This is a genomic window from Pseudomonas canadensis (assembly GCF_030980095.1).
Classification (GTDB): Bacteria; Pseudomonadota; Gammaproteobacteria; order Pseudomonadales; family Pseudomonadaceae; genus Aquipseudomonas; species Aquipseudomonas canadensis.
The window spans coordinates 691321-735000 of sequence record NZ_CP133298.1; the positions used below are offsets into that span (position 1 = coordinate 691321).

At 61.1% G+C, this 43680-nt stretch carries 42 protein-coding genes (1 of these 42 only partly in view); 15 read left to right on the forward strand and 27 right to left on the reverse strand.

Features of this window, described 5'->3' with window-relative positions; genetic code table 11:
* A protein-coding gene (locus RB216_RS03025; RefSeq protein ID WP_028615587.1) for a DUF4136 domain-containing protein crosses the window boundary here: on the forward strand, window positions 1-501 show its 3' portion. Its footprint begins 57 nt before the window's first position; 501 of the gene's 558 nt are visible here — the last part of the coding sequence; its start codon lies beyond the left edge, outside the window; the stop codon is at window positions 499-501.
* Between the two features lie 104 nt (window positions 502-605).
* Window positions 606-2552 carry a pilus assembly protein TadG-related protein gene (locus tag RB216_RS03030; protein ID WP_068931566.1) on the forward strand — a complete coding sequence of 649 codons (1947 nt, stop codon included), beginning with the start codon at window positions 606-608 and terminating at the stop codon, window positions 2550-2552.
* Here the strand turns inward: RB216_RS03030 and RB216_RS03035 are convergent.
* Together RB216_RS03035 and RB216_RS03040 are read right to left on the reverse strand one after the other, a co-directional pair.
* Entirely contained in the window at window positions 2549-5266 is a 2718-nt protein-coding gene (locus tag RB216_RS03035) for a PAS domain-containing sensor histidine kinase (protein WP_028615589.1), read from the reverse strand. The two genes, RB216_RS03030 and RB216_RS03035, sit on opposite strands and share 4 nt — an antisense overlap.
* Entirely contained in the window at window positions 5263-5712 is a 450-nt protein-coding gene (locus RB216_RS03040) for a TadE/TadG family type IV pilus assembly protein (protein ID WP_028615590.1), read from the reverse strand. The genes RB216_RS03035 and RB216_RS03040 overlap by 4 nt, the downstream gene beginning before the upstream one ends.
* Before the next feature lie 72 nt (window positions 5713-5784).
* On the opposite strand from RB216_RS03040, the gene RB216_RS03045 reads away from it, so the two are divergent.
* Window positions 5785-6234, forward strand: coding sequence for a prepilin peptidase (locus RB216_RS03045; protein WP_028615591.1), 450 nt, complete (start codon window positions 5785-5787; stop codon window positions 6232-6234).
* 126 nt (window positions 6235-6360) lie between these two features.
* Window positions 6361-7149, forward strand: coding sequence for a response regulator transcription factor (locus tag RB216_RS03050; protein ID WP_068931569.1), 789 nt, complete (start codon window positions 6361-6363; stop codon window positions 7147-7149).
* A gap of 12 nt (window positions 7150-7161) precedes the next feature.
* Here RB216_RS03050 and RB216_RS03055 read toward each other — a convergent pair whose 3' ends face one another.
* From RB216_RS03055 to cpaB, 8 genes are read right to left on the reverse strand one after another with little or no spacing between them, the layout of a single operon-like run.
* Entirely contained in the window at window positions 7162-7431 is a 270-nt protein-coding gene (locus tag RB216_RS03055; protein ID WP_028615593.1) for a DUF3613 domain-containing protein, read from the reverse strand.
* Between the two features lie 10 nt (window positions 7432-7441).
* Window positions 7442-8152, reverse strand: a complete 711-nt coding sequence (locus RB216_RS03060; RefSeq protein WP_308908301.1) for a tetratricopeptide repeat protein — start codon at window positions 8150-8152, stop codon at window positions 7442-7444.
* Window positions 8153-8162: 10 nt separating this feature from the next.
* Complete coding sequence (locus RB216_RS03065) at window positions 8163-9050, reverse strand: type II secretion system F family protein (RefSeq protein ID WP_308908302.1); 888 nt, start codon at window positions 9048-9050, stop codon at window positions 8163-8165.
* A 1-nt stretch (window position 9051) separates the two neighbouring features.
* Window positions 9052-9933, reverse strand: a complete 882-nt coding sequence (locus tag RB216_RS03070; RefSeq protein ID WP_308908303.1) for a type II secretion system F family protein — start codon at window positions 9931-9933, stop codon at window positions 9052-9054.
* Between the two features lie 10 nt (window positions 9934-9943).
* Window positions 9944-11215 (reverse strand): TadA family conjugal transfer-associated ATPase, encoded by a 1272-nt coding sequence (locus tag RB216_RS03075; protein WP_028615597.1) that lies wholly within the window; start codon window positions 11213-11215, stop codon window positions 9944-9946.
* Window positions 11212-12405 carry a CpaE/TadZ family protein gene (locus RB216_RS03080; protein WP_028615598.1) on the reverse strand — a complete coding sequence of 398 codons (1194 nt, stop codon included), beginning with the start codon at window positions 12403-12405 and terminating at the stop codon, window positions 11212-11214. Before RB216_RS03080 ends, RB216_RS03075 begins: the two co-directional genes overlap by 4 nt.
* Window positions 12402-13619 carry a type II and III secretion system protein family protein gene (locus RB216_RS03085; protein WP_028615599.1) on the reverse strand — a complete coding sequence of 406 codons (1218 nt, stop codon included), beginning with the start codon at window positions 13617-13619 and terminating at the stop codon, window positions 12402-12404. The genes RB216_RS03080 and RB216_RS03085 overlap by 4 nt, the downstream gene beginning before the upstream one ends.
* A 19-nt stretch (window positions 13620-13638) precedes the next feature.
* Window positions 13639-14583 (reverse strand): Flp pilus assembly protein CpaB, encoded by a 945-nt coding sequence (cpaB, locus tag RB216_RS03090; RefSeq protein ID WP_028615600.1) that lies wholly within the window; start codon window positions 14581-14583, stop codon window positions 13639-13641.
* Between the two features lie 332 nt (window positions 14584-14915).
* Here cpaB and RB216_RS03095 point away from each other — a divergent pair, with 332 nt between their 5' ends.
* Window positions 14916-15113 carry a Flp family type IVb pilin gene (locus tag RB216_RS03095; RefSeq protein ID WP_016977026.1) on the forward strand — a complete coding sequence of 66 codons (198 nt, stop codon included), beginning with the start codon at window positions 14916-14918 and terminating at the stop codon, window positions 15111-15113.
* Between the two features lie 47 nt (window positions 15114-15160).
* On the forward strand, window positions 15161-15559 hold the full coding sequence (locus RB216_RS03100) for a response regulator (protein WP_016977027.1): 399 nt from the start codon (window positions 15161-15163) through the stop codon (window positions 15557-15559).
* Window positions 15560-15587: 28 nt separating this feature from the next.
* Here the strand turns inward: RB216_RS03100 and RB216_RS03105 are convergent, their stop codons facing one another.
* From RB216_RS03105 to RB216_RS03120, 4 genes are all read right to left on the reverse strand, one after another.
* Window positions 15588-17270, reverse strand: coding sequence for a ShlB/FhaC/HecB family hemolysin secretion/activation protein (locus tag RB216_RS03105; RefSeq protein ID WP_068931572.1), 1683 nt, complete (start codon window positions 17268-17270; stop codon window positions 15588-15590).
* A 173-nt stretch (window positions 17271-17443) separates the two neighbouring features.
* Window positions 17444-19138: a collagen-like triple helix repeat-containing protein gene (locus tag RB216_RS03110; RefSeq protein ID WP_308908304.1), complete on the reverse strand. Its 1695-nt coding sequence runs from the start codon at window positions 19136-19138 to the stop codon at window positions 17444-17446.
* A 301-nt stretch (window positions 19139-19439) separates the two neighbouring features.
* A complete protein-coding gene (locus tag RB216_RS03115) occupies window positions 19440-20288 on the reverse strand; it encodes a MaoC family dehydratase (protein ID WP_068933809.1) in 849 nt (282 codons plus the stop codon).
* Window positions 20289-20290: 2 nt separating this feature from the next.
* On the reverse strand, window positions 20291-21634 hold the full coding sequence (locus tag RB216_RS03120) for a 3-oxoacyl-ACP reductase (RefSeq protein WP_308908305.1): 1344 nt from the start codon (window positions 21632-21634) through the stop codon (window positions 20291-20293).
* 114 nt (window positions 21635-21748) lie between these two features.
* Here RB216_RS03120 and RB216_RS03125 point away from each other — a divergent pair, with 114 nt between their 5' ends.
* Both RB216_RS03125 and RB216_RS03130 read left to right on the forward strand, forming a co-directional pair.
* Window positions 21749-23026, forward strand: coding sequence for an acetyl-CoA C-acetyltransferase (locus tag RB216_RS03125; protein ID WP_308908306.1), 1278 nt, complete (start codon window positions 21749-21751; stop codon window positions 23024-23026).
* 124 nt (window positions 23027-23150) lie between these two features.
* Window positions 23151-24050, forward strand: coding sequence for a PA4780 family RIO1-like protein kinase (locus RB216_RS03130; RefSeq protein ID WP_028615606.1), 900 nt, complete (start codon window positions 23151-23153; stop codon window positions 24048-24050).
* A gap of 146 nt (window positions 24051-24196) precedes the next feature.
* Here the strand turns inward: RB216_RS03130 and cueR are convergent, their stop codons facing one another.
* The 3 genes from cueR to RB216_RS03145 all read right to left on the reverse strand — a co-directional run bounded on the left by cueR (window position 24197) and on the right by RB216_RS03145 (window position 27243).
* The gene (gene cueR, locus RB216_RS03135) at window positions 24197-24598 is read right to left on the reverse strand and encodes a Cu(I)-responsive transcriptional regulator (RefSeq protein WP_028615607.1); all 402 of its coding nucleotides are present in this window, start codon (window positions 24596-24598) and stop codon (window positions 24197-24199) included.
* Entirely contained in the window at window positions 24595-26796 is a 2202-nt protein-coding gene (locus RB216_RS03140) for a heavy metal translocating P-type ATPase (protein WP_308908307.1), read from the reverse strand. The genes cueR and RB216_RS03140 overlap by 4 nt, the downstream gene beginning before the upstream one ends.
* Before the next feature lie 66 nt (window positions 26797-26862).
* The gene (locus RB216_RS03145; RefSeq protein ID WP_028615609.1) at window positions 26863-27243 is read right to left on the reverse strand and encodes a hypothetical protein; all 381 of its coding nucleotides are present in this window, start codon (window positions 27241-27243) and stop codon (window positions 26863-26865) included.
* Window positions 27244-27390: 147 nt separating this feature from the next.
* Here RB216_RS03145 and RB216_RS03150 point away from each other — a divergent pair, with 147 nt between their 5' ends.
* Together RB216_RS03150 and RB216_RS03155 are read left to right on the forward strand one after the other, a co-directional pair.
* Window positions 27391-27588 carry a heavy-metal-associated domain-containing protein gene (locus tag RB216_RS03150; RefSeq protein ID WP_016977037.1) on the forward strand — a complete coding sequence of 66 codons (198 nt, stop codon included), beginning with the start codon at window positions 27391-27393 and terminating at the stop codon, window positions 27586-27588.
* A gap of 85 nt (window positions 27589-27673) precedes the next feature.
* On the forward strand, window positions 27674-28867 hold the full coding sequence (locus tag RB216_RS03155; protein WP_308908308.1) for a multidrug effflux MFS transporter: 1194 nt from the start codon (window positions 27674-27676) through the stop codon (window positions 28865-28867).
* A gap of 8 nt (window positions 28868-28875) precedes the next feature.
* On the opposite strand, the gene RB216_RS03160 is transcribed toward RB216_RS03155, so the two are convergent.
* From RB216_RS03160 to RB216_RS03170, 3 genes are all read right to left on the reverse strand, one after another.
* The gene (locus RB216_RS03160) at window positions 28876-29058 is read right to left on the reverse strand and encodes a hypothetical protein (protein ID WP_016977039.1); all 183 of its coding nucleotides are present in this window, start codon (window positions 29056-29058) and stop codon (window positions 28876-28878) included.
* Between the two features lie 146 nt (window positions 29059-29204).
* A complete protein-coding gene (locus RB216_RS03165) occupies window positions 29205-30218 on the reverse strand; it encodes a zinc-binding alcohol dehydrogenase family protein (protein ID WP_028615611.1) in 1014 nt (337 codons plus the stop codon).
* 22 nt (window positions 30219-30240) lie between these two features.
* Complete coding sequence (locus RB216_RS03170; protein ID WP_028615612.1) at window positions 30241-30534, reverse strand: putative quinol monooxygenase; 294 nt, start codon at window positions 30532-30534, stop codon at window positions 30241-30243.
* A gap of 117 nt (window positions 30535-30651) precedes the next feature.
* On the opposite strand from RB216_RS03170, the gene vimR reads away from it, so the two are divergent.
* Both vimR and RB216_RS03180 read left to right on the forward strand, forming a co-directional pair.
* Window positions 30652-31578, forward strand: coding sequence for a transcription regulator VimR (gene vimR, locus RB216_RS03175; RefSeq protein ID WP_028615613.1), 927 nt, complete (start codon window positions 30652-30654; stop codon window positions 31576-31578).
* A 137-nt stretch (window positions 31579-31715) separates the two neighbouring features.
* A complete protein-coding gene (locus RB216_RS03180; protein WP_028615614.1) occupies window positions 31716-32405 on the forward strand; it encodes an ArsR/SmtB family transcription factor in 690 nt (229 codons plus the stop codon).
* 24 nt (window positions 32406-32429) lie between these two features.
* Here RB216_RS03180 and RB216_RS03185 read toward each other — a convergent pair whose 3' ends face one another.
* Window positions 32430-33383: an adenosine deaminase gene (locus RB216_RS03185; RefSeq protein ID WP_027607950.1), complete on the reverse strand. Its 954-nt coding sequence runs from the start codon at window positions 33381-33383 to the stop codon at window positions 32430-32432.
* 194 nt (window positions 33384-33577) lie between these two features.
* Between RB216_RS03185 and RB216_RS03190 the strand changes: the two genes are divergently transcribed.
* Window positions 33578-34669, forward strand: a complete 1092-nt coding sequence (locus RB216_RS03190) for a calcium:cation antiporter (RefSeq protein WP_016977045.1) — start codon at window positions 33578-33580, stop codon at window positions 34667-34669.
* Here the strand turns inward: RB216_RS03190 and RB216_RS03195 are convergent, their stop codons facing one another.
* The 6 genes from RB216_RS03195 to RB216_RS03220 form a co-directional block, all read right to left on the reverse strand.
* Complete coding sequence (locus RB216_RS03195; protein ID WP_122685909.1) at window positions 34670-36025, reverse strand: 8-oxoguanine deaminase; 1356 nt, start codon at window positions 36023-36025, stop codon at window positions 34670-34672.
* Window positions 36026-36170: 145 nt separating this feature from the next.
* On the reverse strand, window positions 36171-36857 hold the full coding sequence (locus RB216_RS03200) for an SDR family oxidoreductase (RefSeq protein ID WP_028615617.1): 687 nt from the start codon (window positions 36855-36857) through the stop codon (window positions 36171-36173).
* A 35-nt stretch (window positions 36858-36892) separates the two neighbouring features.
* Window positions 36893-37474, reverse strand: coding sequence for an IMPACT family protein (locus RB216_RS03205; RefSeq protein WP_028615618.1), 582 nt, complete (start codon window positions 37472-37474; stop codon window positions 36893-36895).
* Window positions 37475-37486: 12 nt separating this feature from the next.
* Window positions 37487-38146 carry a TetR/AcrR family transcriptional regulator gene (locus RB216_RS03210; protein WP_028615619.1) on the reverse strand — a complete coding sequence of 220 codons (660 nt, stop codon included), beginning with the start codon at window positions 38144-38146 and terminating at the stop codon, window positions 37487-37489.
* A gap of 87 nt (window positions 38147-38233) precedes the next feature.
* The gene (locus tag RB216_RS03215; RefSeq protein ID WP_308908868.1) at window positions 38234-39628 is read right to left on the reverse strand and encodes a uracil-xanthine permease family protein; all 1395 of its coding nucleotides are present in this window, start codon (window positions 39626-39628) and stop codon (window positions 38234-38236) included.
* An 80-nt stretch (window positions 39629-39708) separates the two neighbouring features.
* A complete protein-coding gene (locus tag RB216_RS03220) occupies window positions 39709-40629 on the reverse strand; it encodes a LysR family transcriptional regulator (protein ID WP_308908309.1) in 921 nt (306 codons plus the stop codon).
* 125 nt (window positions 40630-40754) lie between these two features.
* Between RB216_RS03220 and aptA the strand changes: the two genes are divergently transcribed.
* Window positions 40755-42104 carry an omega-aminotransferase AptA gene (gene aptA, locus RB216_RS03225; protein WP_068933799.1) on the forward strand — a complete coding sequence of 450 codons (1350 nt, stop codon included), beginning with the start codon at window positions 40755-40757 and terminating at the stop codon, window positions 42102-42104.
* Between the two features lie 39 nt (window positions 42105-42143).
* Window positions 42144-43640, forward strand: a complete 1497-nt coding sequence (locus tag RB216_RS03230) for a CoA-acylating methylmalonate-semialdehyde dehydrogenase (protein ID WP_068933797.1) — start codon at window positions 42144-42146, stop codon at window positions 43638-43640.
* Window positions 43641-43680: the final 40 nt, after the last annotated feature.

Sequence of the window (43680 nt, forward strand, 5' to 3'; positions counted from 1 at the left end):
AGCCAGGTCAACCACGATTTCGACGCCAGCCGGGATTTTGGTGCCTACCGCAGTTGGGCCTGGAAAGACCCGGCGTTGCAATATCGTCCGGATGATCCGCGCATCAAGAGCGACCTGACCGAACAGCGCATCCGCCAGGCCGTGGGTGAACAACTCGACCAGCGCGGCCTGCGCCCAGCGGCGCCGGGCAGCAAGGCTGACCTGAACGTGCAGGCCTACCTGATCGTGGAGGACCGCCAGCAGCAAGTCACCACCAACTACGGCGGCGCCTGGGGCGGCCCATGGAACGGCTATTGGGGCGCGCCGATGTACAACGAGACGCGCAACATCACCTACAAAGTCGCCACCATCCAGATCGACCTGCTCGACGGCAAGGACGGCAAATTGGTGTGGCGCGGCAGCGACGAACAGATGATGGCCACTTCGCCCAACCCCCAGGACCGTGACAAAGCCATCCGCACCACCGTCACCCGCGTCCTCTCCAGCTACCCTCCACACTAGAAATACCTTCCGCCAGTCGTCAATGTGGCGACTGGCCAGCGCACACCTGAAGCCTTGTCTACACTCCAATTCAATTACGGAGAGTAAGCGCTAAGGAGTGCCTGATGTCTCCCCGACTTGGTTCCCGGCAGCGTGGTGCGATTGGCTTGATGGCGGCAGGCACCTTGGCGGTGGCCATGGTGTTCATGCTGTTGGCGCTGGACAGCGGTCGCCTGTACCTGGAAAAGCGCAGGTTGCAGTCCATCGCCGACACAGCGGCGTTGGAAGCCGCCGGTCGTGGCGGCCAGTGCACGCCCACTTCCACGGCCAATGACTACGCCAAGGAAAACGCCGCGCGCAACGGCTTTACCGTGGTCGCCGGGGACAACAGCCGGGGCCTGGCCGTGACCTGCGGCACCTTGCCCACCAATGCCAGCAATATCCGTGTGTTCGTCGCCGACGCGACCAAGAACGACGCCGTGCGCGTGGTCGCAACGCGCAGTGTGATGACCAGTCTCGCCAACGGCATCTGGAACATGTTCAGCGGTGCACCGGTTGCCGCCCAGACGATATTGAGTGCCACCGCCGTGGCTGCGGCTGCGCCCCCGGTAGCGCAACTGACCATTCGCAGCGGCCTGGCCTCCGTGAATTCGGCCAATTCCCCGTTGCTGAACATGGTTGTCGGCAATCTATTGGGCGGCAGCCTGTCCCTGACGGCCGCAGGCTGGAATGGCTTGCTGACGACGAACGTGAACCTGCTCAGTTATCTGGATCAGTTGGCGATTCAGTTGAACGTGAAGGCGGGTGACTACGACGCACTGCTGAGTACCGCCGTTTCCGCCAGCCAGTTGCTCGACGCCGCCGTGAAGGTCCTGCAAAAAAACGGCGCGGTCGCCACGGCGGTCATCAACGATCTGATTACCGTGAAAGCCATCGCGCCGAATACCCAGCTCTTGACGGTTGGAGACTTGCTGAAAGTCGCCACCGGAACGCCGGCGGCGGCCTTGAATACCAGTGTGCAGTTGTTTCAGTTGCTGGAGACCGTGGCGCAGCTCTCCAGCAGCAAAAGTGCGGTCAGTGCGGCAGCCCAGGTGAATATTCCGCTGGTAGGCACTGTCTCGATCCAGACCAAAGTCATTGAACCCCCGCAATTGTCGGCGATTGGCAATCCACTAAAGGCCAAGGCGGGGCTGTTGAATAATCCGCCGACGGATCAGATTTTTGTTCGAACCGCCCAGGTACGCACCTTGGTCACGATTGATGCGCCGATCATCAAGGTGGTGTCGGGGGTTTCATCCATTCTGAGCGGGCTTGCGACGCCGGTATCCAAGGTGGTCGGTGGTTTATTGAACTTGAATCTTCTGGATGTGGTGGCCGGTGTCGTGTGCTTAGTGGGGTGTAATGTCGCTGACGTGGATATCACCCAGACCTTGTCCATCTATATCGAGGCGGCCAGTGCAGAGAGCCACGTCACAGACTTCAGTTGCGCCACGCCGGCCACCAAGTCGTTGACGGTGCAGGCCACCACTTCACTCGCCACCTTGGGCGTGGGTTATGTTGATCCGGTGTCGGCATTTTCATCGTCTGCGCCAGTGAATGTGCAGCCGGTGAGGCTGATCGACTTTGGCCAACGCTTTTGCCTGCTGACGTTGGTGTGTGGTCCGCGCACACCCGGCGTTGGCGGCGGCCTGAATCTGAGAGCGTTGTCCACCATAGGCGCGCAAACCAATACGTTGGTGTTTAATCCGGTGAATGACATCAACGCGGCAACGATCTACAAAAAACCACCCGGCACTGCCGATATCCTGTTTAGCCTGGGCAATACCCTGAACGGTCTGCAGGTCACCTACGTGCCGCCCAGCGGCAGTACACCCAACCCGGCGAATGGCACCGTTACCAACGCGCTGGCGACCATCATCAGTTCGGTGGTGGGCCTTGTCCAAAACGTCCTGTCGCCGATACTCGATCCCATCGTCAACACACTGCTCTCGGCGTTGGGCATCAGCCTGGGCAACGCCGAAGTCGGCGCCAATCTCAGTTGCCACATGGGCCGCGCCTATCTGGTGATCTAACCCACCGGCAACTCCACACAAAACCTCGCGCCGTGCTCGCCATTGGCGACGCTGAGGCGTCCGCCCATGTTTTCGACGATCCCATAGCTCACCGACAAGCCCAACCCCGTGCCCACGCCGATGGGCTTGGTGGTGAAAAACGGCTCGAAAATCCGCTCCAGCAACCGTGGGTCAATGCCGCCACCGTTATCTTCAACCCAGATGCGCACATGCCGGCTGTCATGCTCGCAGTGCAGGGCGATCCACGGGCGGAACCCGGGATCCTTTTCGCGCTTGCTCAACAACGCATCACGGGCGTTGACCATCAGGTTGATCAGCACTTGCTCAAGCTGGTCGACATGCCCTTTGACCTGCACCTTGAAGTCCGCAGGTGTGATGCGCAGCTCCACGCCCTTGCCGCGCAGGCCTTCACCGAGCAGCGACAAGGTGCCTTCCACTGCCTGCGACGGGTCGAAGGGCTGTTGTTCGATTTCCGAGCGGCGGCCGAACACGCGCATGTGGTCCACCACCCGCGCCGCGCGCTGGACCTGGGTGTCGATGCGCTGGAGCTTTTCGGTGAGGTAGTCGACTTGCGCATCGCCGTTGCTCAGGCGCTTGAGCACATTGACGATGGCCATGCGCATCACGTTCAGCGGCTGGTTGATCTCATGGGCCAGGCCGGTGGCCATTTCGCCAAGGGTGGCCATCTTGGCGCTTTGGGTCAGTTGCTGCTGGGAGCGGCGCACTTCGGTGTTGTCGCGGCCCACCGCTTGCACCTCCACCAGTGTGCCCTGTTCGTCGAACACGCCACGGTCCGACCACACCCACCAGGCATGTTCGCGGCCGGGCAATTCCAGGCTGATCTCGGCGGTGCTGACCGGGAATTCCGGGGTCAGTTGTTCGATGCGCTGTACAAAGGCCTGGCGTTGTTCGTCCGACAGCCAGTGCCCCAGGTTCAGCCCCGGTAATTGCGCCGGCAGGCATTCCAGGTAGTTGGCCAGCGGTGTATTGCCGAAGGTCAGGGTCAGGTCAGGGCGATAGCGACAGATCATCGCCGGAGAGTCCTCGACCAGGATGCGGTAGCGTTCTTCGCTCTGTTTGATCTGCTCGGCCGCCAGGGTCGCCTCGGTCACATCCAGCCATAAACCGACGGCTTCGACCGGCAGGCCGAGGTCGTCGCGCAACAGCTTGGCTTCGTCCAGCAGCCAATGGTAATGGTCTTGTTTATCACGCAGACGGTAGCGGCTGCGTACGCTGCCTTCACGCAGGAGTTGGCGGCTGCGCTCGAAGTACAGCTCGCGGTCTTCGGGGTGGATCAGTGATGCCAGGTTGTCAGGGGTGCAGTCGGCCAGGGTCCAACCCAGCAGCGGCAGCAAGCTGTCGCTGAAGAACGCCGGGAGCAGGGCGCCGCTGACATAACGTTGCACGTAGATCACCGCCGGCGAGCTGGCGATCAGGTTGTCCAGGCGCGCATGGGCGGCGTCGGCTTGCAGTTGCTGGTTCTTGATGTCGCTGATGTCGAGCATGAAGCCGATCCAGCGCCGGTTGTCACCCACGCCCAACACCTGGCCCTGGACGCGATACCACAGGGGGTTGTGCTCGGCGTCGGTACGCTGCAGGCGCACGCTGGTCAGCAAGGGTTTGCCCAAGGCTTGCAGGTCGTGCAGACGGCTGTTGAGCGCCTGGCGGTCGGCGGGATGGATCAGTTCAAGCCACTGGTCCAGCGGCTGGCGGGTCGGGCCGTCTTCCAGGCTGAGATTGTGCAGCAACTGCGGGGCCAACTGGATCTCCTGAGTGGCTGGCAGCAGTTCCCACCAGCCGGTGCCGAGCAGGCCTTGCAGGGCTTCCATGCGGTCAAGCTGTTGGTGGTTGCGTTGCTCGCGCAGGCGACTCAGCAGCGGGGCGGCGAGGGCGGCGGTGAGGTTCAACCAGTCCCGTTCGCTAGTGTGTTGCTGGCCGCTGTAGAACCCGCAGAGCAACCACGCGGCGACGCCCTGGCTGTCACGATAAGGCACCAGGAATCCATCGGCATTCCCGAAAATGCTCTGCAGCCGCGGGTTGTCACTGCGCTCCTGGGCCAGGCTCAACGGCGTATTGCCATTGGCACTGTCCAGGCTGATGCCCAAGGACTGGCCGGTCTGCCACAAGGTGGGCGCATCGTGGGCGGCGTAGTGGCTGTAGATCCGCCAGCCCTGGTCTTCTTCATCGAGCAAGGCCATGGCCACGCAGGGGATTCGCCAGCGCTGGGCCAGGCTGCGCAGGTGTTCGTTGAACACCTCGGGCAGGCGGGTCAGGCTGCATACCCGCAGTTGTTCGCTCATCTGGCAGGCGAGTTGATGGTTCTGTTCGCGGTGCTGGGCCAGTTGCCGGCTGGCCAGCAAGTCGCTGACGTCCTGCAGGCGCAAGCACCAGCCATCGCCCTCGGGTTCGACCCAGCCACGGGTGTGCAGGATCTGGCCGGCGGCGCCTTGAAAGTCCAGGTCCAGGCTCTGGCGTTGCCAGTCGGCGGGGGGGCCTTCGATGCTCAAGGCGCTGCTGGCACATAACAGCTCGCGCAGCAGCGGTCGGGCTTCATGCGGCGCGAGCAGTGAGCGCAGGGTGCCATTGATGCCCAGCACGTGGCCCAGCGCGTCCAGTTGCAGGTGCAGCCCTGGCGTGGGGGCGCCGGGCATGTCGAGTGTGAGCGCGCTGCTGCGGCCGAGCAGTCGCCCGAAGAGCTTGTCCCCCGAGGTCAAAGCTGCAGACTCGAACTGACCAACAGGTTCGCCGGCAGATTCGGCACGGTGCCAATGACCGGCAACACCAGCGCCGGGAACACCGAATAGAGGCGGCTGGAGGGGTATTTGATCGTGACTTTCAGCGTGGTGCCGGTGCCGGCGTAGGTGGCGGTGACCAGGTCATCGGTAAACTGGAAGCTGGTCGGGATCCATTGCAACTGTTTTAAGGCGGTGGTTTTGGCGAGGGTGGTCACCTGGTTGGTATAAGCGGAACCGGCAGCTACCGGGTCCACCGACATGGCCTGGCGCACGCCCTCAGCCGCCGCCTGGTTGAACGACTGCAACATCAGCAGCGGCAGGCTATAGCTGATCAACCCATAGAACACCGCAAAAAAGATCCCGAAGACCAGGGCGAACTCAATCGCCGCTGCACCTTTTTGCTTTCTAGGGAGGCCTGTTTTCATGACTGCGTCTACCCTGACGGCTACTACTTGATATCAGCATAGAATCAATCAGCGAAAAGGGATGTTTTTTACGTGATTCATAGCGCGGTGATACTGCTCTGGCTGGGGCTCTGTGCGTTGCAGGACATGCGTCAACGGCAAATCGCCAACAGCTTGACCCTCGGAGTGGCGCTGTTGGCGTTGATTTACCTGTTGTGGAGGGGCACGACCTGGCTGGGGGCACCCGCTGGCGACGGAGGCTGGGCCTTTGCCGTGGCCCTGCTGCTGACCTTGCCGGGCTATGCACTGGGCCGCTTTGGCGCGGGGGATGTGAAGCTGTTGGCCGCGCTGGCCCTGGCGAGCAATCTGGATGCTTTGTTATGGTCGTTGATCGGTGCCGCCGTGTTCCAGGGCGCCTGGGTGCTTATCCATCAAAGGTTTAGCGCGCACCGAGAGGTACCTTCACCGGGCGTGTCAACAAAGCAGCCTTTTGCCCCCTTTGTATTGACAGGATTTGTGCTGTACTGGCTTTGGATCCATTAGTCGCACAAGGCCTCTATCGCTATGTACATAGTCGGAAAGTAGGTCTACGTTTATTGAGTAGATGTGTAGGATTCTTCGTCAAAAAGGATAGGTCAATCTTTTGGCTGGCCAGGCATGGAGTAACGCGTGAACAAGCTTACCTCGGCGGTGAAAGTGCTCGTGGTCGACGATCAGCCATTGATCGTGGAAGAGCTCTGCGAATTTCTTGAAGGCAGTGGTTATCGCTGCGTCCCTTGTGAGTCCAGCCGACACGCCTTGCAGCGCTTCAGCGAAGACGCCGAGATCGGCTTGGTGCTGTGCGACCTGCACATGCCGGACATGGACGGCATCGAGCTTGTAAAGGCTATGCAAAAAGTGGCAGGCAAGGCGCGGGCATTCGAGGCGATCATGCTCACTGGGCGCGCCGAAAAACAGGACGTGATCAAGGCCCTGCGTGCAGGGATCTCGGACTACTACCAGAAGCCGATCAACCTCGACGAGTTGCTCGAAGGTCTACAACGCCAGGAAGCAGCGCTGGAAGAGCGACGCAAGGAGCTGCAACTGGGGCACCTGAACCAGAAGCTGCAATACCTTTCCGAATCCATCAACGACCTGTACCAGGACCTCGACAAAGTGCGCCGCAGCCCAGGTGCCGGCGTGGCGGATGAGGCCGACCTGGTCGCCGAAGAAGCCGGCCCGGTGGAAATTCCGAGCATCTTCAACCAGCTCTCGCCACGCCAACTGGATGTAGCGCGCCTGGTGGGCAAGGGCCAGACCAACTACCAGATCGCCTGCGAACTGGGGATCACCGAGAACACGGTCAAGCTGTACGTGTCCCAAGTACTGCGCCTGACCCATATGCATAACCGTACCCAACTGGCACTGGCCTTGTCGCCGAGCAACTCGGCGATGCGCCAGCGAGTGACGGCGCACTGAAGCGCCAGGACCTCATTGACTCTGGCCGCCTTTAGAGTCCCCACTGGTGCCCGTTTCGAAAAACTCTGGAATCGGATATTTGTAAGTGTCCAGCCAACGCTGCGAGGCCTGCTCCCGTTCCGCGGGCGTGGCCCTTTGTGGCGTCGGCGAAGCGGCTCGCCCGTTGATCTGCAAGACCATCCAGTTTTCCGTTTCCGCCTGCTGCGGGGACGACGGGCCGGGTTCGATGGCCATGGCGCCCAGCGGTAACAGCACCAGGCCGATCAGGTAATGTGCTTTCATCGATCACTCCTTACTTGAGGCTCACCGGCAGGGCATCGCGCACGGTCGCGACTTTGCGCGCCGCCGTCCGGGCGCCCTTGAGTTTTTCTGCGCGGGCCTGGGCATCGGAGACTTGCTCGCGGCTCAGGCCCAGCTGACTGACGACCTTGGCCGCTTGCCCCCAGTCGTCCTGGTAGATCAACAGCGTGATCAGATTGACGGCGGCCAACGGGTCGCCCTGCTTGAGTTCGATGGCCGTCATGAATTCAAAGCGGGCTTCTTCCACGCGCAATTGGTTGAGGTAAACCACGCCCAAGTCATTGCGGATTTTCTCATCAGTGGGCGCCAGCTGCGCCGCCCGCTGCAGGTGGGCCATGGCCAGGGCGCTGTTGCCCTTCGCGGCCGCCAATTGCCCCAGGCCGTGCTCGCCTTCGGCGGTCATGCAGGTGCCGAGCAGGCTGCGGTACAACGGTTCAGCTTCGCTGCGCCCGAGTAGGCGGTAAGTGCGGGCCTTGCGCTGGCGCACTTGGGGCAAGGCTTCGGGCAGGCTTTGCAGGTTGGCCAGGCTGGCGTGCACCTTGCCTTCGTTGGCCAAATCATCAGACAGGTTGAGCGCCAGTTCCTGTTCCGAGCTTGGCTTGGCGCAACTGCCCGGTGAGGTCAACGCTGCCCAGGGTGATTGGCCATTGGTGGCGCAGCCGCCGAGCATCAGCATGGCCAAGCCGGCAATCATTACTCTCATCAAGGTCTCCTCAAAAGTTGGCCATCGCCCGTGCGATGCCGATAAAGGCCGGGCCGCCGAGCACGATCAGCAAAGCGGGGAACAGAAACACCATCATCACCACCGACATTTTTGCTGACATCTTTGAAATGTATTCCTGCAGGCGGGTCAGGCGTCGGTCGTCGAGCAGTTGCTTGAGGGCCAGCAAGGACTTCATCGCGCCGCCGCCCTGATGGATCAATTGTTGAAGGATGACGCAGGTGTCGGTGAACTCATCGACTTCCAGCAAACGCGCGGTCTTGCCCAGTTCTTCGCCCAGTTCCAGGCCGGAATCGACCCGCGCCAGGATCAGGCGCAGCTCATGCGTCAGCGCGGGCAGCAAGCGCTGGGCTTCGGTGCCCAGGACGCGCAATGACTGTTCAACCGCCATCCCCGATTCGAACAGGATGCGCAGCAGCGGAATGAAGGTCGAGATTTCCTTGGCGATAGTTTGCTGACGATGTTTGGCGGCGGCGGCGAGCACGCGTTTGGGCAGTAGGTAGCCAATGCCCAGGCCAAACAGGGGCGCAATCCACGCGGGGTCCATTTCAGGGAAAAAAACCTGCTGGCCGATGACGGTCAGGCCCAGGAACACGATGGGCAAGCCGATCTGAAAGGCCGCAAACAGCGAACGTTGGCTGGCCTTGCGCCAACCAATGCGGTTGAGCAGTATCTGGGTCTCGTTGTCCAGGCTGACCGAACGCTGGGCCAGGGTGCTGGCGCCGAGTTGACGCATGAACGTGCCAAGCTTGGCATCGCCGCCCATACGCCCTTGCAGGCGCTCAGCCACCCGGCGGTCACGTCGGCGATTCTCGAGCAATTGGCCGCCGAACAATACCAAGGCGGCGAGCAACAACAAGACACAGGCCAGCAGCGCCATCTCAGACACTCCTCAGCATGCGCCACATGAGCAAGGTGCCGCTGATGTCCATGACCAGCGCGCTGAACAGCATGATGCGTCCCGTATCGTCGTTCCACATGTTCATCAGGTAATCGGGATTGACCAGGATGAAATACCCCACGATCAGTATCGGCAGCCCGCCCAGCACATACGCGGTCATGCGGGTTTCACCCGTCATGGCCTTGAGTTGACGGGCGCCCTGTTCCCGTTCGCGGATCATCTTGATCAGGTTTTCCAGCAGCTCACTGGCATTGCCGCCGTAGCGGTGATTGACCTTCAGGCCCAGGGCGAACAGGCGGAATTCATCCTGTTCATAGAACTCGGCAAAGTCGCTGACCGAGTCCGGCAGGCTGACGCCCATGCGCACATTGCGTTGAACGCGGCCCATGGCTTCCTTGAGCGGATCTTCAGTGCTCTCGACACCGCCCAGTACTGCGTCGGCCAAGGTTCTGCCGGATTTGAGGCTGCGCACGCTGTGGTCGAGCAATTGGGGTAGTTGCTCGACCATACGTTGCACGCGGCGTTGATAACACCAACTGATGTACACCCGCAGAAACAAAGGCGGTCCGACGATCATTGTGATCAGGCCCAACCCGTCGGCGAACAGCCAGCCCAACAGTACGCCGATCACCCAGGCGCTCAGCCATAGGCCAAGGCGGTCCGTGGGTTTGCCCAGCCCGGCACGTTGAAACATCCGCTCAACGCCCGTCCAACGGGTGTCGGTGTCCTGTACTTCGGGCTGACCGTCGCCGAGACGTTCGAGCACGCGGTCCGTCTGGGCCTTGCGCAGGCCGTGCTGAAATTGCCAGAACGACAGGCCGATCAGCAGCAGGCAGATAAGGAGCAACACAGGTCCGATCATCTGGCGCTCCCTAGGATTGCAAGGCCGATTCGCGGCGCAGTTTGTCGCCGGCCGGGTTGATGGCTTCGCGCAGGAAACCGAAGCCGGTGCGCCGGTCCAGGCGGAACAGGGTGTTGGTGACATACACGTCTTCGCGCACGCCGACCACTTCCACCACTTCACTCACACAGCGGCGTCCATCGGGCATGCGTGTCAGTTGGATAATCACGTCCAGCGCGGCGCAGATCATCTGGCGCAGGGTTTTTTCCGCGACCACACGGCCGGTCAGACCCACCAGGGTTTCCAGGCGCAGCAACGCATCCTGGGCATTGTTGGCATGCACGGTGCTCATGGAACCGTCGTGGCCGGTGTTCATGGCGGTCATCACGTCGAGCACTTCCACGCCACGGATTTCGCCGAGGATGATGCGGTCCGGGCGCATCCGCAGGGCGTTGCGGATCAGGTCGCTGGAGCGTACTTCGCCATGGCCTTCGGCGTTGGGCGGGCGGGTTTCCAGGCGAACCACATGGGGGTGGCCCAGTTGCAGTTCAGCGACGTCTTCGATGGTCACCAGGCGCTCATGGGGGTTGATCAACTGGCTGAGGATGTTCAGCAGCGTGGTCTTGCCGGTGCCGGTGCCGCCGCTGATCAAGATGTTGCAGCGCTTGCCCACGGCCTCCTGGAAGAACTCGAAGATGCTTTGATCAATGGTTTGCATGGCAACCAAGTCGCTGCTCTTGAGCATGTCCTTGCGGAATTTCCGAATCGACAGGCACGGCCCGTCCAGGGCAATCGGCGGGATGATCGCGTTGACCCGGCTGCCGTCGGGCAAGCGCGCATCCACCATCGGCGAGGATTCATCCAGGCGCCGGCCCAATGGCGCGAGGATGCGTTGCATCACGCGCTCCACATGGTGGTCGTCGATGAAACGCAGGTCACTCTGGTGCAGCAAACCATCGCGTTCGATAAACACACGGTGCGGCCCGTTGACCAGGATTTCTGTCACCGCAGGGTCACGCAGCAGCACTTCCAGCGGGCCGAAACCGGTGAGTTCGTCGACGATCTCTTCGGCCAGGCGCTCTATCTCATAACGCGAGATCGCCAGTCGCATGCGCGTGATGTATTCGGAAACCTTGTCGATGACAAATTGCGCCAGGGACTGGCGTGTGCCTTCGAGCAGGTTTTTACCCGACTCCTCGATGGCGTCGATGATGTAGCGGTGCAGCACCAGCTTCAGGCCATCGTGATCGCTGTTGCCGCCAGCGGCGCGGGCTGGGCCGCCAAACAGTTTTTCGCCGTTCATCGTCCTGACCCCAGGAAGCGTTCAAACCAGCGCATCGACGGCTTCGCCAGGCCCTCGGAGCGTTTTGCCAGGCGCTCGCCCAAGGTGCGCACGGCTTGGGTCAAAGGTTCACGGGGGGCCAGGGCAAACAGGGTCTGGCCTTGGTTTTTCACATTCAGGCGCAGCTCGGCGCTCAGCGGGAGTACGGCGATGCACTCAAGGCCGAAGCTTTTTTCCAGGGCCTCGGTATCGGGTGCGCAGGCCTTGATGTAGCGGTCCACCACCAGTTTGGCGTGATCCAGCTTCATGCCTTTTTCGCGCCAGCGGTTGAGTATTGCCAGGTTGCGGCGACAGTCCAGTACGCTCTGGTCGGTGCACCACAGCAGTTTGTCGCAGTGGCTGACAAAGGTGCGCAGGGCCTCGCTGTCGGGTTGCCCGGTAATGTTCACGACGATGTGCTGGAAGTGCTGGCGCAGTGCACTGAGCAACATGAACAGCTCGGCGGCACTGGTGAGTTTGAGCGGTTCGTCACCGGTGGCGTAGGCCAGGATGCGCAGCCCGTCCAGGGCGGGGGTAAAGGCGCTGTTGATCAGGGTGGTATCGAGGCGGCGCAAGTGTCGCAACGCGTCACCGAAATTGAAGGTGCTTTGCAGACCCAGCAAGGCCAGGCTGTCGCTGCGCGGCAGGCCCAGGTCGAGCAACAAGGTTTGCTGGCCGCTTTTCTGCACGACCAGCGCCAGGTGGGTGGCCAGCATCGCCCCATCGGCATTGCTCTGGGTGCCAAAGAGCACGGTCAGGCCACCCAGTTGTGCATTGTTGGTGACGGTGGGCAGGCGCTTGCTCAAGCGTCGCACCAGGCCCGCCACTTCACTGGAGCGCGAGCCGTAGGCCACGAAGTCGCGGGCGCCGGCCCGCATGGCGTTCAGCACAAGCTGGTTGTCCATGCCATCGCCCAGGGCGACGACGGCGAGCATCGGCTTGGCTTCCAGGGCGCCTTCGATCAATGCGCTCTGGGCCACGACGTTTTCGCGGTCCAGGCCGACGAACACCAGGTTGGCGAAGGTCACATCCACCAGCGCCAGCAGTTCGTCCAGGCTGCCGGTGCCGGCGCTGACGACTTGGCCAAGCGGCGCCAGGGCGCCCTGCAGCCACTCCAGGTCAGTGGTGTTGCGGGTGATGGCGAGAAAGGTCTGGCTCAGGCTATCGCTCATTGGGAAAGTCCACTGCGACGGTCAAAGTTGCCGTTTTCCAGGAAGAACAGCCGGTACCAGTTTGGGTCGTAGCTGCGTAGTTTCTCGCCGGGCAAGGAGGGCAGTTGGGCGTTGGCCGCCAACGGTTGCACCAGATGCGGCGTGACGATCATGAGCAACTCTTTTTCTTCGCGGCTGATATTGGAGTCGCGGAAAAACGCCCCGAGGATCGGGATGTCGCCCAGCCCCGGAAACTTGCTGATGGTGGAGCGGTTGTTGCTGCTGATCAGACCGCTGATCACAAAGCTTTCGCCATCGGCCAAGGACACGCTGGTGTCGGTACGGCGGACGGTCAACGCCGGCACCTGAATGCCTTCGATCTGCACCGCGTTGCTGTAGTCCAGTTCGCTGACTTCTGGTGCCACCTTGAGCGAAATGCGATTGCGGTCAATCACCGTGGGGGTCAGGGTCAGGCGGATGCCGAACTCCTTGTATTCGATGGAAATCGTGTCGCTGCCCGCGCTGGGCACCGGGATTGGCACCTCGCCGCCCGCCAGGAAGGAGGCGCTCTGGCCGCTCATGGCCACCAAGCTGGGACGCGCCAGGGTGTAGGCAAAGCCGCTGCGTTCCAACGCGTTGATCATGGCCGAAACCCGCCCACCGCCAAAACCGACGTTGAAGCTTTGTGTGTTGACCGGCAATTTGAACACGCCTTCCGAAGGGGACAGCAGGTTGGGACTGCCGAGGAAAAAGTTTGCACCCGTGCCCAGCAGCCGGGTGCTGGCTTCCTTGAGCTTGGTACGGCTGACCTCGACAAAGCGGATATCGGTCTGCACCTGGCTGGGCAACAACGGGTCTTCCGACGGCGGCAGCGACACGCTGGTCAGCGCCGACGTGGCCTTGCCCTTGACGAACACCATGCTTTGGCGCGGCGCGCTGGCACAGGCGGTCCATACCATCAGGCTGGTAGCGCCGGACGAGACACCGGTCAGCAGAAAGTTCCGGTCACCGTTGACCCGCACATCGGCGATTTTCGGGTCGCCGATGGCAAGGCGCGTAATGGCCACCGGTGATTGCAGCTCTTGTTGCAGGCCTTCTCCCACCTCGACCACGGCGGGTAACTGACCCAGGGCACCGCAGTTGCCCGGCGCTGCCAAGGCCATGCCGACCGGCAGGCTCGACAGCATCAGGGCCCAGGCCATGTGCGTGAACAGGGGTGCGTAGCGATGGCTCATTCAAGGCATCCTTGCTCGATCACGGAGTTTGTGGTGCCGCTTGGGCACCGCGAATCACTTCAATGCCACGGCGTACGCCAGGCCCAGCGGTGCTGGCTTGGACGACGCGTTTGGGCGGGCCGGTCAAGGCCAGTTGGGTGAATTGGTAGAGGTTGCGGTTGGCGCTTTCCAGTCTCTCTGATGCGTCGCTTTCGCCAGCCCAATAGCGACTGAGCAGTTGTTCATCGGCGCTACGTACCGCCAGGCGCAACACGCCGGCTTGCGCCGCGAGCATCAGTCGGCTTAGCAGTGGCTCCGGCACGGCCAGCACCACGGTGCGTGCGCCGTATCGACGTTGGGCGGCTTGGGCGCGTTCTTCAGGCGTGACCGGGGGGGGCACAGCGGGTTTGCCATCGTTGGCCAGGCCCAACTGGTCACCGACGCTGAGCAGGCGCATGGCCGGAAGGACGATCTGCGCCGACTGCTCGACGTTACCGACATCCTGGCGCAGGAACAGCAGCACATCCACGTAATCGCCTGGCGTCAGTTGGCCCCCAGCGCCGCTCACCTCATCCACGGCCACGGCCAGGGCGCGCTCATTCGGGCGAATCATGCGGGCGAGCGGGCCGCCGGCGCTGAAGCTTTCTTCGGTGAGCCAAGTGCCTGCGCCCAAGGTCCGCAGGGGGATGCGGCCGATGGCTTGATCGAGCTGGGTCAGGCTGCCGGCGGGCGCGGTGCGCAGTTTTTCCAGGATCAGGTCGGCGTCGGTCAGTGGCACAAAAGCGGGCACGTCATGCGCCAGCACCACCACCGGTTGGCGGGTCTGGTCTTCCACCGCAGCGACAGTGTTATCAACGGAAACGACAGGTACGGCGGGGGCTGCGACAGGCTCCGGAGCGCGGCTTAAAACAAGCCCCCAGTACCCGGCGATCAAGGCCCCGATCAGCAACAAGCCGGCCAGGACCATGCTGATGCGACTGTTCATGACGGCTCTCCCTTTCCCGTTGCACTGCACACCCGATTAATTCGAATGGGTTAATCCGCAACCTGGCTGTGATGAACATCTAACGATTTGGCTATTTGAAGGTAGCTCAGCTAGGACGAAATGCCATTACCCTGGAGAAAAATTATGTGAGCTTATAAACGCTGCCTTTATACGGCGCGTTTATAGGGGCTGACGTTACGACTAATACTTTATGATTAATTCGTTATTACAGTTGTGAGGCTGGGGTTTGTTGACAATGCTCTAATGGCACGCCGCGATTATCTGGTACTAGAGCCGTTCCGGCTTCCAGTGGCGTTTTAGGGAGAAGTCTTATGTTCCTTGACCTGGTGTTGAAGCTGTATGTCCAAACCCAACTATTCTTCAGTCGCAAAGAAGGAGCCTCAGGCATCGAATACGCCATTGTCGTAGCGTTGGTAGCGCTCGTTATAGTGGGTGCCGGGACGGGGCTTGGAACTAAGGTAAAAACCATTTTCACCAATATGACCACTAATATGCCGACCGGAACATGATTTAGTTGTGGTGGCCGTTATGATGATCCCCTCTTGAAGGTGATGCCATGAGCGCGTCTTCACGCCAGCAAATTCTATTGGTGGACGATGAAGAGGACGCCTTGATCGAACTCGCCGAATCCCTCGAAAACGAGGGATTTGTCTGTTTTACCGCCACCTCCGTCACCTTCGCCCTGCAAGAATTGACACTTCACCCCGACATCGCCTTGGTCATCACCGATCTGCGCATGCCCGAGGAAAGCGGTATCTCCTTGATCAAGCGCCTGCGCGAACACACCTCACGCTCACACCTGCCGGTGATTGTGATGTCGGGCCACGCCGAAATGGACGATGTGAGCGACATGCTGCGCCTGCAAGTGCTGGACCTGTTTCGCAAGCCGATCTATCTGGTTCGGTTGATTGATACGTTGAACAATCTGTTTCCCCTCCCGAAAACCAGGCTTTAGGCGCCCCACTAGCGCCTAAAGGGTAGGATCAGAGCTGATAACTGAAGCTCAACGTATACCGTGGCCGCCGGTTGAAACTGTCCAGCGCGATATCCGACATCGGCTTGGCCGCTTCCAGGGCTATGTTGTAGTACTTGTTGTCCCCGAAGCGCAGCCCGAGTGCAGCCGATGACAGGTCGCTGCTTCTGACCGGCAGATCGTTGAACCAGGTCTTGGCGCGGTCGAACACAATATAGGGCTGCAGAATCCTCACCCAGTCGCCAGCGCGGTTGTAGCTGTAGTTGACCTCATACGCCAGCCCCCAGCCCTTGTCACCGGAACCCTGGTCGTCAGGGTAGCCACGACCGAAGTTCTGCCCACCGAACGTGGCGCGTTCGCTGTCCGGCAGGGTGTCATTGCTCCAGTAAAACGCTCCCGACAGGACGCCTTGCCAGTTATCGAAGAACTTGTCGCTTTGTACGCCGGACAGGCGCAGGCGGAAGAAGTCCAGGTCGGGCTTGAGCCCTTCGAAATCACTGTGGGTTCTGGCGCCCATGCCGTTGATGCCCTGGTACAGACCGGCGCTGAGGATACGCAGTTGGCGGGTGTCGGACTTGCGCCAGTCACCCTCGAAGGCCAGGGCGCGCAGGTTGGTTTCAACGTCGAAACGCTGGGGGTAGCCCAAGAGTTTGTAGCTTGTGGTTTGGTCCACTGCGTAGAGGCGCGTGCCGAGGGTCAGCGATTCATTCGGTGAGGCTATCAGCGGGTGGCTGAGGCCGATGGAATAGCGATCGATGGACTGGTGCGGCTTGAGCTCGAAGCCGCCGTCCAGTTGCACGTTGGTTTTGGGGTCGGCGCGGTAGCGTTCGGCGGCGAGCGCCAGCTGGGTGCCTTCGGCATTGATGAACTGGCTGTAGCCCACACGGTAGTAGTGCTCTTTATCTTCGCCAGGCGGGAACAGCCCGCTGACGTTGAGTTGCTCGCCCATTGAGGTCTGGGAGTTGCTGGTGCCGGTAAGCAGGGCCTGCAGGCCTCCGCGGCTGTCATCGGTCATGCTCATGCTACTGGTGAAGGGCTTGCGGCTGGCAGTGATCTGCATGTGTGTGCCACCGTCGGTGGTGCCCGGCGCGGGTACTTGCGCTTGCAGTGTGACGCCGGGGATACGGCCCATGAGCGTGGTATAGCGCTCGAAGGTCTTGCGGGTCAGAGGGCGTTCGGTCAGGAGTTTATTGGCCAGTTTGTCGACGTAAGCCGAGACCGAGCCGATATCGCCAGTTTGCTGGTAGTCCTTGATATAGCCTTCCACCAGAATCACGCGCACCAGGCCATTTTCGAAGCTCTGTTGGGGCAGGAATGCGTAGGACAGCAGGTAGCCGTCCTGCTGGTAGCGACGGGTAACGCCACGGGTGGCTTCGATCAGTTGCGCCAGGTTGGTCTCATGACCAAACAACGGTTCGTAGGCCTTGGCGGTCTCGTCGAGCGGGTAGATGGTGCCACCCTCGATCTGCAGCTTGCGAATCGTGACCTTGGTGTCCATCAACAGCGGCTGGCCCTGAGTAGGCGGTGTTTCGGGCACCTGGGTCTGTGGCGTGGCCGGTCGATAGGCGTCGGCGGGAAGGTTGGGCACTGGCAGGTTGCGGATGGTGTCGTTGCTGTTGAGGAAGCTGGGAAGGGTCTCGGCTTGGGCGTAGGCACTGAGAGTAAGCAATAACAACGGCGTCAACACGCGCATAGGACACTCCATGGTCAACTGCAGCAGCGTTTCGGGCCCGCCGGGTTCTGGGACTCGGTTCGGGTGGGGCATGTTCCAGGCCCCATAAAAAAGACGAGAGACTTATTGGGGTCTCTCGTCTCAACCAAGCGTAGGCGCTGTAGGGGAGGCCGTCTAATCGGCCAGGTGCAATTCTATTTTTTGCCGGTCAGGCCGTTCAATAAACCGCCCAGGCCGCCGCCGGTATTTGCATTCGCGCTGCCACCCGCCGAGGCGTTGGCGCCTACGTTCAGTCCGCCAAGCAGACCGCCGCTGGTGCCGGTACCGCCTGTGACCAACCCACCGACCGAGCCTACGGTACTGCCCACCGCACTGACGGTGCCGCCGAGGGCATTGGTGATCGGGTTGGCGTTGGCCGCCGTCAGGTTGGCACCGATACCGCTGACGGCGCCACCGACTTGAGTCACCAGGCCATTGACCGGAGCGCCGATGCCCGTGGTGTTTCCGATGTTTTGCGTCAGGCTGGCGACACCGGAGGTCACTGGGTTAAGGGCCGCGCCGACGTTTGTCGCCAAGCCGGCAACGGGCGACGTCGCTGCAGTATTGGCGACGCCATTGCCGCCAATGATTGTGCCGAGAGAAGCGACAGTGCCACCCAATGCTCCACCGGTCACGCCTGCCGCGCTCACGGTGCCATTGGTGTTGCCGGCATTCAGGCCATTACCGACGTTGGCGACCAAGCCACCCACCAACTCAGGCAGGCCGGGTTTCGAAGCGCCGCCCGCTGGGGCGACATAGCCACCGGACTTGTCGAGCACGCCACCGACGCCGGTCAATGCACCGCCCACGATATTGGTCACCGGGTTGCCGGTACCCCCTGCGCTGGCAACCTGACCACCCAGGCCGGTCACAGTGGAGCCGACTTTATCCAGCAGACCATTGACCGGGTTGCCAAGACCGGTGGCCTTGCCGAGGTTGCCCGTGGTGTTTTCCACCAGCGAGACCACAGGCACCAACACTTTACCGCCGACCGTGTTAGTGAGAGAACCCAGCGGCCCGGTGGTGCTGGCAGTGCTCAAGGTATCGCCGAGCATGGTGACGGTCTGGCCCACCTTATCGACCACGCCGCCGGCAGCACCGCCTACGCCGCCGGTCAAACCACCCACCACCGGAACGCCGCCCAGTGTGGTCGACAGGGATTTGCCGGTCGTCGAAAGACCGTCGCCCAGGTCGGCAACGCCGTTACCGACCCCCGCCACGGTAATGCCGAGGGAGTTGCTGTTGGTACCCAGAGAGCCCAGTCCGGCAGTGACGCCAGTGCCAATGCTGGTGACGGCGTTGCCGGTAGCAGTGACGAGACCGCCAGCCGTAGTGCCAACGATGGGAACGTTGTTCAAGGTGTCGCCAAGGTCGCCGACCGCAGCGCCCACGTTACCGACAGTACCGCCCAGAGTGCCGGCAATCTGGCCAGTCACCAGGGGAGTGGTTGTCGAACCCGTGCCACCACCCGTACCACCACCTGTTCCGCCGCCGGTGCCACCGCCTGTGCCGCCACCAGTACCACCGCCGGTGCCGCCACCCGTACCGCCGCCGGTGCCGCCACCCGTACCGCCGCCGGTGCCACCACCTGTGCCGCCACCGGTGCCACCACCTGTGCCGCCACCGGTGCCACCACCTGTGCCGCCACCGGTGCCACCACCTGTGCCGCCACCCGTACCGCCATCTGTGCCACCGCCAGTGCCGCCACCTGTTCCTGCACCCGCATCGGGTGAGGACGATGCCACGCTGGATTTGTGCCCACCACCACCGCTGCTGCAGCCGCCGAGTGCCAGTGCTACGGCCAGGGCCAGCGCGGTACTTGCTTTCCAAAACACGACTTGAGTTTTCATGATTGAGTTCCTTGCACCTGTACAACCTTGGTTGTCTTCAAACACTCGCTACTTCTCGGGGTAGCAATGTGTTTGTCCGTATGGCTATCACAGCCCCGGCGGTGCGTTCGCTCAATGCTCTACTTGGTATTAACGATTTATATACGGCACGGGTGTACCGGTTAAGTAACTAATACCAAGGGTATAAGGCAAGGATGTATCAAGATGTATATGCGTTTTGAATCAATGGCTTGAATAAAAAAGCGGACGTGAAAAAGTCCGCTATTACTTAGGGTGTATATATACAATTAACCGGTTTCTTTCAGGCGATCGGCCACCACTTGCCTACCATATGTTCAATATCGCCCGCGCCTTTTAACCACAACTCACCGCTGGAGCCGGCGGCGCTGGTCAACAACGTCACTTCACCGGGCAGGCGCACGGGTTTTTTGAACTCGACGCTGATCTCGATATTGGCGGCGGGCAGGTGTTCGCCGAGGGCGGCAAGGGTGTGCGCCTTGTTCCACAGCCCGTGGGCGATGGCCTGGGGAAAACCGAACAGCTTGGCAGTGAGGGCGCTGAGGTGGATCGGGTTGTAGTCGCCGGAGACCCGCGCATAACGGCGGCCGATATCGGCGGGGGCTTTCCAGCGGGTCAGTTCGCTGACCTGAGTGGGGGAAGGCTGGGCGTCATCCTCGGGTTCACTTTCGAGCTTTACGCCCCGGCAAAGCATGCGGCTTTCGGCTTCCCACAGCAGGCCGAGGGAGTCCTCGACGGTGGTGATCAGATCAAAGGTCGCGCCCTTGGGATGGGGCTTGAGGTTCTGCGTGTGGACAGCGATGGACAACTCACTCACACCCCCGAGCGGGCGATGGATACGGATGCGGTTACTCAGGTGAATCAACCCCAGCAACGGGAAGGGAAAACTGTCGTCGGTGAGCAACTGCATCTGCAACCCGAACGCCAGGATATGCGGATAAGTCGCCGGCAGGATCGGGCTGTCGGCAAAACCGCAGACCTTGCGGTACGCCGCTACTTGCTCGAAGTTGATGCTCACCCGACAGCGCAACCCCTGCTCGGGCAATATGTTGCCGGTGATCTTGCGCTTGAGCGCGGCGCGCCAATACAACGGCAGCAGGAATGGTGTAGTGCCTAGCGTCTTCCATTGCATGTTCATGCTCCCAAGAGGCTTTGCCCACACACTCGCAGCGCTTGACCGCTAACCGCCCCGGAGCCCGGTTGGGCGAGCCAGGCTACTGCTTCGGCGACGTCCTGCGGCAGGCCGCCCTGGCCCAGCGAACTCATGCGTCGTCCGGCCTCACGCAAGGCAAACGGAATATGCGCAGTCATCTGGGTTTCGATAAAGCCGGGCGCCACGGCGTTGATACTGATGCCGCGCCCCTGGAGCAGCGGTGCCCAGGCCTGCGCAAGGCCGATCAATCCCGCTTTGCTTGCGGCGTAGTTGGTCTGCCCACGGTTGCCGGCGATGCCGCTGATCGACGCCAGCAACACCACGCGGGCGTTGTCATGCAGGGTGCCGCTGTCGAGCAGCGCCTTGGTCAGTACCTGCGGCGCATTGAGGTTGACCGCCAGCACCGCGTCCCAGTATTCCGGGGTCATGTTGGCCAGGGTCTTGTCGCGAGTGATCCCGGCGTTGTGTACCAGAATGTCGAGGCCATCGGGTAGGTGTTCGATCAATTGGCTGGCGGCATCTGCAGCGCAGATATCCAGCGCGATCGGGCGTGCCCCCAGGCGCGCGGCCAGGGCTTCGAGGTCGGCCTTGGCCTGGGGCACGTCCAGCAAAATTACCTCGGCGCCGTCGCGGGCCAGGGTTTCGGCGATGGAGGCACCGATGCCTCGGGCTGCGCCAGTGACCAGCGCTTTGCGCCCGGCCAGGGGCCGCGTCCAGTCCTCGACGGGTGTGGCGCAAGCGTCCAGGCGAATGACTTGCCCCGAGATATACGCGCTTTTGGGCGAGAGGAAGAAGCGCAGCGCGCCTTCCAGTTGGTCTTCGGCACCGTCGCCCACATAAAGCAATTGCAGCACGCCGCCATTGCGCAGTTCCTTGGCCAGCGAGCGGCTGAAGCCTTCCAGGGCGCGCTGGGCACTGGCGGCGAAGGGGTCGCTGAGGCTTTCCGGCGCGCGGCCGAGGATCACCAGGTGGGCGCTGTTATCCAGGTTTTTCAGCAGCGGCTGGAAGAATTCGCGCAGTTGCTTGAGTTGATCGGTGTGCTGCAAGTCGCTGGCGTCGAACACCACGGCCTTGAGCTTGGGACCGTGACCGGGGATCCACGTCGACGTCTGCGCGCCGTAGGTATAAATCGCGTCGGTGAGCTTGTGGGCAAACGCCTGCACGTTGCCCGCCAGCGCGCCGCCGCCCAGCAGCAAAGCACCTTCCACCGGACGCAGGCGCCCGGCTTGCCAGCGTTCCAGGCGTACCGGTGACGGCAGGCCAATGGCGGCGACCAGGCGATGGCCGAGGCTTGAGTTGGCGAAGTCGATATAACGGTCAGACATGGAACGCTCTCCGAAGGCTGGGGTTCAAAGGGTTGACCACCCCGGGGCGGCAGTCGTTCGATTGAGCCTAGGCTAGGCTGAATGATTCCACCCACAACCTTCAGGGAGCTTTCCATGACTCAATTGCGCCGTGTGGCGATCATCGGCGGTAACCGCATTCCCTTCGCTCGCTCTAATGGCCCTTACGCCACGGCGAGTAACCAGGCCATGCTGACCGCCGCCCTGGAAGGCCTGATCGAACGCTACAACCTGCACGGCCTTCGCATGGGTGAGGTGGCCGCTGGCGCAGTACTCAAGCATTCGCGCGACTTCAACCTCACTCGCGAGTGCGTGCTGGGCTCGCGCCTGTCGCCGCAAACGCCGGCCTATGACATCCAGCAGGCGTGCGGCACCGGTCTGGAAGCGGCGTTGCTGGTGGCCAACAAGATCGCCCTGGGTCAGATTGAATGCGGGATTGCTGGCGGGGTGGACACCACCTCCGACGCTCCGATCGGGGTGAATGAAGGCCTGCGCAAGATCCTGCTGCAGGCCAACCGCAGCAAATCCGTGGCGGATAAATTAAAAGTCCTGTTACAACTTCGTCCCCATCACCTCAAGCCGGAACTGCCGCGCAATGGCGAACCACGTACGGGTTTGTCCATGGGGCAACACTGCGAATTGATGGCGCAGACCTGGCAAATTCCCCGCGCCGAGCAGGACCAGCTGGCGCTGGAAAGCCACCAGAAAATGGCCGCCGCCTATGCCGAAGGCTGGCATAACGATTTGCTCACCCCGTTTCTGGGCCTGACCCGCGACAACAACCTGCGGCCCGACCTGACTCTGGAAAAACTCGCGACCCTCAAGCCCGCTTTCGAGCGCAGCGAAAAGGGCACGCTCACCGCCGGCAACTCCACGCCGCTCACCGATGGCGCCTCGCTGGTGCTCTTGGGCAGTGAAGCCTGGGCTAAAGAGCGCGGTTTGCCGATCCTCGCGTACTTGCGCGATGGCGAAGCGGCGGCAGTGGATTTCGTCAACGGCGCCGAAGGCCTGCTGATGGCGCCGGTGTATGCGGTGCCGCGCTTGCTGGCGAGGAATGGTCTGACGCTGCAGGACTTCGATTACTACGAGATTCACGAAGCCTTCGCTGCCCAAGTGTTGTGCACGCTCAAGGCCTGGGAAGACGCGGACTACTGCAAGACACGCCTGGGACTCGACGCACCCTTGGGTGCTATCGACCGTAGCCGGCTCAATGTGAAAGGCAGCTCCCTAGCCGCCGGGCACCCGTTTGCCGCCACGGGTGGGCGTATCGTCGCCAATCTGGCCAAGTTGCTGGATGCGGAGGGCAAAGGCCGCGGGCTGATATCCATCTGTGCGGCGGGCGGGCAAGGGGTTACAGCGATCATAGAGCGCTGAAACTGGCCTATTGGTTGCATTCTTAAGTGATCAACGGTCGGTAGCCCCTCCCACCGACGCGCTGATTGCCGTATAACGAGTGCCATACGCGTATTTGGTAATAAAGGACCCACAATAAAAGCTGATGAAGACTCCTAAACGCATTGAACCCCTGATCGAAGACGGTCTGGTCGACGAAGTGCTGCGCCCACTCATGAGTGGTAAAGAAGCAGCTGTTTATGTGGTGCGCTGCGGCAACGAATTGCGTTGCGCCAAGGTTTACAAGGAGGCGAACAAACGAAGTTTTCGTCAGGCATCCGAATACCAGGAGGGCCGTAAGGTCCGTAACAGCCGGCAGGCCCGGGCCATGGCCAAGGGCTCCAAGTTCGGCAAGAAAGAAACCGAAGATGCCTGGCAGAACGCCGAAGTGGCGGCGTTGTTCCGCCTGGCCGGTGCGGGCGTTCGCGTGCCCCAGCCGTTCGACTTCCTCGAAGGCGTGCTGCTGATGGAACTGGTGGCCGACGAGTATGGTGATGCAGCACCGCGTCTGAACGACGTCACGCTGGAACCGGACCAGGCGCGCGAATACCACGCCTTCCTGATTTCCCAGATCGTGCTGATGCTGTGTACCGGCCTGGTGCACGGTGACCTGTCCGAGTTCAACGTGCTGCTCACGCCGACCGGTCCGGTGATCATCGACCTGCCCCAGGCGGTGGATGCGGCGGGCAACAACCACGCCTTCAGCATGCTGGAGCGGGACGTAGGCAACATGGCCTCCTACTTTGGGCGCTTTGCTCCGGAGTTGAAGAAGACCAAGTACGCCAAGGAGATGTGGGCGCTTTACGAAGCCGGCACCCTGCACCCGGCCAGTGTATTGACCGGCGAGTTCGACGAGCCGGAAGAGCTGGCGGATGTCGGCGGTGTGATCCGCGAGATCGAAGCGGCGCGGTTGGATGAAGAGCGTCGCCAGGCGATCCGCGCGGCGGATGATGCGCCATCGAGCAAGGTGCCGGACGAGCCACCGCCACCGCCGTGGATGCAGTGATCTCCAGATACATGGAGATCTAAAAATGTGGGAGCGGGCTCGCTCGCGAATGCGGTGGATCAGTCAGCAAATGTATCGACTCTTACCCCGCATTCGCGAGCAAGCCCGCTCCCACATTTGGTTTGTATGTATTCAGATAGACTCTCTCAGGCGCAACAGCTACCGGACGCCAATTCCTTGAGGATCGGGCAATCCGGCCGATGATCGCCTTGGCAGTGCTCTACCAGGTCCTGCAAGGTATCGCGCAGCTGTCCCAGCTCAAGAATCTTCTGGTTCAGCTCATCGATATGCTGGCGTGCCAACGCCTTTACATCGGCGCTGGCCCGTTGCCGGTCCTGCCACAGGGTCAGCAGCTTGCCGACCTCTTCCAATGAAAACCCCAGATCCCTCGAGCGTTTGATAAACGCCAGGGTGTGCAAGTCATCCTGGCCGTACACGCGATAGCCACTGTCGGTGCGATGCGCGGCTTTGAGCAGGCCGATGGATTCGTAGTAGCGAATCATCTTGGCACTCAACCCGCTCTGGCGTGCGGCTTGGCCGATGTTCATGGGCGCTGATCCTCCAGGTTCTTGGGCTTCCACGTCTTCAACAGTAACGCATTACTCACCACGCTGACGCTGGACAAGGCCATCGCCGCGCCGGCCAGTACCGGGTTGAGCAGGCCAAAGGCGGCCAGCGGAATGCCGATCAAGTTATACACAAAGGCCCAAAACAGGTTCTGGCGGATCTTGGCGTAGGTCTTTCGGCTGATCTCCAGTGCCGCAGGTACCAGGCGCGGGTCGCCGCGCATCAGGGTGATACCGGCGGCGTGCATGGCCACGTCGGTGCCGCCACCCATGGCGATGCCGATATCGGCGGCGGCCAGGGCCGGGGCGTCGTTGATGCCGTCGCCGACCATTGCGACAACCCCGGTTTTTTTCAGCTCGGCGACGGTGGCGGCTTTGTCGGCAGGCAGTACTTGCGCGTACACATCGTCGATGCCCAATGCCTCGGCCACCACGCGGGCACTGCCGCGATTATCACCCGTGAGCAAGTGGCTGCTGATGTGCTGGGCCTTGAGTTGCTCCACTGCTTCCAGCGCACCGGGTTTGAGCGTGTCGCCAAAGGCGAACAGTCCAAGCACTCGGGGTTGTGCGCCTTGTTCGATCAGCCAGGACAAGGTGCGGCCTTCTGCCTCCCAAGCCTTGGCGGAGTCGGCCAGATGGCCCGCGTTCAAGCCGCTTTCTTCCAGCAGGCGATGATTGCCCAGAGCCAGTTGCAGGCCGTCCAGCGTGCCGGCGATGCCACGCCCGGTCAGGGATTGGCTGGCGGTCACGTCCGTCACTGTCAGACCTTGTTCCTTGCAGGCGTCCAGCACGGCCTTTGCCAGCGGGTGCTCACTGCCACGTTGCAACGCTCCGGCTTGTTGCAGCAGCAAGGTTTCGTTGCCATCCACGGCTGCCAAGTGCGCAATCTTCGGCGCGCCGGAGGTGAGGGTGCCGGTCTTGTCGAAGACCACCGCGCTCACTTCATGAGCGCGTTCCAGGGCTTCGGCATCCTTGATCAGAATACCGTGGCGCGCGGCAACACCCGTGCCGGCCATGATCGCAGTTGGCGTGGCCAGGCCCAGCGCGCAAGGGCAGGCGATCACCAAGACCGCGACGGCATTGATGATTGCCGTTTCCAAGGGCGCGCCATACAGCCACCAACCCACCACAGTCACCAACGCCAGCACCAGCACGGCCGGGACGAAGACCTGGCTGACTTTATCCACCAGTTTCTGGATCGGAGCCTTGGCGGCCTGGGCGTCTTCCACCAGGCGGATGATCCGCGCCAGTACGCTTTCGGCACCGAGGGCCAGGGTGCGCACCAGCAGCCGGCCTTCGCCGTTGATGGCGCCGCCGGTAACCTTATCGCCGGGTTGTTTTGGCACGGGCAGGCTTTCGCCACTGATCAGGGCTTCGTCCGCATGGCTCTGCCCCTCGACCACCTCACCGTCCACCGGGAAGCGTTCGCCGGGTTTTACCAGCACCAGATCATTGAGTTTCAGGGCATTGATGGCGACATCTTCTTCACGGCCCTCAATCACCCGAATCGCCCGCTCCGGACGCAAGGCTTCCAGGGCGCGGATAGCGCTGGCGGTCTGGCGCTTGGCGCGGCTCTCCAAATATTTACCGAGCAGCACCAGGGCGATCACCACCGCCGAGGCTTCGAAGTACAGGTGCGGTGCCATGCCGGGATGCGCGGTGAGCCATTCATAAATACTCAAGCCATAACCGGCGCTAGTGCCGATCGCCACCAGCAGGTCCATATTGCCAGCACCGGCACGCACGGCTTTCCAGGCGGCGACATAAAAGCGTGCGCCAAAGATGAACTGCACGGGGGTGGCCAGGGCGAATTGTGCCCATGCCGGCAGCATCCAGTGCAGGCCGAAGGGTTCCACCAGCATCGGCAGCACCAATGGCAATGCCAGCAGGATCGCCAGCATCAGCGACCAACGTTCGCGGTGCAGGCGCTGGGCTTGGTCCGCGTCGGTGGCGGTTTCGCTCTGGGGCAACGTGGCGGTATAGCCGGCTTTGTCGACGGCTGCGATCAACACGCCGGGGTCCATCTGGCCGAGCACTTCGACATGGGCGCGTTCATTGGCCAGGTTGACGCTGACGCTTTGCACCCCCGGCACCTTGCCCAGCGCCCGCTCGACCCGGCCGGCACAGCTGGCGCAGGTCATGCCGCTGATCGGCAGGTCAAAGGTGGTGGATCCATTCATGGGGCAGTCCTCCAAGAGAAGTTGCCCCTAGGATCAACCTTGACCTGTGGGGAAGGTCAAGCGTCTTTAATATTCCAATTCGGCAGCTTTCAGGTACATCCCATCCGGGCCCTGGGCAATGCGCAATTTGCGCACGTCACCGGCCTTGAGCGTGATGTTCTGCGCTGGCGGCGCCAACATCCCCGGCAGGCAGCCAGGGGATTGGCCTGGCAGCAGCTTCAGGCGCAACGAAAGATTGCCCGCCGGCAAGTTGAACGATGTGGCCTGTTCCTGGAACAGCCTACCCGCGAGTTGGTCATTCAGGTACAGGCCGATTTCGCAGTTGGTCGGCACTTCCAGGCGTTCCCGGGAAATGATCAGCACCGCATAGTCTTCTGCGGCGAAGGCTTGGGGCGCAGCGGCCGACAAGCTCATCAGGCCAGCAAGGGCAAAAAACGACCAGCGCATGGCGAATGCTCCGTGGTGTGAATCAAAGATGGGTGAAGCTTGGCCTTTGAAGCGGCCAAATACTAGCCCGGCAGAAATTTCCGGAACTTGACCTTGCCATCGTGGCAAGGTCGAGACTGGGTCCAACCTCATCAAAGGAGTCATGTCATGCAAGTATTCAGCGTTGAAGGAATGACCTGCGGCCATTGCGTTCGAGCGGTGACCCAGGCAGTGCAGAGCCAGGATCCGGCGGCCAGTGTGAAGGTCGACTTGGCCGCGAAGGAAGTGGGCGTCGAAAGCCGCTTGTCTGCCGAACAGGTGATCGAGGCGATCACCGAAGAGGGCTACAGCGCCAAGCTTGCCTGATACAGGTAAATAGTTAGCGAGCTATCGTGTTCAATGCACCCAAGCGCGGCTAGACTATCGGGCTGCCGTCTCACTTGGGTGCCCGATGAACCTCCGCATAATCCTGATTCTGGGTGCCTTGAGCGCCTTCGCGCCCTTGGCGATCGATTTTTACCTGCCGGGCTTCCCGGCCATGGCCAAGGCCTTCGCGACCGACGAAAAACACATCCAACTGACCCTGGCGGTGTATTTCGGTGGCCTGGCCATCGGCCAATTGATCTATGGCCCACTGGCTGACCGCTTTGGCCGACGCGGCCCGCTGCTCAGTGGGGTCACGCTGTTTACCCTGGCTTCATTTGCCTGCGCCTTTGCGCCCTCCCTGGAATGGCTGATCGGCGCGCGTTTTGTGCAGGCCCTTGGGGGCTGCGCTGGCATGGTGATCTCCCGCGCAGTGGTCAGTGACAAATGCGACGCGGTCGGCTCAGCCAAAGTGTTTTCCCAGTTGATGCTGGTCACAGGCCTGGCGCCGATCCTTGCACCGCTGGCCGGTGGACTGATGGTGGGAATATGGGGCTGGCAGTCGATTTTCCTCGCCCTGTCGATCTTCAGCGTGATGGCGGCCATCGCCGTGGCCGTCGGGCTGCCGGAAACCTTCCCGGCCCATCAGCCGCGCCAGCCGTTGTCCGGGTCGCTGCGTCGCTATGCTGCGCTGCTGTCGGACCGGGTCTACCTCGGCTATGCCCTCACCGGTGGTATCTCGATTGCCGGGATGTTTGCCTACATCGCTGGTTCACCTTTCGTCTTCATCCAGCTCTACGGCGTGCCTGCCGAGCATTACGGCTGGCTGTTCGGCTCCAACGCTGCGGGCTTTATCCTGGTGGCGCAGGTCAACGCGCGGTTGCTGTCCAAGCGTGGCCCGGCGTTCCTGTTGTCGCGCAGTGTGTGGGTCTACCTGCTGGCCGCGTTGAGCTTGCTGGGTATCGCGGCGCTGCGCACCGATGCGTTGTTGCCGTTACTGGTGCCGCTGTTTATTTGCATCGCCAGCCTGGGCTGCATTTTGCCGAATACTTCGGCCTGTGCCATGAGCGGGCAGGGTGCACGGGCCGGTAGCGCTTCGGCGTTGCTCGGTTGCATTCAGTTTGGCGTGGCGGCGGGGGCGGCGTCGTTGGTCGGAGTTTTGCACGACGGCACGGCGATGCCGATGGCGATGGTCATCAGCTTGTGCGGTGTGTTGGCGGTGACGATCGCAATGTCGACCCAGCGCCTGCAACGCAAACGGGCCTTGCAGGCGCAGGTCTGAACAGCGGATCAGCCAGCGGCGGAGCGTTGCTGGCTGCTTGGAAAACGGTGGGGCGCCTGGATACGGGCTTGCAGGGTGTCGGCAAAGGCACGGGCCTCTGCCTCGGTGCGGAAGGTGAAGGCGTCCTGGTCGAGACGGACTTGCCATTTATTGCCTGCGGATTTTGCTAACGCTTTTATCAGGATTTTCATTGCTGACTTCCTCACGTAAAAGAATCGTGGCAAAGGCGGCCAATATAAACCCGAATACCCTCAGAGATATGACAAAGGTCAACTGTCTGACTAGCGGTGTCGTCCATTACTTACATGAATAATGGACGACCCTGACAGCTATTTTTTCAGAAGCCTTCCAGCACGATCTTGCCCTTGGCCTTGCCGCTTTCCAGCAGTGCATGGGCACGGCGCAGGTTCGCCGCATTGATCACACCGAAGTGCTCACCCACCGTGGTTTTCAAGGTGCCGGCGTCGATCAGTTCGGCTACGCGATTGAGCAGGTTGTGCTGTTCGATCATGTCCGGGGTCTCGAACATCGAACGCGTGTACATGAACTCCCAATGCAGCGACAGGCTCTTGCGCTTGAGTTTGCTGACGTCCAGCGCCTTGGGATCGTCAATCAGCGCCAGCTTGCCTTGGGGTTGTAAGGCCTCCACCAACTGGTCCAAGTGATGATCGGTCTGGGTCAGGCTGGCGACGTGGGTCACTTGCGGATGGCCAGCGGCTTTCAGCGCTTCGCTCAGCGGTTGGCTGTGGTCGATCACCAGGTCAGCGCCAAGGGCCTTGGTCCACTCCTGGGTTTGCGGACGCGAAGCAGTGCCGATCACTTTCAAGGCGGTGAGCTGGCTGGCCAGTTGGGTCAGGATCGACCCCACGCCACCGGCAGCGCCGACGATCAGCAGGCTCTGGCCTAGGTCTTGTGTCCCTTCCTGCACTTGCAGGCGTTCGAACAGCAATTCCCAGGCGGTGATGGCGGTCAGCGGCAACGCGGCGGCTTCGGCAAAACCCAGGCTTTTCGGCATATGCCCGACGATGCGCTCATCCACGGTGTGCAATTCGCTGTTGCCGCCTGGACGCACCAGAGAGCCGGCGTAGAACACCTTGTCGCCGGCCTTGAACAGCGTCACGTCGCTGCCGACGGCCTTGACCACACCGGCCACATCCCAGCCCAGTACCTTGGCGGCGCCATTTTCCGGGGCGACGTTCTGGCGAACCTTGGTGTCCACCGGGTTGACCGAGATGGCTTTGACGTCCACCAGCAAGTCACGCGGGCCGGCGACAGGCGCAGGCAGTTCGATGTCTTGCAGGGCGTTTGGATCGTTGATCGGCAGTGAGGCGTAGTAAGCAATGGCTTTCATGATGGCTCCAGAAAAGGCGGGATCAGGCGAGAAATTTCAGGCGCTTGAGCTCGAAGTGTTCGAGCACATCAGCGGCCTTGGCGCGAAAGCTCTGGATATGTGCGCTCTGGTCGTGGTCGGCCAGCGCCGCGTCGTCGCTCCAGCGTTCGAGCATGTAGAAGGTTTCGGGGTGTTGCAGATCCTGGTGCAGGTCGTACTGCTCGCAACCGGCCTCCAGGCGAGTGGGTTCCAACAGGCCGCGCAGCAAGGTTTCCAGGGTGGCCTGTTGGCCGGGTTTGGCGATCAGCGTGGCGATGACGTTAAAGGCGGTGGTCATATTCAACTCCAGACACGTGATGAACGGATGCAGAGATGATTGGCTATTTCCTGCGCAGATAAAACCCGCTAAAACAGCAGTCTGTTTCAACAAAACTTTGATAATGAGTGCAAGTGCATGCTGCGTTTTGATGATTTGCAGTTGTTTGTGCGTGCGGCAGACCTTGGCAGCTTGTCCGCTGCGGCACGGGTGATGGACCTGTCGCCTGCGGTAGCGAGTGCGGCACTCAAGCGGATCGAACAGCAACTGGGTACACGCTTGCTGGCGCGTTCCACTCGCAGCCTGCGCCTGACGGCCGAAGGCGAGGGCTTCCTGGAATATGCCCGTGCGGCCTTAAGCTCGCTGGATGAAGGGCGACGCTTGTTGGCCAGCGGGCAGGACCATGTCAGCGGTGTGCTGCAATTGTCGGCTCCGTCGGATTTCGGGCGCAATCAGCTATTGCCGTGGTTGGATGAGTTCCAGCGTGACTACCCGCAACTCACCGTGCGGCTGTTGCTGGGTGATCGGATTGCCGATCTGTTCCGCCAGCCGGTGGATATCGCCTTGCGCTATGGTGAGCCTGAGGACTCCAGCCTGATCGCGCTGCCCATCGCCCCAGACAATGTGCGTGTGCTGTGTGCCTCTCCCAGCTATCTCGCACGTTATGGCGAGCCTCGGCACCTGGAGCAACTGGCCCAGCATAATTGCCTGTTGTACATGCTTGGCAGCCGGGTCCACGATCATTGGACCTTTTACGATGGCAAGCGCGAAATCAGCCTGACCGTCACCGGCGACCGCTTCAGTGACGATGCCGATGTGGTCCGCCGCTGGGCGGTGGCGGGTGTGGGCATTGCCTACAAGTCCTGGCTGGATGTGAGTACCGACGTGCTGGCCGGGCGCTTGCGGCTTATCCTGCCGGAGCTGCGGGGTGAGCGCACGCCGCTCAATCTGTTGTGTGCCCATCGTGCGCAACTGAGCAAGCCCATCAATCTGCTGCGGGAAATGCTCGTGTCCCGCTGTACGACATTGACCGCCCAATTGCCAGTGCGATCCAGTGCGACGTAACGGACTCCATCAAAGTAGGAAAATTCACTCAGCTCCTGTCCCTCTCTACGCTGTCAGACGCGATGGAACCGGCGGTTTGCGCCCCTATACTTTGGTGCCTACCTCAGCAGAAAAATAAATCGACAGGGAGTGAAAAGATGGAAGCTGCACCTTGCATCAGTCAGATCGCCAGCTTGCTCGCCGAACCCAAACGTGCCGCCATGCTGTGGGCCTTGATGGATGGCTCGGCCAAGTCGCCCGTCGAGTTGGCAGCACTTGCCGGGTTGTCACCGACCTCTGCCAACGCGCATCTGGCGCGACTGACGGCAAGTGGCGTGCTGCGAGTCGAAGCCCAGCGTGGCAAGCGCTTGTTCCGTGTCGCGGCGCCTGATGTCAGCGCCGCTATTGATGCCTTGGCCAGGACCACCATGGCGTGCGCCGCACGCCGTGGGCCGCAGGCTTTAACGCCGGCCTTGGTTGCCCCGGCGTTGTTACGCCATGCGCGGTTGTGCCATGGCCACCTCGGCGGGGAATTGGGGGCGCAGCTGTATCAGCATCTTTTGGACGCGTGTTGGATAGAGTGCCATGAGCAGCGCGCCGATATCACCGTCAAGGGCGCGCAGCGCCTGGCAAACCTGGGGATTTTTACCCAAGCCCTGGCGTCGCCGCTGGTGTGTAATTGTTTCGATTGGAGCCAGCCCCAACCTCACCTGGGCGGTGCGTTGGGAGCGGGGTTGTTGCAACTGTTTCTACAGTCGAATTGGATCAGCGTGATCAATGACTCCCAGGCTTTACGGGTCAACGCCGCAGGACACAGGGAAATCACCCGATTGGCCATGTCTGTATGACATGGCCAATCCTTTTCTACTCAGTTATGGCTTTACGAGGCGCGCATCCAGGCTGTTCTGCGCCAGGCGTTTGGCCTGGTCCTGGGTCATGCCTAGCGAGGTGTACAGCGCGTGGAAGTTCTCGGTGACATAACCGCCGAAGTACGCCGGGTCATCCGAGTTCACCGTCACCTTTACGCCACGCTCAAGCATGTCGAGGATGTTGTGCTGGGCCATGTCATCGAACACGCACAGCTTGGTGTTGGACAACGGGCACACGGTCAGCGGGATCTGCTCGTCGATGATGCGCTGCATCAGGCGCTCGTCTTCGATAGCGCGCACGCCATGGTCGATGCGCTGGATTTTCAGCAGGTCGATGGCTTCCCAGATGTACTCGGGCGGGCCTTCTTCGCCGGCGTGGGCCACGGTAAGGAAACCTTCGTGGCGGGCACGGTCGAACACGCGCTGGAACTTGCTCGGTGGGTGACCCATTTCCGAGCTGTCCAGGCCCACGGCCACGAACGCATCGCGGAATGGCAGAGCTTGGTCCAGGGTTTTCTCGGCTTCAGCTTCGCTCAGGTGGCGCAGGAAGCTGAGGATCAAGCCGCTGGTGATGCCCAGTTGCTGCTCGCCATCTTTCAATGCGGCAGCGATGCCGTTGAGCACTACTTCGAACGGGATGCCACGGTCGGTGTGGGTCTGCGGATCGAAGAAGGGTTCGGTGTGAATCACGTTCTGCGCTTTGCAACGCAGCAGGTAGGCCCAGGTCAGGTCGTAGAAGTCCTGGGAGGTGCGCAGTACATCGGCGCCCTTGTAATACAGGTCGAGAAACTCTTGCAGGTTGTTGAAGGCATAAGCCTTGCGCAGGGTTTCGACGTCGTTCCACGGCAGCGCAATCTTGTTGCGCTCGGCAAGGGCAAACAGCAACTCAGGCTCCAGCGAGCCTTCCAGGTGCAGGTGCAGTTCAGCCTTGGGCAGGGCGTTGAGCCAATCGTACATTTTCTAAATTCTCATCAGGTGCAATGGCGGCATTCTACAGGCCATGGCCGAAATAATCGGCAAAACCTGACCAGCAGGATCGTTTTCGTTGCATTCGCGCAAGGGCCGCGTGAACTAAGGTGTAACGAAACGTTAGCGGCGTGACGCAGTCTGTACCCCATCAATGACTGATTTGCCGCACTAAAAGGCCCGGAATGCTCACATCTCTCAAGCAAGAAAAATTCATGCTGCTGGCGCTGATTGCTGCCATCGCCGCCTACCCGTTGGAGCACTGGATGCTGCACAGCGGGCAGATCACGGCGTTGTTGGCCGGCGTGGTGCTGATCGGTTTTATCGTGGTGGCGTCGATGCGCGTGGCCCATCATGCCGAGCAACTGGCGGAAAAGGTCGGTGACCCCTACGGCACCATGATCCTCACCCTTGCCGCCGTGCTGGTGGAAGTGGTGATCCTGGCGATCATGATGAGCAACGAGCCGTCGCCCACCCTGGTACGGGACACCATTTATTCGGCGGTGATGCTCGATATCAACGGCATCCTCGGCCTGGCAGCGCTGATGGGCGGCATCAAGCATGGCGAACAGTCCTACAACGATGATTCGGCCCGCACCTACAGCGTGATGATCCTCACCGCCATGGGTGTGTCGATGGTGGTGCCGGAATTCATCCCCGAAGCCGACTGGAAAATCTATTCGGCCTTCACCATTGGCGCGATGGTGGTGTTGTACACCCTGTTCCTGCGCATGCAGGTTGGGCCGCACAGTTACTTCTTCAGCTACAGCTACCCGGAAAAACGCCGCAAGAAGTTGCCGGAAGACGAGCAGGCGCCGCCGGTCAACCTGGCGTTCTCCATCGGTACGCTGGTGTTTGGGGTGATTGTGATCGGTGCGCTGGCCGAGGTGATGTCCAAGACCCTGGACCTCGGCCTGGAAGGCACGGGGGCGCCGCCGGTGATTACGGCGATTGTGGTCGCGGCCATTTCGGCAGCGCCGGAGATTCTGACGGCATTGCGCGCCGCGTTGGCCAACCGCATGCAGTCGGTGGTCAACATTGCGTTGGGTGCTTCGCTGTCGACGGTGATCCTGACGGTGCCGGTGATGGAGGCAATGGCGCTCTACACCGGCCAGCCGTTCCAGATGGCGATGACGCCGGTACAAACGGTGATGGTGTTTATCACGTTGATCGTCAGTGCGATCAACCTCAACGATGGCGAAACCAACGCCATCGAAGGGATGACCCATTTCGTGCTGTTTGCGACCTTTATCATGCTGTCGCTGTTGGGGTTGTAATCAGCCAGCGATCAACTGCCGCGCGGCCTGGGTGTGATCGGCGATCAGGCCTTTCAGGTCCAGGCCTTCGACCTGGCCGTCGATCACGCGCCATTTGCCTGCAATCATCACCCGGTCCGCACGGTCGGCGCCGCACAACAGCAGCGCCGAAATCGGATCATGGCTGCCGGAGAAGCGCAGCTCGTCGAGTTTGAACAGCGCCAGGTCGGCCTGTTTTCCGACGGCCAATTCACCGATATCCGTACGGCCCAGCAACCGCGCCGATCCTTTGGTTGCCCAGCCCAGCACGCCTTCCGGGGTGATCTTTTCCGCGCCGTAACGCAGGCGCTGGATGTACAAAGCCTGGCGCGCTTCAAGGATCATATTCGACGCGTCGTTGGACGCGGAACCGTCCACACCCAGGCCGATAGGCGCGCCGGCCGCGAGAAGGTCCAGGGTCGGGCAGATGCCGGACGCCAGGCGCATGTTCGAGCTTGGGCAATGGCAGATGCCGGTGCCTGCAGCGCCCAGGCGCGCAATTTCATCCGGGTTGAAGTGAATGCCATGAGCCAGCCAGGTACGTGGGCCGAGCCAGCCGACGCTGTCGAGGTAGTCCACGGTGCGCAGGCCGAAGCGCTGCAGGCAGAAATCTTCTTCGTCGAGGGTTTCGGCCAGGTGGGTGTGCAGGCGTACATCCAGGCGGTTGGCCAGTTCGGCGCTGGCTTCCATGATTTCCGGGGTGACGGAAAACGGTGAGCAGGGCGCCAGGGCGATCTGGATTTGCGCGCCGTCACCCCGCTGGTGGTATTCGCGGATCAGACGCTGACTGTCTTCAAGGATGACTTGGCCCTGCTGCACCGTCTGTTGCGGTGGCAGGCCGCCGTCGGCTTCACCCAAACTCATGGAACCACGGGTGAGCATGGCGCGCATGCCCAGCTCGCGGACGCTTTCCACTTGTACGTCGATGGCGTTTTCCAGGCCGTCGGGGAACAAGTAGTGGTGGTCCGCCGCTGTGGTGCAGCCCGAGAGCAGCAATTCGGCCAATGCGACTTTGCTGGCGAGAGCGAGCTTTTCCGGGGTGAGTCGTGCCCAGACCGGGTACAGGGTTTTCAACCAGGGAAACAATGGCTGATTGACCACCGGCGCCCAGGCGCGAGTCAGGGTTTGATAAAAGTGGTGGTGAGTGTTGATCAGCCCCGGCAAGACCACATGCTCACGCGCCTCGAACACTTGGGCGCAGGGCAGCGCGGGTTCTTGGCCTTGGGCCAGCACTTCGCTGATCACACCGTCTTGCAGCACCAGGCCGCCACGGGCGTCGAGGCCGTTGGCCGTGAAAATCGCGAGGGGGTTTTTTAACCAGATACGGGTCGCAGGCATTGGCCGGCTCCTCTGAATGATGGGTTCAGGTTTGCCAGCTCAGTGTTGCCCTGTCTGCTGATCCAGGGTCGCCGGTAAAGGCGAGGGGGCAGTCTACGCGCGGATCGTTACCGACGGCAATCGGTCGATAACGATCCTCAGGGTTTTACCAGGCGATGGTGTCGCCTTTGTAATCGATGAAATGATGGCCGCCTTTGCCTGTGTAGGCGTTCACCTGGTCCACCAGGCCGCGCACGCTGGTGTCGACATCGATGTGTGCGTTTTCACCGCCCATGTCGGTCTTCACCCAGCCTGGGTGCAACGACAGCACGGTCAACTTATGGTCGCCCAGCTGGGTAATAAAGCTGTTGGTCATGGAGTTGAGTGCCGCCTTGCTGGCTTTGTACAGCGCCAGGTCGGAGCCGTCGGGGATGGTCACGCTGCCCAGTACCGAACTCATGAAGGCCAATACGCCGCTGTCTTTACGGATTTGCCCGACAAAACGCTGGGCCAGGTTGATCGGCGCTACGGCGTTGGTGAAGAACAGTTGGCCGACTTCTGCCAAGGTGGCGTGGCCCGGCTCTTGATTGGCGGGGCCCTTGACTCCGGCGTTGACGAACAGCAGGTCGAAGGTCCGTTCCTTCAGGCGTTGGCTCAGGGCGATCACGGCTTGCTGGTCGTCCATGTCGAGTTTTTCGATCTTTACTGGGCCGACGGCCTTCAGGGCATCGGCCTTGCTCGGATCGCGCACGGTGGCGGTCACGTCCCAACCGTCCTGCAACAGTTGCTTGACCAAGCCAAGGCCCAGTCCGCGCGAGGCGCCGATGATCAATGCGGTTTTTGGCGTAGACATGAAAAGCTTCCTTTTAGAGTCGCGGTTCAGGGTGTTCAGCGTTGTAGCAGGATACGCCCACGGCTGAGGTCGGCGAGTTGAATTTGCAGGGTATCGATATGTGCTTCGCCCAAGGCGAGCTGCAACTCGACGCCGTTGGCGGTGAAGGTTTCTTCGACCACCAGCCCGCCCAGTTCAGCGACGCGCAGTTTAACCAGGTTCAGCTCGGCGAAAGCGCAGGCGCAACTCAAGGGCACGCGGCTGATCAGTTCGATGCGTTCGGCATTTTGCAGGCATTTATTGGCGCCTCCGCCGTAGGCGCGGGCCAGGCCGCCGGTGCCCAATTGGATGCCGCCGTACCAGCGAATTACCAGCACCGCGACCTGATCAAACCCTTGTGCCTCGATGGCCGCCAGAATCGGCCGTCCAGCGGTGCCACCGGGTTCGCCGTCGTCATTGCTGCGGTATTGGTCAGCGAGCTTCCAGGCCCAGCAGTTGTGCGTGGCGTTCAAGTCGCTGTGCTGCTCGAAAAACGCCTGGGCATCTTGTGGGCTGGTGATGGGGCCGGCGAGGGTAATGAATCGGCTTTTGCGTATTTCTTCTCGAAACTCGCAAAGGCCGGTGAGCGTGAAAGGCATAAGTCGCTTCGTTTAATAGGCGGGCTTGACGCCACAGCCTTTGAGAATGATGTGGATCAGGTTGGTGCCGGCGTCTTCCATATCCTGCTTGGTCAGCTTGGTGCGACCGGTGACGCGGCAGATCTGGGTGGCGAAGTCGGCGTAGTGCTGGGTGCTGCCCCACAGCAGGAAGATCAAGTGCACGGGGTCGATCGGGTCCATCTTGCCGGCGTCTATCCAGGCTTGGAACACTGCCGCGCGGCCACTGAACCAGGCGCGGTAGTCCTGGCTGAAATATTCGGTAAGGCATTCGCCGCCGCTGATGATTTCCATCGCGAAAATTCGCGAGGCCTGGGGTTGGCGGCGCGAAAACTCCATCTTGGTACGGATGTAGCGGGTGAGGGCGACGGCCGGGTCATCTTCGGCGGTCAGCGTGTTGAAGGTGCTGTCCCACAGTTCGAGGATGTTGCTGAGCACCGCAATGTACAGGCCCAGCTTATTGGTGAAGTAGTAATGCAAGTTGGCCTTGGGCAACCCGGCACTGGCAGCGATGGTGTTCATGCTGGTGCCTTTGTAGCCATGGCGCGCGAACTCATCTTCAGCAGCCTGGAGAATCGCTTGTTCGTTCTTTTGCCGAATGCGGCTGGCGGGCTTACCGGCGTGGTTGCTGTGGGCAGGAACTTCGAGGCTCATGGAGGTTTCCGTGCTGATCGATAGAGACGACGTGTGCACAGATAACCCACCCTCAAGCCTCAGACAAGTCCTGATGCAATAAAACCGTCAAAGCGGTTCCAGGGTGTCGCTTTCCGGAGTGTAGTTTGCGGCAGTCGCGGTTGCTTTGGCTTCGGGTAATAACAGGCACAACACAATCGCGGTCAACCCGCCGCTGGTGATGGCGGAGTCGAACAAGTTCTGTACCAGCGTCGGCATCAGGTGCAGCAGGTTCGGTTGCGCTGCGATGCCCAGGCCGACGCCAAACGAGGTGGCGATGATCAGCATGCTACGCCGGTCCAACGGTGCCTGGGCAAGGATGCGCACGCCGGCGGCGGCCACACTGCCGAACATCACCAGGGTGGCGCCGCCCAATACGGGTTTGGGGATTTGTTGCAGTATCGCGCCAATCAATGGAAACAAGCCGAGGCAAAACAGCACCACACCGATGTATAGGCCGACGTAACGGCTGGCCACGCCGGTAAGTTGGATCACGCCGTTGTTCTGCGCAAAGGTGGTGTTAGGGAAGGCGCTGAATGTCGCAGCGATCATGCAGCTCACGCCATCGCCGAGTACGCCACCTTTAAGCCGGCTTATATAAGAAGGGCCGCTGATGGGCTGGCGGGCGATCATGCAGTTGGCGGTTAGGTCGCCGACGGTTTCGATGCTGCTGATCAGATAAATCAGCGCAATCGGCAGGAAAGCGCTCCAGTCGAAGTTGAAACCGAAGCGAAACGGGATGGGCAGGCTGACCAGAGGCAGGTCGGGCAGGGCTTGAGGCACGAGTTTGCCGCTGAACCAGGCAGCGAGACTGCCGAGGGCCAAGCCGATGATGATGGCAGAGAGGCGTACCCAAGGTGTGTTGGAGCGGTTGAGCAGAATGATCGTCAAAACGACGAACACGCCCAGCGCAAGGTTGGTGGGCGCGCCGAAGTCGGGGGCGTTGAAGCCGCCGCCGAGATCAGTGATACCGACCTTGATCAAGCTGATGCCGATCAGGGTGATGACAATCCCGGTCACCAAGGGCGTGATGACTCGACGCAACTGGCCGATAAAGCGGCTCAGCACGATCTGCACTACAGCGCCGAAAAAGCACACCCCAAAGATCATCGCCATGATGTCTTCCGGGCTGCCACCGCGTTGTTTCACCAGGAATCCGGCCGATAGCACTGCACCGAGAAACGCAAAGCTGGTGCCTTGCAGGCAGATCATCCCGGCGCCGATTCCAAATGGCCTACGCGCCTGAATGAAGGTGCCTACGCCGGAGACCATCAGCGCCATGCTGATCAGGTAGGGTAAATGGGCAGTGAGGCCCAGGGTGGAGCCGATGATCAGCGGCGGGGTGATGATGCCGACAAATGCAGCGAGCACATGTTGCAGTGCGGCGAGAAAAGCCGGGGCAGGTTTTGGGCGGTCGTTGAGGCCGTAGATCAGGTCGCTGCTGTTGGACGCTTCTGGTGGCATGGCGGGCAAACTCAAGGTCTATGTCCTTGGGTTATTGCAAAAAGCTGTCCAACTGCTCAGCTTTTAGCTGCTAGGCCGAGTTAGCGGGTTGCCGCGAGACTTTCCAGGAAGCTTTCCAGCACCAAATGGGTGCGTCGGCCCTTGCGCGTGACCGATGCGAGGCTTAAATCGTAAAAACGTGTAGTCGGTTTCAGCGCACGCAGTCGTCCTTGTTGTACCCACAGGCTGGCGTAATGGTCGGGCAGGTAGCCGATATAGCGGCCGGTGAGAATCAGGAAGGCCATGCCTTCCCGGTCCGAAGCGCTCGCGGTGCAGTTTAGGGCCTGGTAATGGGCCTGAATCTCGGCGGGCAGGCGGAAGGTTGGGGCGATCGCGTCTTGGGCATCGATGCGTGCGTCGCCCAGCTGCTTGTTGTCGGCGTAGAACAGTGGGTGCCCAACGGCGCAGTAGAGCAGTGAACGCTCACTGTACAGCGGCTGGTATTCCAATCCCGACAGGGCGCTAGCCTGGGGCACCACGCCCACATGCAGGCGGCCGTCGAGTACGCCTTGCTCGACTTCGTTGGGGGCGATCATGCGGATCTGGATTTGCACGTCCGGTCCGCGCTCTTTGAGCTGTGCGAGCGCATGGGTGATGCGCATGTGGGGCAGGGTGACGAGGTTGTCAGTGAGGCCGATGATCAACTCGCCCCGCAAGTGCTGGTGCAAGCCGTTGACCTCGGTGCGGAAGCTTTCCAGGGCACTTAATAGTTGCAGGGCGGATTGGTAGACCTCGCGGCCCTCTTCGGTCAGCGAGAAGCCGGCGCGGCCGCGTTGGCACAGTCTTAATCCGAGCCGTTGTTCGAGATCGCTCATTTGCTGGCTGATCGCCGAGCGCCCGATGCCCAGCACGGTTTCCGCCGCTGAGAAGCCGCCGCATTCGACCACGCTGCGAAAGATGCGCAGCAGGCGGATATCGAAGTCGCTGACTTGAGCCAGGGGATCGGGTCGACGGCTGCTCATAGTTTAGTGAAGGCCTGACTGAAGGTTAGAAGAGTTGAATTTCACCGACTTTATCGCCATGGCAATTTAGCTGCAACAACGCTTTTCAATCCCGACGCTGCCTTTTGCCCCGCGAGGTTTTGCTGATGAACATGCCCGAAAACGCCCCATCGTCCCTGGCCAGCCAATTGAAGCTGGACGCGCACTGGATGCCGTACACCGCCAACCGTAACTTCCAGCGTGACCCGCGCCTGATCGTGGCGGCCGAGGGTAGCTGGTTGACCGATGACAAGGGGCGCAAGGTGTACGACTCGTTGTCGGGGCTGTGGACCTGTGGCGCCGGGCATACCCGTAAGGAAATACAGGAAGCGGTGGCCAAGCAATTGGGCACTCTGGACTATTCGCCAGGCTTCCAATACGGTCATCCGTTGTCCTTCCAACTGGCGGAAAAGATCACTGACCTGACCCCTGGCAACCTGAATCATGTGTTTTTCACCGACTCCGGCTCCGAGTGTGCCGATACCGCGGTGAAGATGGTGCGGGCCTACTGGCGCCTGAAAGGCCAGGCGACCAAGACCAAAATGATCGGTCGCGCCCGTGGTTATCACGGCGTGAACATCGCCGGCACCAGCCTGGGCGGCGTTAACGGCAACCGTAAGATGTTTGGTCAGGCGATGATGGATGTTGACCATCTGCCGCACACCTTGCTGGCGAGCAACGCCTTCTCCCGTGGCATGCCGGAGCAGGGCGGTATCGCGCTGGCGGATGAGCTGCTCAAGCTGATCGAGTTGCATGACGCATCGAACATCGCCGCTGTCTTTGTCGAGCCAATGGCAGGTTCTGCGGGCGTGCTGGTCCCGCCAAAGGGTTACCTCAAGCGTCTGCGTGAGATCTGCGACCAGCACAACATCCTGCTGGTGTTTGACGAAGTGATCACCGGCTTCGGCCGTACCGGCTCGATGTTTGGTGCTGACAGCTTCGGCGTGACCCCAGATCTGATGTGCATCGCCAAACAAGTCACCAACGGCGCGATCCCGATGGGTGCGGTGATTGCCAGCAGCGAGATCTACCAGACTTTCATGAACCAAGCCACGCCCGAGTACGCGGTGGAATTCCCCCACGGCTACACCTACTCGGCGCACCCTGTCGCCTGCGCCGCCGGCTTGGCGGCATTGGACCTGTTGCAGAAGGAAAACCTGGTGCAGAGCGTCGCTGAGGTCGCACCGCACTTTGAGAATGCGCTGCATGGCCTGAAGGGCGGCAAGAACGTGATCGATATCCGCAACTACGGCCTGGCCGGTGCGATCCAGATTGCCCCGCGTGACGGCGATGCGATCGTGCGCCCATTCGAGGCCGGCATGGCTCTGTGGAAAGCCGGTTTCTATGTGCGTTTTGGCGGTGACACCCTGCAGTTCGGGCCAACCTTCAACAGCAAGCCACAGGACCTGGATCGCCTGTTCGATGCGGTCGGCGAAGTGCTGAACAAGATCGACTGATTTCTCCTTCTATATAGAACAACTTTTCAGGAGCCCCGCATGAGCCTTATCCAGCATTTGATCAACGGTGAGTTGGTCAACGACAGCGGTCGCAGTGCCGACGTGTACAACCCGTCCACCGGCCAGGTGATCCACCAAGTGCCGTTGGCCAGCCGTGAAACCATTCAACAGGCAATCGACTCGGCCAAGGCGGCGTTCCCGGCCTGGCGTAATACTCCAGCGGCCAAGCGTGCCCAGGTGATGTTTCGTTTCAAGCAATTGCTGGAGCAGAACGAAGCGCGTATCTCGCAGTTGATCAGCGAAGAGCATGGCAAGACCTTGGAAGATGCCGCGGGTGAACTGAAGCGGGGGATCGAAAACGTCGAGTACGCGTGCTCTGCGCCGGAAATTCTGAAGGGCGAGTACAGCCGTAACGTAGGACCGAATATTGATGCTTGGTCGGATTTTCAACCACTGGGCGTAGTCGCTGGCATTACGCCGTTCAACTTCCCGGCGATGGTGCCGTTGTGGATGTATCCGCTGGCGATTGTCTGCGGTAACTGTTTCATCCTGAAACCATCGGAGCGTGATCCGAGCTCCACACTGTTGATCGCGCAGCTTTTGCAGGAAGCCGGTCTGCCTAAAGGTGTGCTGAGTGTGGTGCACGGCGACAAGGGCGCAGTGGATGCGCTGATTGAAGCGCCGGAAGTGAAAGCGTTGAGCTTCGTGGGTTCGACGCCGATTGCCGAGTACATCTATTCGGAAGCGACCAAGCGTGGCAAACGCGTGCAGGCACTGGGTGGTGCGAAGAACCATGCGGTGCTGATGCCGGATGCGGATTTGGATAACGCCGTCAGCGCGTTGATGGGCGCTGCTTATGGTTCTTGCGGTGAGCGCTGCATGGCGATCTCGGTAGCCGTGTGCGTGGGCGACCAGGTAGCGGATGCGTTGATTGCCAAACTGGTGCCGCAGGTCAAGGCGCTGAAAATCGGTGCGGGCACTTCCTGCGGCCTGGATATGGGGCCGCTGGTGACAGGGCAAGCCCGAGACAAGGTCAGTGGCTATATAGAAGACGGCGTGTCGGCGGGTGCCCAACTGGTGGTTGATGGTCGTGGCTTGAGTGTTGTCGGACATGAAGAGGGTTTCTTCCTCGGTGGCAGCCTGTTTGATCGTGTGACGCCAGAGATGCGTATCTATAAGGAAGAGATCTTTGGGCCCGTGCTGTGCGTGGTGCGGGTGAATAGCCTGGAAGCGGCGATGCAGCTGATCAACGATCACGAATATGGCAACGGCACCTGTATCTTTACCCGAGATGGTGAAGCGGCGCGTTTGTTCTGTGACGAGATTGAAGTGGGCATGGTCGGCGTGAACGTTCCTCTGCCCGTGCCGGTGGCGTATCACAGCTTTGGTGGTTGGAAGCGTTCGCTGTTTGGTGACCTGCATGCATATGGGCCGGATGGGGTGCGTTTCTATACCCGTCGCAAAGCGATCACCCAGCGCTGGCCGCAGCGGGCCAGCCATGAAGCGTCGCAATTTGCTTTCCCTAGCTTGTCTTAAGGCAAGCTGAAAGCCGGCCCCTCGGGGCCGGCTTTCGCGT

Bases quoted from the DNA above. Each gene is read 5' to 3' on its own strand.
- cueR (WP_028615607.1), bottom strand. From the start codon at position 24,598: ATGAACATCGGCCAAGCCGCACGCCAGAGCGGGTTGAGTGCCAAGATG.
- RB216_RS03105 (WP_068931572.1), bottom strand. From the start codon at position 17,270: ATGCGCGTGTTGACGCCGTTGTTATTGCTTACTCTCAGTGCCTACGCC.
- RB216_RS03125 (WP_308908306.1), top strand. From the start codon at position 21,749: ATGACTCAATTGCGCCGTGTGGCGATCATCGGCGGTAACCGCATTCCC.
- RB216_RS03065 (WP_308908302.1), bottom strand. From the start codon at position 9,050: ATGGCGCTGCTGGCCTGTGTCTTGTTGTTGCTCGCCGCCTTGGTATTG.
- RB216_RS03215 (WP_308908868.1), bottom strand. From the start codon at position 39,628: ATGCCACCAGAAGCGTCCAACAGCAGCGACCTGATCTACGGCCTCAAC.
- RB216_RS03040 (WP_028615590.1), bottom strand. From the start codon at position 5,712: ATGAAAACAGGCCTCCCTAGAAAGCAAAAAGGTGCAGCGGCGATTGAG.
- RB216_RS03230 (WP_068933797.1), top strand. From the start codon at position 42,144: ATGAGCCTTATCCAGCATTTGATCAACGGTGAGTTGGTCAACGACAGC.
- RB216_RS03060 (WP_308908301.1), bottom strand. From the start codon at position 8,152: ATGAGAGTAATGATTGCCGGCTTGGCCATGCTGATGCTCGGCGGCTGC.
- RB216_RS03180 (WP_028615614.1), top strand. From the start codon at position 31,716: ATGGAAGCTGCACCTTGCATCAGTCAGATCGCCAGCTTGCTCGCCGAA.
- RB216_RS03110 (WP_308908304.1), bottom strand. From the start codon at position 19,138: ATGAAAACTCAAGTCGTGTTTTGGAAAGCAAGTACCGCGCTGGCCCTG.
- RB216_RS03195 (WP_122685909.1), bottom strand. From the start codon at position 36,025: ATGCCTGCGACCCGTATCTGGTTAAAAAACCCCCTCGCGATTTTCACG.
- RB216_RS03080 (WP_028615598.1), bottom strand. From the start codon at position 12,405: ATGAGCGATAGCCTGAGCCAGACCTTTCTCGCCATCACCCGCAACACC.
- RB216_RS03115 (WP_068933809.1), bottom strand. From the start codon at position 20,288: ATGCAATGGAAGACGCTAGGCACTACACCATTCCTGCTGCCGTTGTAT.
- RB216_RS03030 (WP_068931566.1), top strand. From the start codon at position 606: ATGTCTCCCCGACTTGGTTCCCGGCAGCGTGGTGCGATTGGCTTGATG.
- RB216_RS03150 (WP_016977037.1), top strand. From the start codon at position 27,391: ATGCAAGTATTCAGCGTTGAAGGAATGACCTGCGGCCATTGCGTTCGA.
- RB216_RS03210 (WP_028615619.1), bottom strand. From the start codon at position 38,146: ATGAGCCTCGAAGTTCCTGCCCACAGCAACCACGCCGGTAAGCCCGCC.
- RB216_RS03085 (WP_028615599.1), bottom strand. From the start codon at position 13,619: ATGAGCCATCGCTACGCACCCCTGTTCACGCACATGGCCTGGGCCCTG.
- RB216_RS03120 (WP_308908305.1), bottom strand. From the start codon at position 21,634: ATGTCTGACCGTTATATCGACTTCGCCAACTCAAGCCTCGGCCATCGC.
- RB216_RS03145 (WP_028615609.1), bottom strand. From the start codon at position 27,243: ATGCGCTGGTCGTTTTTTGCCCTTGCTGGCCTGATGAGCTTGTCGGCC.
- RB216_RS03170 (WP_028615612.1), bottom strand. From the start codon at position 30,534: ATGACCACCGCCTTTAACGTCATCGCCACGCTGATCGCCAAACCCGGC.
- vimR (WP_028615613.1), top strand. From the start codon at position 30,652: ATGCTGCGTTTTGATGATTTGCAGTTGTTTGTGCGTGCGGCAGACCTT.
- RB216_RS03220 (WP_308908309.1), bottom strand. From the start codon at position 40,629: ATGAGCAGCCGTCGACCCGATCCCCTGGCTCAAGTCAGCGACTTCGAT.
- RB216_RS03095 (WP_016977026.1), top strand. From the start codon at position 14,916: ATGTTCCTTGACCTGGTGTTGAAGCTGTATGTCCAAACCCAACTATTC.
- RB216_RS03200 (WP_028615617.1), bottom strand. From the start codon at position 36,857: ATGTCTACGCCAAAAACCGCATTGATCATCGGCGCCTCGCGCGGACTG.
- RB216_RS03130 (WP_028615606.1), top strand. From the start codon at position 23,151: ATGAAGACTCCTAAACGCATTGAACCCCTGATCGAAGACGGTCTGGTC.
- RB216_RS03070 (WP_308908303.1), bottom strand. From the start codon at position 9,933: ATGATCGGACCTGTGTTGCTCCTTATCTGCCTGCTGCTGATCGGCCTG.
- cpaB (WP_028615600.1), bottom strand. From the start codon at position 14,583: ATGAACAGTCGCATCAGCATGGTCCTGGCCGGCTTGTTGCTGATCGGG.
- RB216_RS03140 (WP_308908307.1), bottom strand. From the start codon at position 26,796: ATGAATGGATCCACCACCTTTGACCTGCCGATCAGCGGCATGACCTGC.
- RB216_RS03185 (WP_027607950.1), bottom strand. From the start codon at position 33,383: ATGTACGATTGGCTCAACGCCCTGCCCAAGGCTGAACTGCACCTGCAC.
- RB216_RS03165 (WP_028615611.1), bottom strand. From the start codon at position 30,218: ATGAAAGCCATTGCTTACTACGCCTCACTGCCGATCAACGATCCAAAC.
- RB216_RS03205 (WP_028615618.1), bottom strand. From the start codon at position 37,474: ATGCCTTTCACGCTCACCGGCCTTTGCGAGTTTCGAGAAGAAATACGC.
- aptA (WP_068933799.1), top strand. From the start codon at position 40,755: ATGAACATGCCCGAAAACGCCCCATCGTCCCTGGCCAGCCAATTGAAG.
- RB216_RS03160 (WP_016977039.1), bottom strand. From the start codon at position 29,058: ATGAAAATCCTGATAAAAGCGTTAGCAAAATCCGCAGGCAATAAATGG.
- RB216_RS03155 (WP_308908308.1), top strand. From the start codon at position 27,674: ATGAACCTCCGCATAATCCTGATTCTGGGTGCCTTGAGCGCCTTCGCG.
- RB216_RS03075 (WP_028615597.1), bottom strand. From the start codon at position 11,215: ATGAACGGCGAAAAACTGTTTGGCGGCCCAGCCCGCGCCGCTGGCGGC.
- RB216_RS03055 (WP_028615593.1), bottom strand. From the start codon at position 7,431: ATGAAAGCACATTACCTGATCGGCCTGGTGCTGTTACCGCTGGGCGCC.
- RB216_RS03190 (WP_016977045.1), top strand. From the start codon at position 33,578: ATGCTCACATCTCTCAAGCAAGAAAAATTCATGCTGCTGGCGCTGATT.
- RB216_RS03100 (WP_016977027.1), top strand. From the start codon at position 15,161: ATGAGCGCGTCTTCACGCCAGCAAATTCTATTGGTGGACGATGAAGAG.